Source organism: Candidatus Methylacidiphilales bacterium (assembly GCA_025056655.1).
GTDB lineage: Bacteria > Verrucomicrobiota > Verrucomicrobiia > Methylacidiphilales > JANWVL01 > JANWVL01.
In genome coordinates, this window is record JANWVL010000164.1 from 1 (window position 1) to 57671 (window position 57671).

The 57671-nt window shown below is 51.8% G+C and carries 59 protein-coding genes (1 of these 59 running past the window's edge); 33 read left to right on the forward strand and 26 right to left on the reverse strand.

The features are described from left to right. The first annotated feature begins 190 nt into the window (after positions 1–190). Positions 191–700 (forward strand): polymer-forming cytoskeletal protein, encoded by a 510-nt coding sequence (locus NZM04_10490; protein MCS7064442.1) that lies wholly within the window; start codon positions 191–193, stop codon positions 698–700. 167 nt (positions 701–867) lie between these two features. Next, positions 868–1887 carry a hypothetical protein gene (locus NZM04_10495; GenBank protein MCS7064443.1) on the forward strand — a complete coding sequence of 340 codons (1020 nt, stop codon included), beginning with the start codon at positions 868–870 and terminating at the stop codon, positions 1885–1887. A gap of 12 nt (positions 1888–1899) precedes the next feature. Here the strand turns inward: NZM04_10495 and NZM04_10500 are convergent, their stop codons facing one another. After that, a complete protein-coding gene (locus tag NZM04_10500; GenBank protein ID MCS7064444.1) occupies positions 1900–2325 on the reverse strand; it encodes a hypothetical protein in 426 nt (141 codons plus the stop codon). A gap of 34 nt (positions 2326–2359) precedes the next feature. Here NZM04_10500 and NZM04_10505 point away from each other — a divergent pair, with 34 nt between their 5' ends. From NZM04_10505 to NZM04_10520, 4 genes are all read left to right on the forward strand, one after another. Then, the gene (locus NZM04_10505) at positions 2360–4870 is read left to right on the forward strand and encodes a circularly permuted type 2 ATP-grasp protein (protein MCS7064445.1); all 2511 of its coding nucleotides are present in this window, start codon (positions 2360–2362) and stop codon (positions 4868–4870) included. A gap of 67 nt (positions 4871–4937) precedes the next feature. Next, positions 4938–6992 (forward strand): transketolase, encoded by a 2055-nt coding sequence (gene tkt, locus NZM04_10510; protein ID MCS7064446.1) that lies wholly within the window; start codon positions 4938–4940, stop codon positions 6990–6992. A 102-nt stretch (positions 6993–7094) separates the two neighbouring features. After that, positions 7095–7880 carry a pantoate--beta-alanine ligase gene (gene panC / locus NZM04_10515; GenBank protein ID MCS7064447.1) on the forward strand — a complete coding sequence of 262 codons (786 nt, stop codon included), beginning with the start codon at positions 7095–7097 and terminating at the stop codon, positions 7878–7880. Positions 7881–7883: 3 nt separating this feature from the next. Next, the gene (locus tag NZM04_10520) at positions 7884–8903 is read left to right on the forward strand and encodes an N-acetylmuramoyl-L-alanine amidase (GenBank protein ID MCS7064448.1); all 1020 of its coding nucleotides are present in this window, start codon (positions 7884–7886) and stop codon (positions 8901–8903) included. A 13-nt stretch (positions 8904–8916) separates the two neighbouring features. On the opposite strand, the gene NZM04_10525 is transcribed toward NZM04_10520, so the two are convergent. Continuing rightward, positions 8917–10029, reverse strand: a complete 1113-nt coding sequence (locus NZM04_10525) for a PfkB family carbohydrate kinase (GenBank protein MCS7064449.1) — start codon at positions 10027–10029, stop codon at positions 8917–8919. 98 nt (positions 10030–10127) lie between these two features. Continuing rightward, positions 10128–10664, reverse strand: a complete 537-nt coding sequence (locus NZM04_10530; GenBank protein ID MCS7064450.1) for a thioredoxin family protein — start codon at positions 10662–10664, stop codon at positions 10128–10130. Between the two features lie 83 nt (positions 10665–10747). On the opposite strand from NZM04_10530, the gene NZM04_10535 reads away from it, so the two are divergent. Next, entirely contained in the window at positions 10748–11131 is a 384-nt protein-coding gene (locus NZM04_10535) for a hypothetical protein (protein ID MCS7064451.1), read from the forward strand. Between the two features lie 37 nt (positions 11132–11168). Here NZM04_10535 and NZM04_10540 read toward each other — a convergent pair whose 3' ends face one another. Further along, on the reverse strand, positions 11169–11843 hold the full coding sequence (locus NZM04_10540; protein MCS7064452.1) for an ABC transporter ATP-binding protein: 675 nt from the start codon (positions 11841–11843) through the stop codon (positions 11169–11171). 15 nt (positions 11844–11858) lie between these two features. After that, positions 11859–13337, reverse strand: a complete 1479-nt coding sequence (locus tag NZM04_10545) for an ABC transporter permease (protein MCS7064453.1) — start codon at positions 13335–13337, stop codon at positions 11859–11861. Here NZM04_10545 and rplU point away from each other — a divergent pair. From rplU to NZM04_10565, 4 genes are all read left to right on the forward strand, one after another. After that, on the forward strand, positions 13331–13765 hold the full coding sequence (rplU, locus tag NZM04_10550) for a 50S ribosomal protein L21 (GenBank protein ID MCS7064454.1): 435 nt from the start codon (positions 13331–13333) through the stop codon (positions 13763–13765). The two genes, NZM04_10545 and rplU, sit on opposite strands and share 7 nt — an antisense overlap. A 42-nt stretch (positions 13766–13807) precedes the next feature. Next, positions 13808–14071, forward strand: coding sequence for a 50S ribosomal protein L27 (gene rpmA / locus NZM04_10555; GenBank protein ID MCS7064455.1), 264 nt, complete (start codon positions 13808–13810; stop codon positions 14069–14071). A 140-nt stretch (positions 14072–14211) separates the two neighbouring features. Then, the gene (obgE, locus tag NZM04_10560; protein MCS7064456.1) at positions 14212–15324 is read left to right on the forward strand and encodes a GTPase ObgE; all 1113 of its coding nucleotides are present in this window, start codon (positions 14212–14214) and stop codon (positions 15322–15324) included. A gap of 4 nt (positions 15325–15328) precedes the next feature. Then, the gene (locus NZM04_10565) at positions 15329–15655 is read left to right on the forward strand and encodes an iron-sulfur cluster assembly accessory protein (protein ID MCS7064457.1); all 327 of its coding nucleotides are present in this window, start codon (positions 15329–15331) and stop codon (positions 15653–15655) included. A gap of 7 nt (positions 15656–15662) precedes the next feature. Here NZM04_10565 and rsmA read toward each other — a convergent pair whose 3' ends face one another. Both rsmA and def read right to left on the reverse strand, forming a co-directional pair. Next, positions 15663–16460, reverse strand: coding sequence for a 16S rRNA (adenine(1518)-N(6)/adenine(1519)-N(6))-dimethyltransferase RsmA (gene rsmA, locus NZM04_10570; protein ID MCS7064458.1), 798 nt, complete (start codon positions 16458–16460; stop codon positions 15663–15665). A 61-nt stretch (positions 16461–16521) separates the two neighbouring features. Then, on the reverse strand, positions 16522–17076 hold the full coding sequence (gene def / locus NZM04_10575; GenBank protein ID MCS7064459.1) for a peptide deformylase: 555 nt from the start codon (positions 17074–17076) through the stop codon (positions 16522–16524). Between the two features lie 161 nt (positions 17077–17237). Between def and NZM04_10580 the strand changes: the two genes are divergently transcribed. The 5 genes from NZM04_10580 (at position 17238) to NZM04_10600 (ending at position 24452) form a co-directional block, all read left to right on the forward strand. After that, a complete protein-coding gene (locus NZM04_10580) occupies positions 17238–18221 on the forward strand; it encodes a PhoH family protein (protein MCS7064460.1) in 984 nt (327 codons plus the stop codon). After that, positions 18218–19807 (forward strand): HDIG domain-containing protein, encoded by a 1590-nt coding sequence (locus NZM04_10585; protein MCS7064461.1) that lies wholly within the window; start codon positions 18218–18220, stop codon positions 19805–19807. Before NZM04_10580 ends, NZM04_10585 begins: the two co-directional genes overlap by 4 nt. Then, entirely contained in the window at positions 19731–20159 is a 429-nt protein-coding gene (ybeY, locus tag NZM04_10590; GenBank protein MCS7064462.1) for an rRNA maturation RNase YbeY, read from the forward strand. The genes NZM04_10585 and ybeY overlap by 77 nt, the downstream gene beginning before the upstream one ends. A 67-nt stretch (positions 20160–20226) precedes the next feature. Beyond that, complete coding sequence (gene secA / locus NZM04_10595) at positions 20227–23205, forward strand: preprotein translocase subunit SecA (protein MCS7064463.1); 2979 nt, start codon at positions 20227–20229, stop codon at positions 23203–23205. A gap of 20 nt (positions 23206–23225) precedes the next feature. Further along, positions 23226–24452, forward strand: a complete 1227-nt coding sequence (locus NZM04_10600; GenBank protein ID MCS7064464.1) for a CinA family nicotinamide mononucleotide deamidase-related protein — start codon at positions 23226–23228, stop codon at positions 24450–24452. Positions 24453–24494: 42 nt separating this feature from the next. Here the strand turns inward: NZM04_10600 and NZM04_10605 are convergent, their stop codons facing one another. From NZM04_10605 to NZM04_10630, 6 genes are read right to left on the reverse strand one after another with little or no spacing between them, the layout of a single operon-like run. Further along, entirely contained in the window at positions 24495–25328 is an 834-nt protein-coding gene (locus tag NZM04_10605) for a metal ABC transporter permease (protein MCS7064465.1), read from the reverse strand. After that, positions 25321–26079 (reverse strand): metal ABC transporter ATP-binding protein, encoded by a 759-nt coding sequence (locus NZM04_10610; protein ID MCS7064466.1) that lies wholly within the window; start codon positions 26077–26079, stop codon positions 25321–25323. The genes NZM04_10605 and NZM04_10610 overlap by 8 nt, the downstream gene beginning before the upstream one ends. Next, positions 26070–26999 (reverse strand): zinc ABC transporter substrate-binding protein, encoded by a 930-nt coding sequence (locus NZM04_10615; GenBank protein ID MCS7064467.1) that lies wholly within the window; start codon positions 26997–26999, stop codon positions 26070–26072. The genes NZM04_10610 and NZM04_10615 overlap by 10 nt, the downstream gene beginning before the upstream one ends. Positions 27000–27050: 51 nt before the next feature. Beyond that, on the reverse strand, positions 27051–27827 hold the full coding sequence (gene lpxA / locus NZM04_10620) for an acyl-ACP--UDP-N-acetylglucosamine O-acyltransferase (GenBank protein ID MCS7064468.1): 777 nt from the start codon (positions 27825–27827) through the stop codon (positions 27051–27053). Positions 27828–27839: 12 nt separating this feature from the next. Beyond that, the gene (locus NZM04_10625; protein ID MCS7064469.1) at positions 27840–29150 is read right to left on the reverse strand and encodes a bifunctional UDP-3-O-[3-hydroxymyristoyl] N-acetylglucosamine deacetylase/3-hydroxyacyl-ACP dehydratase; all 1311 of its coding nucleotides are present in this window, start codon (positions 29148–29150) and stop codon (positions 27840–27842) included. A gap of 46 nt (positions 29151–29196) precedes the next feature. Then, positions 29197–29709, reverse strand: a complete 513-nt coding sequence (locus NZM04_10630; protein MCS7064470.1) for a metallophosphatase family protein — start codon at positions 29707–29709, stop codon at positions 29197–29199. Between the two features lie 100 nt (positions 29710–29809). Here NZM04_10630 and NZM04_10635 point away from each other — a divergent pair, with 100 nt between their 5' ends. From NZM04_10635 to NZM04_10660, 6 genes are all read left to right on the forward strand, one after another. Continuing rightward, positions 29810–30262, forward strand: a complete 453-nt coding sequence (locus NZM04_10635; protein MCS7064471.1) for an NYN domain-containing protein — start codon at positions 29810–29812, stop codon at positions 30260–30262. 133 nt (positions 30263–30395) lie between these two features. Continuing rightward, positions 30396–31145, forward strand: coding sequence for a hypothetical protein (locus NZM04_10640; protein MCS7064472.1), 750 nt, complete (start codon positions 30396–30398; stop codon positions 31143–31145). Continuing rightward, a complete protein-coding gene (locus NZM04_10645) occupies positions 31129–31323 on the forward strand; it encodes a hypothetical protein (protein ID MCS7064473.1) in 195 nt (64 codons plus the stop codon). Before NZM04_10640 ends, NZM04_10645 begins: the two co-directional genes overlap by 17 nt. 52 nt (positions 31324–31375) lie before the next feature. Then, positions 31376–32488 carry a DegT/DnrJ/EryC1/StrS family aminotransferase gene (locus NZM04_10650; GenBank protein MCS7064474.1) on the forward strand — a complete coding sequence of 371 codons (1113 nt, stop codon included), beginning with the start codon at positions 31376–31378 and terminating at the stop codon, positions 32486–32488. Between the two features lie 103 nt (positions 32489–32591). Then, positions 32592–33863 carry a DNA-processing protein DprA gene (dprA, locus tag NZM04_10655; protein ID MCS7064475.1) on the forward strand — a complete coding sequence of 424 codons (1272 nt, stop codon included), beginning with the start codon at positions 32592–32594 and terminating at the stop codon, positions 33861–33863. Positions 33864–33881: 18 nt separating this feature from the next. Continuing rightward, the gene (locus NZM04_10660) at positions 33882–36587 is read left to right on the forward strand and encodes an ATP-dependent DNA ligase (protein ID MCS7064476.1); all 2706 of its coding nucleotides are present in this window, start codon (positions 33882–33884) and stop codon (positions 36585–36587) included. Here NZM04_10660 and NZM04_10665 read toward each other — a convergent pair. The 4 genes from NZM04_10665 to NZM04_10680 all read right to left on the reverse strand — a co-directional run bounded on the left by NZM04_10665 (position 36568) and on the right by NZM04_10680 (position 39647). Next, the gene (locus NZM04_10665; protein MCS7064477.1) at positions 36568–37608 is read right to left on the reverse strand and encodes an ATG16 family protein; all 1041 of its coding nucleotides are present in this window, start codon (positions 37606–37608) and stop codon (positions 36568–36570) included. The genes NZM04_10660 and NZM04_10665 overlap by 20 nt on opposite strands. A 120-nt stretch (positions 37609–37728) precedes the next feature. Beyond that, entirely contained in the window at positions 37729–38289 is a 561-nt protein-coding gene (gene frr, locus NZM04_10670; GenBank protein MCS7064478.1) for a ribosome recycling factor, read from the reverse strand. Positions 38290–38365: 76 nt separating this feature from the next. After that, positions 38366–39094 carry a metallophosphatase family protein gene (locus NZM04_10675; GenBank protein MCS7064479.1) on the reverse strand — a complete coding sequence of 243 codons (729 nt, stop codon included), beginning with the start codon at positions 39092–39094 and terminating at the stop codon, positions 38366–38368. Positions 39095–39224: 130 nt separating this feature from the next. Then, the gene (locus NZM04_10680) at positions 39225–39647 is read right to left on the reverse strand and encodes an EamA family transporter (protein MCS7064480.1); all 423 of its coding nucleotides are present in this window, start codon (positions 39645–39647) and stop codon (positions 39225–39227) included. Positions 39648–39728: 81 nt separating this feature from the next. Between NZM04_10680 and NZM04_10685 the strand changes: the two genes are divergently transcribed. The 4 genes from NZM04_10685 to hpnH all read left to right on the forward strand — a co-directional run bounded on the left by NZM04_10685 (position 39729) and on the right by hpnH (position 43488). After that, on the forward strand, positions 39729–40730 hold the full coding sequence (locus NZM04_10685) for a magnesium transporter CorA family protein (GenBank protein ID MCS7064481.1): 1002 nt from the start codon (positions 39729–39731) through the stop codon (positions 40728–40730). 1 nt (position 40731) lies between these two features. Continuing rightward, the gene (locus NZM04_10690; GenBank protein ID MCS7064482.1) at positions 40732–41316 is read left to right on the forward strand and encodes a hypothetical protein; all 585 of its coding nucleotides are present in this window, start codon (positions 40732–40734) and stop codon (positions 41314–41316) included. Positions 41317–41337: 21 nt separating this feature from the next. After that, positions 41338–42360, forward strand: a complete 1023-nt coding sequence (tsaD, locus tag NZM04_10695; protein MCS7064483.1) for a tRNA (adenosine(37)-N6)-threonylcarbamoyltransferase complex transferase subunit TsaD — start codon at positions 41338–41340, stop codon at positions 42358–42360. 117 nt (positions 42361–42477) lie between these two features. Next, complete coding sequence (hpnH, locus tag NZM04_10700) at positions 42478–43488, forward strand: adenosyl-hopene transferase HpnH (GenBank protein ID MCS7064484.1); 1011 nt, start codon at positions 42478–42480, stop codon at positions 43486–43488. Here hpnH and lpdA read toward each other — a convergent pair. From lpdA to NZM04_10715, 3 genes are read right to left on the reverse strand one after another with little or no spacing between them, the layout of a single operon-like run. Then, entirely contained in the window at positions 43485–44891 is a 1407-nt protein-coding gene (gene lpdA, locus NZM04_10705) for a dihydrolipoyl dehydrogenase (protein MCS7064485.1), read from the reverse strand. The genes hpnH and lpdA overlap by 4 nt on opposite strands. A 24-nt stretch (positions 44892–44915) precedes the next feature. Further along, a complete protein-coding gene (locus tag NZM04_10710) occupies positions 44916–45590 on the reverse strand; it encodes an epoxyqueuosine reductase QueH (GenBank protein ID MCS7064486.1) in 675 nt (224 codons plus the stop codon). Between the two features lie 5 nt (positions 45591–45595). Further along, complete coding sequence (locus tag NZM04_10715) at positions 45596–47080, reverse strand: hypothetical protein (GenBank protein MCS7064487.1); 1485 nt, start codon at positions 47078–47080, stop codon at positions 45596–45598. A 338-nt stretch (positions 47081–47418) separates the two neighbouring features. On the opposite strand from NZM04_10715, the gene NZM04_10720 reads away from it, so the two are divergent. Then, positions 47419–48738: a hypothetical protein gene (locus tag NZM04_10720; GenBank protein ID MCS7064488.1), complete on the forward strand. Its 1320-nt coding sequence runs from the start codon at positions 47419–47421 to the stop codon at positions 48736–48738. Between the two features lie 37 nt (positions 48739–48775). On the opposite strand, the gene NZM04_10725 is transcribed toward NZM04_10720, so the two are convergent. Then, entirely contained in the window at positions 48776–49204 is a 429-nt protein-coding gene (locus NZM04_10725; protein ID MCS7064489.1) for a DUF309 domain-containing protein, read from the reverse strand. A 17-nt stretch (positions 49205–49221) separates the two neighbouring features. Next, positions 49222–49488: a glutaredoxin family protein gene (locus NZM04_10730; GenBank protein ID MCS7064490.1), complete on the reverse strand. Its 267-nt coding sequence runs from the start codon at positions 49486–49488 to the stop codon at positions 49222–49224. A 49-nt stretch (positions 49489–49537) separates the two neighbouring features. Between NZM04_10730 and NZM04_10735 the strand changes: the two genes are divergently transcribed. Then, the gene (locus tag NZM04_10735) at positions 49538–49972 is read left to right on the forward strand and encodes a hypothetical protein (protein MCS7064491.1); all 435 of its coding nucleotides are present in this window, start codon (positions 49538–49540) and stop codon (positions 49970–49972) included. Here NZM04_10735 and NZM04_10740 read toward each other — a convergent pair. Beyond that, a complete protein-coding gene (locus tag NZM04_10740; protein MCS7064492.1) occupies positions 49962–50135 on the reverse strand; it encodes a hypothetical protein in 174 nt (57 codons plus the stop codon). The two genes, NZM04_10735 and NZM04_10740, sit on opposite strands and share 11 nt — an antisense overlap. Here NZM04_10740 and NZM04_10745 point away from each other — a divergent pair. The 5 genes from NZM04_10745 to NZM04_10765 are packed head-to-tail and all read left to right on the forward strand — an operon-like array spanning position 50134 to position 55304. Then, positions 50134–51486, forward strand: a complete 1353-nt coding sequence (locus NZM04_10745) for a glutamate--tRNA ligase (protein MCS7064493.1) — start codon at positions 50134–50136, stop codon at positions 51484–51486. The two genes, NZM04_10740 and NZM04_10745, sit on opposite strands and share 2 nt — an antisense overlap. A gap of 40 nt (positions 51487–51526) precedes the next feature. Then, the gene (locus NZM04_10750; GenBank protein MCS7064494.1) at positions 51527–52528 is read left to right on the forward strand and encodes a sugar phosphate isomerase/epimerase; all 1002 of its coding nucleotides are present in this window, start codon (positions 51527–51529) and stop codon (positions 52526–52528) included. Further along, positions 52504–53511 carry a flippase-like domain-containing protein gene (locus NZM04_10755; protein MCS7064495.1) on the forward strand — a complete coding sequence of 336 codons (1008 nt, stop codon included), beginning with the start codon at positions 52504–52506 and terminating at the stop codon, positions 53509–53511. The genes NZM04_10750 and NZM04_10755 overlap by 25 nt, the downstream gene beginning before the upstream one ends. Before the next feature lie 3 nt (positions 53512–53514). Further along, positions 53515–54855 (forward strand): CCA tRNA nucleotidyltransferase, encoded by a 1341-nt coding sequence (locus NZM04_10760; GenBank protein MCS7064496.1) that lies wholly within the window; start codon positions 53515–53517, stop codon positions 54853–54855. Between the two features lie 59 nt (positions 54856–54914). After that, the gene (locus NZM04_10765; protein ID MCS7064497.1) at positions 54915–55304 is read left to right on the forward strand and encodes a hypothetical protein; all 390 of its coding nucleotides are present in this window, start codon (positions 54915–54917) and stop codon (positions 55302–55304) included. A gap of 34 nt (positions 55305–55338) precedes the next feature. Here NZM04_10765 and NZM04_10770 read toward each other — a convergent pair whose 3' ends face one another. From NZM04_10770 to NZM04_10780, 3 genes are all read right to left on the reverse strand, one after another. Then, positions 55339–55839 (reverse strand): CYTH domain-containing protein, encoded by a 501-nt coding sequence (locus NZM04_10770; protein ID MCS7064498.1) that lies wholly within the window; start codon positions 55837–55839, stop codon positions 55339–55341. Between the two features lie 9 nt (positions 55840–55848). Next, entirely contained in the window at positions 55849–57363 is a 1515-nt protein-coding gene (gene metG, locus NZM04_10775) for a methionine--tRNA ligase (protein ID MCS7064499.1), read from the reverse strand. Positions 57364–57449: 86 nt separating this feature from the next. Next, positions 57450–57671, reverse strand: partial view of an SAM-dependent methyltransferase gene (locus NZM04_10780; protein ID MCS7064500.1) — the final stretch only. It continues 936 nt past the right edge of the window; 222 of the gene's 1158 nt are visible here — the last part of the coding sequence; its start codon lies beyond the right edge, outside the window; the stop codon is at positions 57450–57452.

Genomic DNA, 57671 nt, shown 5'->3' on the forward strand with positions numbered 1-57671 from the left:
AAGATACAGGAACCAACAGCTAATCAAAGGTCGAAATAGCGGTCGTATTTTACTGCCAAGGTGCAGTTGTTTTCGACTTGCTTTTTTAAGTAACACGTGTCTATTATTTACACCATGCTTATCCGAGTTGTACGGATGAAGCATAAAAATATTAACCGCAGCCGTAAGGTTGCACAAAATAGAAAGAAATATGGCCAAGGAAGAGGATAACAAAAAAAGAACAATCATCAGTCGTGGAATAATTGTTAAAGGTGAAATAGAGGGAAATGAACCTCTTACTATTGAGGGGAAAGTAGAAGGCACGATCAGCCTACAGGAGCATATTCACGTAGCCGTAGATGGTGAAGTTAATGCACAAATTAGCACAAAGAGCATTGTCATCGCGGGTTCTGTCAGTGGTAACATCAAAGCTACGGAAAGAGTCGAGCTTCTAGCTTGCGGATCGATGATCGGTGACATACAGGCTCCGAATGTCATCCTCAGTGATGGATGTATATTCCGCGGGAAGATCGATATGGACATCGATGAAAGCAAGATTGAAGAGCGCCGCCGTTCCTCAGCAAGTAGAATGAATGCAAACACAAGTGTCAATGGAATCGGAGCTGCATTAAGTGCCGGAGGAACTGACACTGAAGGAACAGCTCGAATTCACTCTGAGGAAAAGCCAAAAGTCACAAGCACGTTTCTACGACAGATTTAATTGAGGTGCTACTTTCATCTTTAACTTTCTGCTCCGCCGATAATAAGAAAATAAGAAAACCGAATTTCGGCGGAGCAGTTTTTACCGGTTTGTTGATTTGATCGGATGCCACTAACTCTTGAGTATTTTCCAGTCGGCATATTCCTATGGCATGTTGAATTTGACACATGATATCAAAAAGAGGTTTTCACTATGCTCTTTATCTCCTGGCACAGTTGGCCCTAGTGCAGGTAGGATATTCTAGTGATAAACTAAAGGCTTTAGACACCACCCCTGCAAAGTTGCCAGACTTTACTACCTTCGAAAACCAAGCTAAAAAGGCCCTCTACGAAAATAAGATTCAAAGTAACACATTTCCGGATTACAGCAAGCTACAAAACCAACTTATTCCTTATGTCATATACAGGAATAGGAATACCGAAGGCATTCACGACCAAGACAGTGACCATCATAAAAACTGGTTGTATAAAGATCTAGAAAAACTCAAAGAGGCACGCGCTGAAAGACAGAAACTTAATTCAGAAGACAACATTCAGTCTGACACTCAAATCTACCTAACCAAAAATCCAGATGTCTTTTCCCTGGGCTTAAATTCATCTTCAGAAGGATTACGTTTCTTTGGCTTACCTCCTAGCCAAGAAGCTCATTCAAAACAAGACAATCTTAAGTTCAGTTCTTTCCCTATTGATCTACCAAATGAATTAAACCAAATCTCCAACCCCGTAACAGGGTTGTCAAAACCTCTTCAGATGGGAATTTACAATAATAACATCAAAGATGACCTAAGTCAAAATTCTAAGTCGCTTCCGCTATCCAATTCTATATCAAGGCGATCACCAGTTGATGAATTAACCAACAGTCTTATTTCTATTGGTGATATGAATGATACACTACTGACCTACAAGCCACAAATGTCTTTAACACCACAACTGCAGATCCAGAATCCCAGATTTCCTTCCCCACAACAACACCTGTCTAATCCTAATAATCTACTTATAGATAAAATCGGCACATTAGATACAAATAACCCTAATTCATCACTCTCTCGCAACTACACACCACCATCACTCAACAACGATTTCAGGCGACTACTCGATCCACCTCCCTTACGATCCCCCAGAGTCTTAGGCAACCCTAATCTTAATCCCAACAAAATCAACGACCCGCTAGAGCGCTTCTACAGATAATATTATCCCACCCTAGTAATAAGGCCAATATCGGCAATGCCAGTGCGGATGGTAAGGATAATAATCCCAGCGTCTCAGCCTTTCTTGCTTCAATTCCGCATTCAGTGCCTCCTCAGGGGTCTTTAACAGATAATTGATTATGGTATCACTCACCTTGGCCTCTCTTAGATAATCAATATCTGTCATCGTCAAGCGATAAACGCCTCCTGAATAAATCAAGTAACGAATCAATCTATCCTCAGGATACTTCCTCTGCGTCAATTCCACAATCTCAGGCAACAACAATACCTTTCCACGCCTCATTTTCTCATAAATCGCAGGACTTACCCCCACATCCCGAGCCGTTTGAACATCCTGCTGATATTCCCGATAAGTCACGCATCCACCTAGCATTGAAAAAACAAACAAAAAACAAACGCTGCGAATAATTTCTTTCACAAGTCATATTATACTCTATTTTCCCACCAAATCAATGCCCCCAACCCCACACCCTCACGCCCCATCTCCCGCTCCCCCTCCACCACGTCCATCCGACATCCTCCGACAACTCCAGCAATCCCACACCCTTACACACGACTCCCTCCAAAAAAAAATCCAACGCGAGCTCTCCTACCTCATCAACCCCTCCACCTCACCAGACTCCCGCCATCCCTCCATTTACCACTTCTCCATCCATCCCCTACCTTTCATCTTACCAGCAGAAGACTGGCGCACCCTCTCCGAAGCCTTCTCCCAGCGCCTCCGCGCTTGGAATATCGCCCTTACCGATATCTTTTCCGAACAGTCCCTCATCCGACAACGCATCCTTCCACACCGCCTCATCTACAACGACCCCTCCTACCTACGCCCAATCCTAGGAATCAAACCCATCGGCGACACCCCCATCCGCATAGCCGCCATCGATTTCGTCCATGATTCCCAAGGCCAATGGCACGTCCTCGAAGAAATCTTCTCCCAACCCTACGGTATCGGCATCGCCCTTCATCTAAGACAATCCCTCGGAGAAATCTATACCCGCGAACTCTCCTCACTCCCCATCGAGTCCCCATCCGCCGTCCCAGCACTCATCCAAGAAAACCTACAAAATTGCGGCCTCTCCTTCTCCCACCGCCCCCGACTCGCACTTCTCACCCTCGGCCCACAATCCCCCTCATACGCTGATCAAGCCATCCTCGCCCGAATGATAGGCATCCCCCTCATCCAACCCGACGAACTCCTCGTCCTTCAAGGCCAACTCTTCCTCAAAACCATAGACGGCCTCCAACCCATAGAAATCCTCCTCCGCTTCATCCCAGCCCAAAATATCGACCCCGTATCCATCCCCTCACAAACCCCACACCAAGGCATCCCCGGCATCACCTCATGCCTCCGCAAAGGCACTGTCGCCATAGCCAACGCCCCATCCGCCGACCTCCTCCAAAACCGCGCCCTCACCACCTACACCCCACACCTCATCAGACACCTCCTACACCAACACCCCATCCTCCCCGACCTCTACCGCGCCCCACTCACCGACATCGACGTCCGCGAACAACTCTTCGACGACTGGCCCTCCTACATCATCAAGCCCACCCACCCCCACCCCAACACCCCAAGCCTCAACGGCGCCCTCCTATCCCAAGACCAGCGCCGCCACTGGCAGCAAATCATAGAACAAAACCCCTCCAAATGGATCATACAAAAAAACCTCCTCCACCACAACCCCCCACACGACCCCATCATCCTCCGCCTCTTCGCCTTAGCCGATCACCACCGCATCACCCTCCTCCCCTGCGCCCTCACCCGATCCCTCCAACCCCCCCCCACAGACCACACCCACCCCTTCCCCCCCACCCCCATCCGCGACACCTGGATCCTCCAACCCACACCCCACACCCCCACACCCCCGCACCCCGCCCCCCCCACCACACACCACCGCCACCCCATCGAACTCTCCCTCCCCCCTCAAACCCACGAAATCGTCGGAGAACGCCTCCGCCTCTCCAGCCGCACCGCCGAATCCCTCCTCTGGATCAGCCGCTACCTCACCCGCGCCGCCACCACCACCCAACTCCTCCGCACCCTCCTCCAAATCAGAGCCACATCAGACCCACAAACCACCGCACCCAAAACCTGGCAACCCCTCTGGGAAACCCTAGCCGCCGCCACAGGCCACCCCACCACCTACTTCGAAAAAAACAAACTCACCCACCCCTCCCAACTCTCCCACTACATCCTCCTCTCCCAAGAAAACAACGCCTCCGCCTACCACTCCATACGCCTCGCCCACCAAAACACCCTCGCCTCACGCGAATCCATCCCCACCGAACTCTTCACCCTCATCACCGACCTCTACCACCTCCTCCACACCTACAGCACCCAACCCCCCCACTCCCTCGACCCCATCCTCAACGACCTCTCCCTCCACAACTCCCTCATCCAAACCCACGAACAAATCACCGGCGCCGCCCTCCACCACCTCCTCCGCGACGACCCATGGCACTTCTGGAACATCGGCCACCACATCGAACAAGCCATCTTCACCACCATCACCTTCCGCCAACTCATCCTACCCCTCCGCTCCCCCACACAAGACCCCTCCCTCATCCACGACACCCTAATCCGCCTCTTCGCCTGCCAATACGCACACCGCAAACACCACCCACACCGCCCCACCCTCCAATCCATAGCCTCCATCCTCCTCACACTCCCCACATTCCCACGCAGCCTCGCCTTTCACTACCACACCCTCCACCACCACCTCACCACATGCTTCCCCCTCACCACACCCACACCGACCACACCCGCCATCCACACCCTACACCACCTCACCACCCTCCACACCCTCCCCCTCCACCAAATGTGCACCCCCAAAAACTCCTCCCTCCCCATCGCAGACTGGCTCGCCGAAGAGACCCAACACCTCCACCACCTCGCCAACCTCATCACCGACCACCACATCCACCACTACCACACCCACCTCCTCTCCCACACCCCCACCTAACCCCGCGACCCACTTGATTTTTTAACAACACCCCGATAAACCCATCCAACCCACACCCCCACCACCTATGCAACACCCCACCCCCACCACAGAACCCCCCACATTCACCACCACCCCCATCGAACACCTCATCGCCAACACCATCCGCATCCTCACCATCGATGCCATCGAAAAAGCCCACTCCGGCCACCCAGGCCTCCCCATGGGATGCGCAGACTTCGCCACCATCCTCTGGACCCAATTCCTCCGCCACAACCCCGCCAACCCCCACTGGCCCAACCGCGACCGCTTCATCCTCTCCGCAGGCCACGGCTCCATGCTACTCTACTCCCTCCTCCACCTCTGCGGCTACCCCCACATCACCCTAGAACAACTCCAAAAATTCCGCCAACTCCACTCCCTCACCCCAGGCCACCCAGAAGCCCACGAAACCCCAGGCGTCGAAGTCACCACAGGCCCCCTCGGCCAAGGCACAGGCAACTCCGTCGGCCTCGCCATCGCCCAAAAACACCTCGCCGCCCTCTTCAACACCCCAGACTTCAACCTCTTCGACCACCGCATCTACACCATCGTCTCCGACGGCGACCTCCAAGAAGGCATCTCCCACGAAGCCGCCTCCCTCGCAGGCCACCTCGGCCTCGATAACCTCATCTGGTTCTACGACGACAACCGCGTCTCCATCGAAGGCTTCACCGACCTCGCCTACTCCGACGACGTCCCCACCCGCTTCCGCGCCTACAACTGGCACGTCATCACCATCGACGGCCACAACCACTCCCAAATCCACGCAGCCCTCCGCGAAGCCCTCACCATCACAGGCCGCCCCACCCTCATCATCGGCAAAACCACCATCGGCAAAGGCTCACCCAAGCTCCAAGGCCAACCCAAAGCCCACTCCGACGCCCTCGGCCCACAAGAAGTCGCCGCCACCAAACGCGCCCTCGGCTGGCCCGAAGACTCCCAATTCCTCATCCCCTCCCGCGTCACCGCCTACTTCCAAAAACTCCGCCACGAACTCGCCGCCCAAGAAACCGAATGGAACCGCACCCTACAAGCCTACACCCGCGCCTACCCCCAAAAAGCCGCACTCCTCAAAAAAATCCAAGAAAAACAAATCCCCACAAACCTCCCCGACCTCCTCCCCCAATTCCAAGCCGGCCAAAACCTCGCCACCCGCAACGCCAGCGGCCAAATCCTCACCACCCTCTTCGACCACCTCCCCCACCTCATCGGCGGATCCGCAGACCTCGCCCCCTCCACCAAAACCTGGATCAAAACACACGGCTCATTCCAAAAAAACCACTACCACGGCCGCAACCTCCACTTCGGCATCCGCGAACACACCATGGCCGCCATCCTCAACGGCATCGCCTACCACCGCTCCGGCCTCATCCCCTTCGGCGCCACCTTCTTCGCCTTCACCGACTACATGCGCCCCCCCATCCGCCTCGGAGCCCTAAGCAAACTCCACACCATCTACGTCCTCACCCACGACTCCATCTTCGTCGGAGAAGACGGCCCCACCCACCAACCCGTCGAACACCTCGCAGCCCTCCGCGCCATCCCGCGCCTCTCACTCATCCGACCCGCCGACGCCAACGAAACCGCCCAAGCCTGGCTCGTCGCCCTATCCCAACAAGACCGCCCCACCCTCCTCGTCCTCACCCGACAAGACATCCCCACCCTCGACCGCTCCAAATGCGCCCCTGCCACAGGCCTCCGCCAAGGCGCCTACATCCTCTGGGAAGCCAATCCCAACGTCCCACCCCAAATCATCCTCATCGGCACAGGCTCAGAAGTCCACCTCTGCCTACAAGCCGCCGAACACCTCGCAGCAGAAGGCTACGCCCCACGCGTCGTCTCCATGCCCTCATGGGACCTCTTCGAAGCACAACCCCAATCCTACAAAGACCACGTCCTCCCCCCATCCATCCCCGCACGCATCGCCGTCGAAGCCGGCATCCGCATGGGCTGGGAACGCTACATCGGCGAAAAAGGCCTCTTCATCGGCGTCGAACGATTCGGCGCCAGCGCCCCCCACACCCGCCTCCAAGAAGCATACGGGCTCACAGTCCCCCACATCCTCTCCAAAACCCGCGCCCTCCTACCCCCAACACCCTAAAAACACCCACACCCACCCACCCCCCCAAAACCCTCCCCCAAACCCCCATCCCACAGCCGTTTTAGAATTCACATTCCACACACCTCATCTAGATGAAAAACGATGAAGATCATCCGACACCCGCCCACCATGCAGCGCACAGCCCTGCAATGGCGCAAAGAAGGAAAACAAATCGCCCTCGTGCCCACCATGGGCGCCTTACACCCAGGCCACGAAGCACTCATCAAAAAAGCCCGTAAACAAGCCGACATCCTCATCGTCAGCATCTACGTCAATCCCACCCAATTCTCCGCAGGAGAAGACCTCCACCGCTACCCCCGCCCCTTCCGCACCGACTGCCAAAAATGCCGCCTCTGGGACGTAGACATCGTCTTCGCACCCAAAAATCTCTACGCCCCCGATCACTCCACCTGGGTAGAAGAACTCTCCCTCAGTCAAGGCCGCTGCGGCCCCTTCCGACCAGGACACTTCCGAGGCGTCACCACCGTCGTCGCCAAGCTCTTTCTAATCTGCCAACCCCACCTCGCCTTCTTCGGCCAAAAAGACGCCCAACAACTCGAAGTAATCCAAAGAATGGTGCGAGACCTCCACTTCCCCATAAAAATCATCCCAGTTGAAACCATCCGCGATACAGACGGACTCGCCTTCAGCTCCCGCAACACCTACCTAAGCCCAACAGAAAGACAAAAAGCACGACAATTTGCCGCCGCACTCCAACAAGCCATACACCATCCCAATCCCATATCCTGGTTCAAAAAAGAAATCTCACGCCTAAAAGGTGTCCGCCTAGACTACGCCGAGATCGTCAACAATCGACTATGCGCCGCAGTGCACATCGGCAAAACCCGACTCATTGACAACGTAGCAACCACACTCAAAAAAAAGTAAACCATGAGACTGAGACGAGCGCGACTTTTCTCAAGACTCCACACATCCTGCCTCGCGCTCCTCATCCTATGCCCCACAGCAACCGCCAGCATATGGCAAGTCGTCCGCGTAGGCCCACTAGAATACGTCACACTAAAATCCTTTTGCCGCTTCTACTACTTCCCCTACGGAGAAGGCCCCCTCTCAGACACCTTCACCGTCCAAAACACCAGCTTCCGCCTCGTCTTTCGCCGAGATAGCCAAATCGTCCGAATCAACGAAGTCAACTACTACCTCTCAAGCTCCATCATAGATCATCCCGCAGGATGGCTCATCCCCAAAACAGACATCACAAAACTCTTTGACCCCATCTTCCGACCTCAAGCCATCCCCATCCGCAGACCCGTGCGAGGCGTCGTAATCGATCCCGGCCACGGCGGCTCCGACCGCGGCGCCACCGGACTAAACGGAGCCTTAGAAAAACACTACACACTAGACACTTCATTACGACTCGAAAAAATCCTACGCGCCGCCGGCGTTCGCACCGTCATGACGCGCCGCAGCGATGTCTTCGTCGAATTACACGAACGAACCCGATTCGCACGCAACTTCGCAGGACACATATTCGTAAGCATCCACTACAACTACGGCTTCAACCGCCAAGCCCGCGGAGTCGAGACCTTCGCCATGGCCCCTCGCGGAGTCGCCTCCACAGCCGTAGGAGAATTCCCCTCTCGCGCCGACCACATAAAACAAATCGGAAACGAAAACGACCCCCTAAATATCCTACTAGCCCACCAAGTCCATAGACAAATCGTGCGCCTCTTCCCCGGTGACCCCGAAGCCGATCGCGGCGTCAAACGAGCGCGCTTCGTAGTCCTGCGCACAAACTACCTCCCCGCCATCCTAGTAGAAGGCGGCTTCCTCACCAACCGCATGGATCTACGCCTTGTAGATAACCCCGTCTATCGCCAGCGCCTAGCTGAGGCAATCGCCACCGGCATACTCAACTACATACGATTAAACCAGCCAACCCAACCCTAAATTAACCCCCAAGTTAAAGAGTCTGCAAAAAGCGCACAAGCTGCTCACGATTCGGACTATTAGCATGCCGAACGTAAAACCCAGACGCAGCAACCGCCAACTGCAAAGAATGCTGTAACCCCAACCCAAGCAACCGCCCAATAACAAAACCAGCGTTAAAATGATCCCCCGCACCCGTGCTAATTTTAGGTTTAGCAGTATAAGGCCCCTCAATAAAAGTTTCCCCCTGTGCATCCGCCCCAGCAGCATACTTTACAGGATGAATCACCACAGTGTGAAGATTAAGCTTCTCCCGAATAGCCGCTGCCAATGCCGCCGTGCCCTTTGGATTAGCCGGCGTCTTCTTAAGACGCAAGACTCGCGCCACATGCTGCCCCTCACTCTCGTTCAGACCAAGGATAACATCATTGCTCTCTTGAAACTCCGATATAATTTTCAGCGCCGCCAACAAATCAGCATCCAGACGCTTAGCTGGATCAGCCAAATCAAAAAACATCAGCTTCCGTGGCTCATCTTTCACGGGTGGAAATTCACTCAAAAGTTTCTTCCATATCGCCGACATATGCGGAAGCATGGTCCAGTTCACCATCCCAATGAAATGAGCTTCCTTCCACATCTTCTTAAAAGCCGCCTCACCGACTCGCTTCTTAATATTATCCCACGTGACCTCATTAACGTTGCTATGTTGACCAAACAACAATTTCCCATCGTTAAATTCAAACGCCTGAGTCAATGCAGGCTCACCAATCGGAATCACCCTTGCACGCTTGCTAAATTCATGAAAAACAGGATGCACAGTATCCTTACCCACAATCCCAATATAATTCACCGGTGCCCCAAGCGTGCTCAATGCAAACGCCATCAACGGCCCGTTCCCCCCCATGCGAACTGACTGCTGCACGAGCTCCATGTTGGCGCTCTTACCCGCTGCCGCCACTATTGCAGAACCAAACGACTTGATCGTTGCATACGGAACGTATTTTGTAGCAGACTGGCGCTGGGCCACGACCTGATAAATCTCATCAACAAAACCATCAAAACCCAACAGACATTGATATTTCAAAAGCTGCGCTCGTGAACCAATCAGACGCTCTGCCGTTTGCCGGGCGATACGAGAATCACTCATAACCTTCCCATCACTTCTAGCCTACCGCAGCTCAATTGGCAAGCACAAAAGAAGCCTTACCACAAAGCGATTAACCCGCAACGCCCACCTTTCGCCACTTAATTTCGCCACTTAATGTTGCACCCAAGACTAGGAAACTGTCGCTCAGAAACTCTCTCCCCAGAAATCAAAGCATCCAGAGCCGCTCTCAAGTCAGATCCCGTCACCGGTATGTTGTTGCCTGGACGACTCGAGTCAAATTGCCCCCGATAAACCAGCCGAGCGCTAGCATCATAAACAAAAAAATCGGGCGTGCAGGCTGCATCAAACGCCCGCGCAACCTCCTGCGTCGCATCATGCAGATACGGAAACGTCCACCCAAGACGTATAGCCTGTTCTCGCATCCGATCTGGAGCATCTTGAGGATATGTCGTTTCATCATTCGAGCAGATCGCGACAAAATCCACCGCCTTGCCAGCATAATCGCGCGCCAATTCAGAAATGCCTTTTTCGATGTGAATAACATACGGACAATGACAACAAAGGAACATCACAACCAGCGGCCGCGTCAGACTACCAGGACCATAAGCACGCCTCGTGCCTGACACAACATCCCTTAACTCAAACTGCGGCAACAACGTGCCCAACGGTGACATTTTAGATGGTGTAAGAGCCATGTAAGCTAAAATATTACGTTTTTTTCAGTGCGTAAATTTTGAATTCACCCTATCATTCAACAATGATCTCAAAAGGGTTCGTGGCGATTTCTTCCGAGCCAATTACTGACGAAATCATTCGCTGCTATATACAATCATGGCTTACGCGATTCCATCGAGTCGAGCAAGTTTCGCCCACTGACACCCATGCTAACGTAACCCTACACCTCAAATCATGCGATGAATACATCCCCCACGACCAGGTCCAGTTCCGTGTATTGCACGGAGATGATTTCGCCTGGGTTTACATCACTCGCAACCGCCGAGTAATCGAGACAACAGGACTCCCACTCGAGGAATTCTCCCTATGCCTAGAAGTCTTGCTTGAGCTCCCATCAATCCAAGAAATCATCAACGATCAAGATGACCGACGCCTAAATGAACTAGAATCGCAAGGCCTCTTGTAAAAAGCTGAGCCCTTTGAGAATACCAGCTCCTTTACCATTACTCCAACCGCATCAAACGCCCAGCTTCAAGATGATAACGCACTTTTCCACGCTGCGCGATATTATGATTGTGCGTCACCACGATCAACGTCTTCCCAGCGCGCTCGTGTAGCGCTTCAAGCAAATCGATCACCTCTTGCGCAGACTGGCTATCGAGATTGCCAGTCGGTTCATCCGCAACGATGATCGGTGCATCATTCCTAAACGCTCGAGCAATCGCAACACGTTGCTGTTCGCCCCCTGAAAGCTGCGCCGGATAATGTGTGGCACGCTCGCTCAGACCGACAAGGCGAAGCAGAGACTCAGCCTCATCGCGTTCGCTCTTTCCAGCAATCATCGCAGGTAGCATCACGTTTTCCCAAGCCGTCAGCTCAGGCAAGAGATGGTAAGATTGAAAAACGTAACCAATCATGTGATTACGCCAAGCTGCTAGCTTCTTTGCTCCCATTTTATAAATCGATCGGTCTTCCCACATCACCTGCCCTTCATCTGGAGGCTCCAGCCCAGACAACACATTGAGTAACGTCGTCTTACCCGACCCCGAAACGCCCTGAATGGTGATGAATTGGCCAAATCGCAAATCCATATTCACACGATCCAGCACACGAAGAACTTTACCGCCCGTGCGATAAGTTTTGGTCACATTTTTAAGTTGAATAATTTCCTCGCTCATAGTTGTGACTCTCTATTATTCATACCGCAACGCTTGCGCAGGCATAAGTCGCGCCGCACTGCGAGCTGGTATATATGCAGCTAAAATACATATAGCCACGGCAATGCCAGCTATGCTGCCTACCAAAGGCAGACTTTCACCCAAAGGCACTGCAGGTATCTGTGCAATGTTGTAGATCTCTGGCGCAAAGACATCCACGCCCATCAATCGAGCAAGACCCTCACGCAATTCATTTCGAAACGACAACGCTACCCATGCCAATCCCACTCCAAGCACGGACCCCACCGTCCCGACAATTCCTCCATACCACAGAAAAATAGCCATTATCTGACCCTCACGCGCTCCAAGGGCCTTCAAAATGCCGATTTCTTTACTCTTCTGCACCGTGATCGTGATCAAAGTGCTACACAATCCAAACCCCGCCACCAGAATGATAAACAAAAGCACAAATGTCATCGTCACTCGCTCCGTAGCCACCGCTGTAAAAAGCGTGCGGTTTTGATCCATCCACGTCCGCACCATATACCGACCATCGGTTTCCTTGATAAGACGATGCTTGAATGCCTCAGCCACCTCAGGCGCATCTTCATTCAACCGCACATGCACCCCATGCACAGCCGTCTCAAGCGCATAGAGATATTGAGCGTTGGATAATGAAGTCACCATCACATTCAAGTCATAATCATACATCCCAGTTCGAAATATCCCCGTTATTACCAGCTCCGTCGGCAAAACCAAATGCTGCTCTGTAGCGGTAGCCATCTCCACCGGCACCACCTGCGGCGCCGATGTCCCCTCGACAGGGGCTTTATCTTTGCTTTCCTTGTCAGCCTGTTCCTTGTTAGCCACCTTATTACTCGCGCCGTTTTTTTCGGTCTTGCTTTCGTCCCTCCTGGACGTCTCCAATGCGGCCGAATTCTCAGCGTCAGAGGAGACAGCCCTAGCCTTCTGTGAGTGTAGGACTGGCAAATTCCTAGGAGCATAGACCAATATCTTGTCGCCAACCGTTGCCCCCTGCTGTAGCGCCCATTCCTCGCCCACAATCACCGCATTACCTTGAAGCAAAGCTTCACCCTTCACCAACCACTTCGATTCATCCATCGGCAACATGCCGCTTAACTCCTCCACCTCCACCCCCCGCAAAACAGGCGAACTCAACGCCTGTTGAAACTCCACCAGCACAGGCCCCTGCACAAAACCACTCGCCGACACTACCTCCTCCTTCACCCGCAGTTGCTGTGCCAACCCCCGCCAATCCTCCAACACCCCACCCATCCCCGACACAGTCACATGAGCGTTGAACCCGACAATCTTACTCCTAATCTCTCGCTCAAATCCCTCCATCACCGAAAGCACCACAAGCAAAACCATCACCCCAAGCGTCACTCCCAACACAGATAACATCGTAATCACCGACACAAACGTCCGCTGCGGTCTAATGTAACGCCGCGCCAGAAAAAACGAAAAATTCCTGCGCACTGCTTTCTTTGCCATCGCGCCAAATTGCCAAGTTTCCACTGAACCTCAACAAAGAAATTCCAGCTTGCATCCGAAGGCCACTTGCTGCAACTTACACTCCCTCTAAAAAATCCATCTACCAAAATATGTTCGCAATACTACAAACCGGCGGAAAACAATACAAAGTCTCCGAAGGCGACATCCTCGATGTCGAGCTCCTCGGCTTAAACACCGGAGACAAAACCACCCTCAACGAAGTCCTACTCATCGCCGAAGGCGAAAACATCCAAGTCGGACGCCCCTTTCTCCCCAACGCAAAAGTCGAATGCGAAGTGCTCGAAGGCGAGGTCAAAGCCCCTAAGGTTATCGCCTACAAATTCAAGCGCCGCAAAGGCTATCACCGCACCGTCGGCCACCGCCAAAGATACACGCGGCTTAAAGTCACAAAAATCATTTCCCAATAGCTCCTCACAAAATCACATAACCCTCAACACGGAGGACACACCATGGCACACAAAAAAGGTCAAGGAAGCACCAAAAACGGCAGAGACAGCGCAAGCAAACGTCTCGGCGTCAAAATCTATGGCGGCCAAATGGCCACCGCTGGAAACATTATCTACCGCCAGCGCGGCACCGTCTATCATCCAGGCAAAAACGTAGGCATGGGACGCGACTTCACCCTCTTCGCACTCATCGACGGAATTGTCCAATACGACAAAAACAACCGTCGCATCCACGTCCTCCCCCCTACCCCCACCACCGCAAACTAACCCCCACACCGCCTGCCTCCCCAATCGGTAACACCCCCCGTTGCCGAATAACACACCACCCACACACCCCTTGATGCCAGCTAGCAGCTTGCATTAAGGCCCCACTTCCATACCCTTCAATCTCATAACCCCCACATACCATGCCCCCTTTTGTCGACCGCGTCCGCATCCTAGCCAAAGCAGGAGACGGAGGTCGTGGATGCGTCAGCTTCCGAAGAGAACCCCACATCCCCTACGGCGGACCAGACGGCGGCAAAGGCGGACGAGGCGGCCACGTAATCCTTAAAGTCAATCCACACCTCAACAACCTCTACCACCTCAAGCTCACTCCACACCACAGAGCCCAAAACGGCCAAGCCGGTGGAAGCGGCAACTGCACAGGTCGAAACGGCGCCGACACCATCATCGAAGTCCCCCCTGGCACAGTCGTCAGCCTCCTCGGTCCTCCTCCACGACACGCCCCCGCATCAGAAGAACGCCTCGCGCCTCTCCCCCCGCCTCGTGCAAAGCTCACAGTCATCGCCGACCTCACTCAGCCCTACGAAGAATTCATCCTCTGCCACGGAGGACGCGGAGGCAGAGGAAACGCCAGCTACAAAACTCCCACACACCAAGCTCCACGAGAATACGAAGAAGGCCAGCCAGGCGAAGTCGGCCAATTCGTCCTCGAGCTCAAATCCATCGCAGACGTAGGCCTAGTCGGTTACCCCAACGCCGGTAAATCCTCCCTCCTCGCTGCCCTCTCACGCGCCCATCCCAAGATTGCCCCCTACCCCTTCAGCACCCTCACCCCACAAATCGGCGTCCTGGAAACCCCGGGCACTTCACATCCCATCGTCATTGCAGACATCCCCGGTCTCATCGAAGGAGCCCATCAGGGTGTGGGACTCGGACACGAATTCCTAAGACACATCGAGCGCTGCCGTATGCTGATTATCCTCATCGATATCGCCGCTACGGAGGGACGCGACCCCGCCCAAGATTATGCCACCCTTCGCAAAGAACTAAAACTCTACTCGCCCTCTTTAGCTGAGAAGCCCTTCCTCATAGTTGCTAATAAAATAGACCTTCCAGAAGCTGCCCACAATCTAACCCTCTTTCGAAAAAAAATTCGTCGTCGCGTCTTCCCCCTCTCCACTCTCACTCGCGAAGGAATTCCCAAGCTCATCGAAGCAATCGTTCAACAACTCCGCCAAATCGACCAAGCCCCACCTGCCGCTCCCTTGCCCAACCCCACAACTCCCGTAAAATAGAACTATGGAAACTCTTCTACACATCACCCCTCAAGCCGCTCAACAAATTCTCAAACTTACCGAATCCAAACCTAAACTAGGCCTCCGCCTGCACATCGCAAAAGGAGGCTGCTCAGGCCTAGAATACCACATGAATCTCACCGAGCCCGCCACCAATGACTACATCATTGAGTCCCACGGCGCTCGAGTCTATCTTGATCCTCAAGCCAAACCCTACCTCCAAGGCGCTACCCTCCACTACGAAGATGCCCTTACAGGCGCCGGATTTCGTATCCGCAATCCCAATGCCACCCAGACCTGCGGGTGCGGCGCGTCCTTCACCACCCAATAAACAACCCCTACCCCATGTCCCCTCCCCGTGGCAAACTCTGTGCAAACTCCCACCACTCGTCAGGAGCCAGCTCCTCAGCACGACAATCAAGATCGCATGCGAAAATCGTCCGCAACTGTTTCCTTCGATACTGAAAAGCCCGCCGCACAACGGCCTGAAACCACTCAAACTCTGGATCCCGCGCCTGTTCCCGTATCCTTTCAAAACGCAACACAGCAGAATGAACCTTAGGCCTCGGATAAAAAAGCTGGCATGGCACTCGCCGCACAAATTCAATCCTATAAGCCCTCTGCAAAATCACCGATGGAGCCCCATAATTCGGCGTTCCAGGACGTGCTCGGATTCGGTCCGCCAGCTCTTCCTGCACCATAAACACCAAAGTCCGCGGAAGCTCTGCCGCTCTGAGAACAGAAAAGAGAATCGGCGTTGAAATATTATAAGGCAAGTTTCCGACTATCGCAGCCCAAGACTGCTCCATAGCCCGCGGCAAGTATTCCAAAATATCGGCCTGAACGAGATGAAAATTCCTGCACTCAACAAACCGGTCCTGCAGATATCGACTCAACCCAAGATCAATCTCCACCGCATGGACTTCCACCCCCCTACTCAACAAATGCTCCGTAAGCGCCCCAAGCCCTGGCCCGACCTCTAAAACTCGGCCAAATGGCTGCTTCTGCAAACTCTCAATAATCACATCAGCAATCAACCGGCAGACGTTCTCATCATGCAAAAAATTCTGACCAAATCGCTCCAGAGGCCTTAACCCCCGACTCAGGAGTGCCTGCCTGATCTCCCTCAAGTTCATTTACCAACCCTTGAAGTTATCTATTTTCTCTCCGCCCAAATCAACCAATAAATGCGAGACCCTAGTCTTCCCCATTTTTAATTGCATCCAGTCTATCCTTAATCTCCGATCGCTCCGAGGCACTCAGATAGTCAATAAAAAGACGCCCCTGTAAATGATCAAACTCATGTTGCACAGCACGGGCTAACAAACCCGTAGCCTCATAATTCACCACCCTACCCTCAAAATCATATGTTTTAAAACGCACTCGCTTCGACCGGCTTATCATAAGCGAAAGATTAGGAAAACTCAAACACCCTTCACTCTCTCTAAGCTTAGACTTCGTCAACTCAACCTCTGGATTGATCAAATAAAGCGGCATCTCCCGCTCAATCTCCACCTCTTTCCCCTCTCGCCACAAACGACTAGGCCGATCCTCTACACCGCGAACGTCAATAACTGCAAGTTGCAAAGCGTAGCCGACTTGTTGAGCAGCAAGCCCCACCCCATTCACACCCCTCATCGTCAACAACATCTCCTGCAACAATCTCCGCCACCCCTCGCTCAAAGGAAACGTCACCGGTTTCCCCACCTCACGCAACACCGGATTCCCATACCTGACAATCTTCAGTGCCATATATCATCACTAGCTTTCATCCCCCTTTTCATCCAGCCACAAAATCATTTCCCACAACGTCAACCCCCCCCCATCGCCCAGCCAAGAGCATATTTGACCTATTCTCGCTTCAAGATTAGTCTATACTAAAAACATGGCCTAAACTTTCCTCTACCCTCATCATGGAGACTACTGAGACGATTAACTTCGAAAATGGTCACGCCCTTCACGAGCTCCTCACAGCCGACCCGCAACACCTAGAAATCTTACAAAAAACTTTCGCCGTCAAAATCATCACACGCGACGGTTGGCTCAAAATCCAAGGCACACCGCAAAACACTGCACTCGTCCGCCAAGTCATCCAAGAACTCCAAACGGCAAAAAATCTCGGCATGACCATCCGCCGCCACGAATTCATTCATGCTATCGAAAATACACGGCAAGCCCTAAACATTCCCCTAGCCTCGCTCCAAGAAAACAAAATTCACACCTCAGCCAAACGCCCACCAGTTGTCGCAAAAACACTCAACCAAAAACTCTACCTCGACGCCATCTCTCGTCATGATCTCGTCTTTGGCCTAGGACCCGCCGGCACAGGCAAAACCTTCCTCGCAGTCGCCTGCGCACTCACTGCCCTAAAAAGCGAATCCGTCAAACGGATCATCCTCACCCGCCCCGCAGTCGAGGCCGGTGAAGCCCTCGGCTTCTTGCCCGGTGATCTACGTGAAAAAATACTACCGTATCTTCGCCCCTTATATGACGCCATAAACATCCTCCTTGATCCCGAAGAAATCGCCAAAGCCAATGAACGCCAAACTATCGAAATCGCTCCCCTAGCTTACATGCGCGGGCGGACCCTCTCCCACGCCTTCGTAATACTCGACGAAGCCCAAAACACCACACCCGAACAAATGTTCATGCTTCTCACCCGCCTTGGCCCCGGCTCAAAATGTGTCGTAACGGGAGACCCCTCACAATGCGACTTACCCCGATCTCGGCCATCCGGCCTACAAGAAGCCATCTTAGCCTTAAAAGGCATCCCCGAAATCCCTTTCATCTACTTCCAAGAAACAGACGTCATCCGCCACGAGCTTGTGCAAAAAATTATCGTCGCCTACCGTAACCATCGGCAACGGAATGATTCCGCCCAGACAACCCCCTCATGATTCACTGGTTTCAACGCCGCCTGCTCATTCAAAAAGGCCTTGCAACTGAGAAGCAGCGCCGCTCCCAAATCCCACGCGTCCTCTTTGAGCGCCTCGATAACTCCCAAAACCTACGCCTACTGATTTGTGCCCTCTTCACCCTCTTCATCCTCTATTTTAGTTGGAACGCCACACCCGCACCCCTCCTAACTCTCAGCGAGACCCGCATCCTCACACTACTAGCATTACCGCTCACCTACTTACTTTTTCGCATCTTGCTTCCCCCTGTTCATGCTACAAACTCACGGCTCTTTCTCCACCTTAGCGCAATAGCCCTAAATATCTTGGCTCACCAAGCCACTCATTACTGGTTCCGCGCCGAGACACAAGACACCCTTCTCTCCGCAGTCTACTACACCACCATCCCCTTTGCTCCCCTTCTCCTCACAGTTCTTTTAGGGCAACCCGCTGGCATTTTTGCAACCCTCACTACAAGTTATTTCTCCACCCTCCTGATTGAGCCTACACTGAGCTTTCTCGTCCTCAACCTCATCTCTGGACTCCTCGTCACGACATTCAGCCACAATATCCGCAAACGCAGCGACATCGTTCGTGCCGGCGCCATCGCAGGAGCCACGACATCAGCCATAGCTTTCATCCTCGCATTCATGCAGCCCTACAATTCCATCCTTCTCTTCGGACAACCCATCGCCTGTTTCGTCATCGGCATCTTCACCGCGATGGTCGTCAACAGCCTCCTCCCTCTTATCGAATCCCTCTTCAGAATATCCACCAACATCTCATGGATCGAGCTATGCGACCTCAATCACCCCCTTCTTCGAGAACTTTCCATCCGCGCACCCGGCACCTACCAACATTCCCAAATGGTCGCCAACCTCGCTGAATCCGCCGCCCACGCCATCGGAGCAAACGGCACCCTCTGCCGCGTAATGGCCTACTTTCACGACATCGGAAAAATGACCAAACCCGAATACTTCACCGAAAACGCAGGCTCCGACAATCCGCACAAAGAACTCACACCGACCATGTCCGCACTCATCATCATCTCCCACGTAAAAGAAGGCCTAGACCTCGCCATCAAACACAAACTCCAACCAGAAATCCTCGACGCCATCCAACAACACCACGGCGACTCCATCGTCTATTACTTCTATCGCCGCGCCCTACAACAAGCCGAAGACGCACGCCTTGGCTCGCTAATCATGGACATGCCAGATGAACCCACCGACGAGATCTCACAAGAACCTTTCCGATACCCAGGTCCACGCCCACAAACCAAAGAAATCGCCATCGTCTCGCTGGCTGACGCCATCGAGGGAGCTTCCCGATCCCTACAAAAACCCACTCCTCAACGGATCGAAGACCTCGTCCAAGATATCATTCGCCAAAAAATCAACCAACAACAACTCACAGACTGCCACCTCACCTTCAACGAACTAGAAATCATCAAGGACTCCTTCACCACCACCCTAAAATCCATCCTCCACTCCCGCATCGCATACCCAAAGCATGAAAAAAACAATCCCTCACCTCCACATCCACCGTCATCCCCAAAGTCCACGACTCCCGCTTCGACCTCTTCGTAATTACTGGCTACGCTCTCTCACCCTCCTTCCTCACACCCGCACAGCCCTCCCCCCCACTGTCTCCATCCACCTCGTCTCTCTGCAGACAATAACCGCCCTTCACAAACGCTTCCTAAACGACCCCACCCCCACCGACGTCATCACCTTCCACCACGGCGAAATCTTCATCTGTCCTGCTGTCGCCATAGAAAATGCTCCACACTACAACACCTCTCCCATCGAAGAGATCGCATTATACGGCCTTCACGGCCTTCTACACCTATGCGGCTTCACCGATACCACCCCCAGCAAACGCCGCATCATGCACCGCATCCAAAATTCCATCCACAACCAAATCCGTGAGCTCCTATAAAAATGCCTGCCTTTTTCCTACGCAAAAAACGAATTCATGATAACCTATCCGACAATCTCCCCAAATTATGATCTCGTGGATCCTCAAGAAAATTTTCGGAACCAAAAACGAACGCGAAATAAAACGCCTATGGCCCATAGTCCACAAAATCAACGAAATCGAAGCCTCCTACCAACAGCTCCCAGAAGCTGAATTCCTAAAAAACACCGCACGCTTCAAAGACCGCCTAGCACAAGGAGAAACACTCGACGACCTACTACCAGAAGCTTTTGCAACCGTCAAAAACGCCTGTCGCCGCTTCACACAAGCCCGCCGTGTCATCAACGTGCGCGGCCACCCCATCGTCTGGGAAATGATCCCCTACGATGTCCAACTCATCGGAGGTATCGTCCTCCATCAAGGAAAAATAGCAGAAATGGCCACAGGTGAAGGAAAAACCCTCGTCGCCACTTTACCCGTCTATCTCAACGCTCTCACAGGCAAAGGCGTCCATGTCGTCACAGTCAACGATTACCTCGCCGCTCGCGATAGCGAGTGGATGGGCGAGCTCTATCGCTACCTCGGGCTCACCGTAGGCTGCATCCAGCACGATCAACCGCCACACGTCCGCAGGCAACAATACGCCTGCGACATCACTTACGGCACAAACAGCGAGTTCGGCTTCGACTACTTAAGAGACAACGGAATGGCACTCCGCAAAGAAGACAAAGTCCAACGCGGACACATCTATGCCATCATAGATGAAGTCGATAGCATTTTAATCGACGAAGCACGCACCCCTCTCATCATCTCAGGCCCAGTCACAGTCTCTACCCACCAATACGAAAAATATAAACCCGCTGTAGCTGCACTCGTGCGAGAGCAAGCCAAAGAAGTGGCCGCCCTCAATGAAAAAATCAAAAATATGATCGAAGCCGGCGCACCCCCCCTCGAATATGGCCGCTTAATGTTTAAGGTAAAACTCGCCATGCCGCGATCCAAACCCTTGCTGAAGCTCCTCGAAGATCCCGTCCACCGCCGCGCCATGGACGATGCCGAATTATCATTCTACCAAGACACACGCCGCGTCGAGCTTTTTAAGCTCAAAGACGAATTGCTCTTCTCCATCGATGAGCGCAACAACGAAGTCGACCTCTCAGAACGCGGCCGTCAATTTCTCAGCCCCAACAACCCCGAAGCCTTTACATTACCCGATTTATTGACCCGTTTCCATGAAATCGATCAGTCCCCCCTCTCTCAACATGAGAAAGACCAAGAAAAACAAAAACTCCAACGACTCTACGACGAGACCAATGAGCGCATCCATCACATCTCTCAACTCCTCCGCGCCTACTGCCTCTTCGAAAAAGACGTCCACTACGTCGTCCAAGATAACAAAGTCATTATCGTCGATGAATTCACTGGCCGCCTCATGCCAGGCCGCCGGTGGAGCGATGGCTTACATCAAGCCGTAGAAGCCAAAGAAGGCGTTGAGATCGATCGCGAGACGCAGACCTTAGCCACGATCACCATTCAAAATTATTTCCGCCTATACGAAAAACTTGCAGGCATGACCGGCACAGCGGAAACCGAAGCCAACGAATTCCACGACATCTACAAACTCGATGTCGTCGTCATTCCCACTCACAAACCCTGCATCCGCATCGATAAAAATGATGCCATCTTCAAAACTCGCCGCGCCAAATACAACGCCACCATTGAAGAAATTAAAAAAGCCCACCAAAAAGGCCAACCTGTGCTGGTCGGAACAGTCTCCGTCGAAGCTTCCGAAATCATCTCAAGAATGCTGAAACGCGAAGGAATCCCCCACGCAGTCCTCAACGCCAAATATCACCAACAAGAAGCCGAAATCATCGCTCGTGCAGGCCAAAAAGGCGCTGTCACAATCGCAACCAACATGGCGGGCCGTGGCACAGATATCAAACTCGGCCCAGGTGTCGCCGAGCTAGGCGGCCTTTACGTCATCGGCACCGAGCGCCATGAAGCACGCCGCATCGATCGCCAACTCCGTGGCCGCTGCGCTCGTCAAGGCGATCCCGGAATGTCGCGCTTCTACATTTCATTCGAAGATGACTTAATGCGAAACTTCGGCGACTCACGCCGCATCAGCAACCTCATGACTCGTCTCGGAATGAAAGACGATGAGGAACTCGAGCACCCTTGGCTGAACCGAGCCGTAGAGACAGCGCAAAAACGCGTTGAGCAGCGCAACTACATGATCCGAAAACACACATTGCAATATGACGACGTGATGAATATGCAACGCACCGTCGTCTATGGATACCGAGATGAAGTCCTCGAGACCGAAAACCCCCGCGAGCTTGTGTTTGAAGTCATCCAAGAAGTCATCCAGTCCCAAGTGCAATCGCGGCTTACGGCGACCCATCACGACATCGAAGGCCTGATTCATTGGGCAAACAATACGTTTCCCCTTGGCCTTTCCCTTAAGGATATAGACGCCAACGCCTCCCCCGAGAAAATCGCGCAGTTCCTCCTCGAAAAAGTCAAAGCTGCTTATGAACTCAAAGTCAAATTTGAACAACCTGAGGCGATCACTTCACTTGAGCGAATGATGATTCTTTCGGCAATTGATCGGCTATGGCAGGAACACCTCTACGCCATGGACGGCCTTCGCCAATCCATCAACTTGCGCGCCTACGGTCAAAAAGATCCCCTGATCGAATACAAAAATGAAGCCTACTCGATGTTTGAAGACCTCATGATGCGGATCAAAAATGAAATCGTTCACAACGTCTTTCGATCCGCAACAAGCCTAGAAGCCTTTGAGCGCTTCTTCACCGCGCTCCCCCAGCGCCTTATCCACGAATCAGCACCATCAGCAACCAACCCAACCGAAAGCCATAGTGTGACGGAGACAAAAGGTGAATCCTCCTCCACCACTGATAAACAGCCTCACAAGCCCATCATCCCCATCCGACGCATGGGGCCAAAATTGGGACGAAACGACCCTTGCCCACTCGATCCCAGCAAAAAATTCAAAAACTGCTGTGGGGCCTTAGGTGAAAAGACCTGTATCAAAGTCTGAACTAGACCCTGTTGCTGCTGATGAAGGTTGAAGTCATCAATACAGGCAGTGAACTGCTTTTAGGCCACACAATTAATACGCATCTAGCTACTCTTGCAGAAGCTCTTTTTCCGCTAGGGCTCAGGATCCAGAGGCAAACCACAGTCCCAGACGGCAATGCAATTCGTGATGCGGTCGCTCAATCGCTAGAGCGTTCTTCCTACATCATTATCACAGGCGGATTAGGCCCAACCTCAGACGACCTCACGCGCGAAATCGTCGCAGACTTACTCGCAGCTCCTTTGGAATTTTCCGATGCCGTCTGGAGGCAGATAGAGGCTTTCTTTAGTCGCCGTAATCGCCAGCCTACGGAAAATAACCGCCGTCAAGCATACGTTCCCCAAGGCGCTGAGCCGCTTCCAAACCCACACGGAACTGCTCCAGGCCTTTGGTTCGATACAAAATGGAAAGGTGAAGAGAGAACGTTGATTTTGTTACCGGGCCCACCGCGTGAGCTCAACCCCATGCTCTACGACCATGTGATTCCAAGGCTAAGAAGCCGCCTACAACTTCCGCAGCCGATTCAAGCAATTTGGAGCCTCGTCGGCCTTGGCGAGTCCGTCGTAGCAGAGGCTGTAGAAGATTTTCTCAAAAATCTCTCAGGTGTGGAGTATGGTTATTGTGCACGGAATGGCCAAGTGGACATTCGTCTTGTCGCCAAAGAAAATAAGCCGATTGAAAAGGCAGCAGCATTTTTTAGTGAAAAATTCGGAGAACGCGTTTTCCGAAGCGACGGAAAACCTTTAGAGTTTTGGATTGTTCAGATGGCAAGAGAGCGCGGCTTGACGTTGGCACTAGCTGAATCTTGCACGGGCGGCTTGATTGCTCATCGGTTGACGAATGTCCCCGGTGCCTCAGAAATTTTACGGGGCGGATGGGTCGCTTACACAGTCGAGATGAAATTGGAGATGTTGAAGGTGCCAGCTCGATACATCGAGACATACGGTGTCGTATCGTCAGAGGTCGCGAGCTCAATGGCCTCTAAAGCCCGAGAAATAGCCGATACAGACTGGGCTGTGGCGACCACGGGTTACGCTGGTCCTTCGGGAGGAACGGATCGTGATCCTGTGGGAACTTGCTACGTCGCTTGGTCCAACAGGAGAGGCACAACTGAAGTGGAACGTCTCTTTTTTCCAATGGATCGTGAAAGTTTCAAATTGAGAGTTGCGCAGTGTGCTCTGGATGGGCTTAGGATGAGGATAGGATGAGCTTCTTAATCAAGGTCTCAGAAGGCTGGCCTTACACCACAATCATGATTTAGAAGCAGCCTTGAGGCATATCTGGGGCGCAAGGAGCGCAAATAAGATAGCGATATGGGTAAGGACAATCGTCGCTCCTGTGGAAGTATCGAGGGCTGCAGAGAGCACGACCCCGGCGGCGCCTCCAATAAGGCCAATCAGAGCAGCCATGAGAAGCATGTGACGGAAGCTCCGCGCGATGAATCGTGCAGAGGTTGCCGGTATGACGATGATCGCAGTGAGAAGAAGTGCCCCGAGCATTTTGAGGCACACCGTGATCATCGCTGCAATCATTACGGCAAAGAGAAAATTTAACCGTGTGACGTTCAACTGGCGCGCTCGGGCCATGTCAGGTTGCACAATGAGCATGAGAAATCGTTCGCTGTAGTAAGCAACAAAAATAAGGATCGCAATCAGTAAGCCCGCTTGGATGAGGAGATCGGCCGGTGTGTTGGCATAGATGTCGCCGAAGAGCATGCCTTCGAGAAGGCGCGCTTTGCCTTGGTATTGAATCAGAATGATGCCTAGCGCGACGCTTCCTGTGAGGGAGAAGGCGATGATGGTGTCGGGACGAAGTTGCGTGTGAGTGAAAAGATATGCCATGCAGATAGCCATCAATAGGCTATAGAAGAGCACTACTAGAAGCGTCGGGAAAGTTGTGGAGAGGGCGTCTTGTATTAAAAGGCCTAGAGCTAGGCCCGTTATTGTGGAATGCGCGATGGCATCGCTGAAAAATGACATGCCGCGCAGAGTGATAAAAACTCCCATGAGTGCGCATGCGGGGCCGAGAATTACCATGGATAGAAGCGCAAGCCGCATGAAATCGTGTTCAAAAATCTCAAGCATGGCAACAAGGGTGAGTAGAAGGAGGCGGCGCGCTCCAGCCGTAAAGGGAGGAGAGAATGTGTTCTCTCAACATTTCCGATGCGTCACCTAAGGCAAAGTGAGAACGATTTAGGCAGAGGATTTTTTTGGCAATTCGGCTGATCCAGTGAAGGTCGTGGCTTACGACGATGAGACTGAGCCCGCTATCGAGAATTTCACGTTTGAGGATATCTTCGAGTGCCGTTTCTTTTGCGGGGTCAACTCCGGTGGTAGGTTCATCTAAAATGAGCAGATCTGGATTTTGAATGAAGCTTGCTGCGAGCATCACGCGTTGAAGTTCACCCCCTGAGAGCCGATCGAGGCGCTTGTGAGCGATCGGGTGGAGGAGAAAACGTCGGAGGATATCTTCGATGTGTGAAGAGGTAGTAGAGCAGTGGAAGGGGCTGAACGTCCCGCTGCAGACTTGAAGCCATTCAAAGACTGTGACAGGGATGTGTCGGTCATCGAGAAGACGTTGAGGAAGATAACCGAGGCGCGGCGAACCTTGGATTTCGACATGGCCACTCGTGGGTTTAATAAGACCAAGAATGACATGCAGGAGGGTTGTTTTCCCTCCGCCGTTTGGGCCGATAATTGCTAGGATGTCGCCTTGTTGGATGGTGAGGTTGATCTTTTGGAGGACTGTCTCTTGAGCCCAACCAGCAGTGACGTCGGTGAGTCGAATCTGCCAAGGAGTAGGTGTAATTTTTGTCGAAGAGAGCTCTACTGCCATGCTTTTTTGAGAACTCGAAGGTTGTTTTCCATTGCATCGATGTATGCGTCGGGATGAGGTTTACCCGTTTCAATGGTGTCGAGAGAGGCTATCCGTGTGCGTGTTTCTCTTGAGAGAGTTTCTAAGAGCTTCGGGGGATAACCTACTTCAGTAAAGATGACCTGAACTTGATTTTGACGAATGATTTCAATCAGTCTTGCTACACGCTTCGGCGATGGGGACTGATGCGGGAGCTGCTCTACAAATCCAAGATAACGGATGTGATAGCGCTTGGCGAAGTAAAGAAATGAATTGTGAAAAGTGAGCAGGGTCTTTTTTTTGAGGGGCGCAAGTGCATTTTGGAAATCCTTATGTAATTTTTCTAATTGTGCAAAGTAAGTAGCAGCGCGTGTTTGATAGTAAGATTTGTTGTCAGGATCTTTTTCGATGAGCGCTTTGAGGATGTTTTCAGCTTGTTGTTTCGCAAGCAGTGGATCTAGCCAGACATGTGGATTGGGGCCGTGATGGTGGTGATGACGTGCAGCTCCGCCGTCATCTGCATGAGAATGCGTGCACCCTTCTAGGGCAAGATCATGATCGTCGAGTGTCTGAATGCCACGGCTGGTGTCTATGATGGAGATCGTTTTTTTTGCTGAGCGTGTGTAGTCTTCGATCCAGGGTTCTAGCTGTATGCCGTTGATGAAAATCAGATCAGCGTTGTGAAGCTTTCGTAGGTCGCTGGGTTTTGGATGATAATCGTGCAGACCCACATTGGGAGGAACGAGTTGATGAACAGTTGCTCGGTCGCCGCAAATACTGAGTGTGTGAGCGGTGAGAGGCAGGATAGTGGTGATGATTTGTAGACGCGCTGTGGCATAAGATTGTGACGACAACAGGAGAATTCCTATAAGACTAGGCCAAATCGCTAGCTCTGGTTTCATGAGGGACGAGAATATGTGATGGCTGAAATAAATGCAAATGATTTGCATTTATCATCGGATGATGCCGCGTCGCGAGTTTCGAACGAAGTTAACAAGATGCTGAATTTCCTTTGTGGAAGGCAATGTGGCAGAAATTTTTTCGAGGGCTTGGGTTGTATTCAGAGTGCGGTCGTATAAGATTTTATAGGCGTCCCGAATGACTCTAATGGTCTCATCAGCAAATCCACGACGCTGCAGTCCAACTGTATTCACGGCACGAACATCAGCGGGGTTACCGTCGGCAATGAAATAGGGGGGCACATCCTGGACGATCTTTGTGCAACCTCCAATCATGCTATGCGAGCCGATACGACAGAATTGGTGAACTGCAGAAAGTCCACCTATAACGACGTAATCTTCAACGATGACGTGTCCGGCTAAGGTGCCGTTATTGGACATGATGATGTGATCACCGAGTTGGCAATCGTGGGCGATGTGAACGTAGGCTAAAAAGAGGTTGTGATTTCCAATGAGCGTGCGGGCATGTGGAGCGGTGCCGCGGTTGACTGTGCAGAATTCACGAAATGTGTTGTAGTCGCCGATCTCAAGAAAGGTGGGCTCTTCTTGGTATTTGAGGTCTTGAGTTACTTGTCCTATCGAAACGAAGGGAAAGAAGTGATTATGTTTGCCGATTTTGGTTTTGCCGACGATCGAGGCATGGTGATCGATTCGCGTGCCGGATGCGATCTGGACTTCTTTTCCAATGTAAGCGTAAGCCCCTACCGTGACGTTCTCGTCTAAGTATGCTCCAGGTTCTACAATAGCTGTGGGATGAATAATGGTCGGCATGTAAAATTAAAACTACACCAGGGCAAACATTAGCTCAGCCTCGGAGACAATTTCGCCGTTAACTGTGCATACGGCTTTAGCTTTTGCAATTTTCCCGCGTGCCTTGAGCAGCTCAACATCGATGAGCAAGGTATCGCCTGGCATCACAGGCTTTCGGAATTTGACAGCATCAGCGCTCATAAAGTAGCCCAAACGCCCGGCATTGCCCGTCTGGCGAAGCATGAGGATGCTTGCGACTTGTGCCATCGCTTCGAGTTGGAGGACACCTGGCATGATCGGATGCCCTGGAAAATGGCCTTGGAAAAAAGGCTCGTTAATTGTTACGGACTTTTGGCCCGTAGCCTTGTTAGGGCCTTCGAATTTTAAAATACGATCCACCAGCAGGAAGGGATAACGATGAGGCAAAATCTTCATGACTTCGTTGACGTCAAGCGCGCCCTCGCCCGTGGGGATATTTTCAACTGGCATCAGTTGCGCGAGATAATTTTTGTAATGCTTGTAGATGGCTTTCGTCAGCTCGACATTCAGCGCATGGCTTGGTTTTGCCGTGTGAATATGGGCTTTGATGCGTAACGGAAAAAGCGCTAGATCTCCGATCACATCAAAAATTTTATGCCGAACAAATTCGTCTTCATAACGCAGAGGCTCGCTGGAAAGGATGGTTTCATCTTTGATCACTACGGCGTTTTCTAAGCTGCCGCCTTTGATTAGTCCTTTTTCGAGAAGAGGCTGGACTTCTTCATAGAAAACAAAGGTGCGAGCTCGTGCAATCTCTTGTGGGAACTTTGTTTCATCCTCTTTCCAGTGTAGAAACTGTGTGAATCGACCAGTGTGATTGGCGTTGGTGCACGATATTTGGAAGTGATCCGATGGCCAAGCGATTGAGTAAGCGCCGTTTTTGCCCCACACAGCGATCGGCTCTCGTAGCTCGAAATAGACACGTGGCGCTTCCTGTTGTTGCAGACCAATTTTGTGGATCAACTCAACAAACTCACGCCCGCTGCCGTCTAGGATCGGCGCTTCGTTGGCGTTCAATTCAATAATCGCATTATCCACACCGCATCCGCGCAGCGAAGCTAGGACGTGTTCAACTGTGTGAATTTTAACGTTGCCCTCACCCAGCGTAGTAGCGCGCTCCATTTGCTTCACATTATCAATGTGAGCATGAACCGTCGGCTCATCGGGTAAATCTTTTCGTTGAAATACATAGCCCGTATGCGGAGCGGCCGGCTTTAAGGTCAATGTAACCTTGTTCCCTGTGTGGAGTGATATTCCAGATATCGAGCCAGAGCCAGCCAAGGTGTGCTGAAATTGAGGTGACATATCGCAAGTGTTAGCTTACGCGCCTATTTTATGGCAAGACGACGATTTACAGCGGAACAATTTCTGCGCGATACCTGCCGCCCTCCATCAAATGCAGAAGCGCGACTGAAGGAGGAGCACCTCGGTTACAGCGTCCCACTGCTCCCGGGTTTAGGTATTTCGGACGTCCTGTCTCTTCGAGATGCGGGACATGGGTGTGTCCATACAATACCCAGTCGTAGGCCACTAGTGGACGATCAGGTATAATGTGTGCCAGAAAAAATGTCTCTCTGCCTCGCCTCAACTCGCAGTTCTGCGGCAATGATAAATCCCAGTCATTATTTCCCCTCACAGCCAACACTCGATCACATATCCCTCGCAAAGCATCCAAAATCCAAGATTCACACACATCCCCGAGGTGCCAGATTTCTTCGACGTTTGTAAAAATCTCCTCAACTTTTGGCGGTAAAATGTTGTGCGTATCGGCCATCACGCCGATCCGCTCAGGCGTATTTGTTTGGCCGATCTCGTGGGCTTCGGCTTGACGAACTCCGCTCGCATCATGCATAAAGTTTTTCATGGGAAAGCAACATAACGTTATTATCAAACGCAAACGCAGGAAAAACTATATCAAACGCAAACGCGAGCAGTTCAAGCTCCGCTTCCAAAAAAACTAACTCATGCCATGGCTATTGATTGACGGGCATAATGTTATTTTTCATCACCCTACTCTTACACAGGACTATAAACGCCGGCCAACCACTGCAATTGATTATTTGATTTCTCAAGCTCAACATATCAGCGATACTCGAGATTGGAGGACCGTCCTTTTCTTTGACGGCAACTTCAAAAGCCGAGGTATTAGCTGCTCCAGAAGCTGCAAATTGGAAATTATATTCGCAGACTCTTACCTGACCGCCGATGCCCTCATCGAAAAGCTCTGTCAAAAAATACCTCCATCGCAAGATATCTTTGTCGTCACAGCAGACGTTGCCCTAACCCAGAGTATCGCCTCCTCTCGTGTCCACGTTTTCACGCCCGATTGGTTTTTTCAAGAATGTAAAGCTGCGCGAGAAACCCTCCAGGACTCCCTTCGCCGCATCAATCGAAAAGCACGTTGGGAAAGGCATTAACTCTACTGCTTTTGCAAAATGCTTCTACTGAAAGAACCCGATATCACTTAATCCAAAAAAATTAGAAAAAAGTTTGCCATTTAATCCCTCATCCCTAAATCTATGCTTACTCTACGAACTGCCCCCAGACCCTATGGAATCTATAGCTAAAATTGGCATCATATTAGCGTTAATCGGTGGTATCTTCTCTGGCATCTTCGCATTCCTCTTCAAAACCGGTCGCTACGATACCACTAAGGCCGACCTAAGCGTCACTAAAACTAATCTCGAACAAACCACAAACAAACTTAACCAAACCGAATCCGAACTTTCGGCAACGAAACAAAATCTCGAAGCTACCACAACACAACTTTCCGAGGCGAGAAGTAAAGCTGAAAGTCTAACTCAGTCTCTCAATGAAGCCACAGAAAAACTCAGCAGCCTCGAGAAAGAGCTCGTCCAAACCAAAGAAAAAATGGCCCTAGCAGAGGCTAAGCTTGCCGAAGTAAATCGAACCTTAGGTGAAAAATCAGAAGAAGCCCGCGCCGCAACTGAAAAACTTGAAGCCCTACAAGCAGAACGCAAAATCATCGATGAACAACTGGCTGCTGCACAAAAAGAAATCAACCGCTTGAACGACCTCATTCGTCGCAAGCCAGACAAAAAGCTGCCCCCAGGCATATCCGGTCGTATCGTCAATGTAAATAAAAATTGGGGCTTTGTCGTGCTCAACATCGGCGACAAAGACGGTCTCATCCCTGGAGGGGAATTGATCGTATACCGTGGAAAAGAGTATATTGGTAAACTACGCGTCACCTCCACAGAAGCCAAAACAGCCGTCGCTGACATAATCCCAGACGCGACCAGAGGAGAAATCCAAATCGGCGATGAAGTCTTTAATTAAGTCCATCATCCTCATCCCCATCATTTCCAGCTTCATCGGCTGCGCCACGACAGAAAAAAACACTGAAAACAAACGTGTATCCACCGTCCCATGGAATAAACCCCAACGTTGGGAAGGCTATGGTCAAATGGGAGCTGTAGCCGATGCCATGGGAGCAGGACGTCCGGGTGGCTACTGACTAATCTGCTTCTACCATCTGCACTCTTTTTTGATCTAAGCTTCTCACAGACATGGTCGTTCCCTTTTTCGACCTCAAAGCGCAATACGCAGCGCTTGAGAAAGAAATCCTTTCTGCCATCGCAGATTTTCTCCCTAAACAACAGCTCATCTTAGGAGAGACCGTAGAAAACTTTGAAAGACACCTTTCTCGATATTGCCATACACCTCATGCAATCGGTGTATCATCAGGCACAGATGCTCTCGCGCTCGCCCTTGAATCCTTAGAAATTCAAGCAGGCGATGAAGTGATCGTGCCCGCGTTTACTTACTTCGCTACTGCTAGCGTTGTCGTGCGACGTGGAGCAAAACCCGTTTTCTGCGACATCGATCCCCTCACCTACAATCTCAATCCACATCTGCTAGAAAGCCTCTTGACCTCTCGCACCAAGGCTATCATCCCAGTGCATCTTTTTGGCCATGCCGCTCCGATGCCAGAAATCTTGGCTTGGGCGATGCGTCACAACGTCGAAGTCATCGAGGATGCTGCTCAAGCAATCGGGGCTGAGATTCATGGAGCCCGAGTAGGAAGTTTCGGTCGCATGGCGGCCTTTAGTTTTTATCCGACTAAAAATTTGGGCGCCTTTGGCGACGCCGGCGCACTTACTGCACATCGCGATGAAGACGCGATACGCCTGCGAATGCTTCGCGCGCAAGGCTCAAAAGAACGTTACGTCCACGAAGGCATCGGTGGCGCATTCCGACTCGATGCCCTACAAGCTCTAATTCTCAGCATCAAACTACCTCATCTCGAAAGCTGGCACGAAGCCCGCCAACAACACGCCCGCTACTACCTCCATCACTTATCGGATATCGAAGGCTTATCGCTTCCAGTCACGCTTGACGGTTACCGCCACACCTATAACCAATTCGTGATCCGCACTAAGCAACGAGACGCCCTACGCGCTCATCTGCAAAACATGGGAATTTACACTGAGATCTACTACCCACGCGCTCTGCCAGATCAGCCAATTTTCGTTCAACTCGGTTATCACAAATGCTCCTGCCCTGAAGCTCGCGCCGCCGCACGCGAAGTCTTGGCCCTTCCAATCTATCCCGAGCTAACCGAAGAAGCCTTGCAAAAGGTCGTTCATGCTATCCGACTATTTTTCAACAAAAACGGATAGCCCGATTCCAGAGCCACCAACTCCATATCCTTGCCTTCACAAGGCCCCTTTGTCGCCTTTTTTGCGTAAAAAGATACTGTTTGCACGAATTAGTAAATAGTTCTTGCTTTTTTTAAATTTTTTAATACAAAAACGTATAAGCGGACGCTCGCGTTCCTTTACTGGAACCATCCTCCTCCTCCTTGGCGGGCGTCCGCCCTTACTTTTTCGAGTCCTCTCACAGCCTTTTCACCAAGCCCCTCTTGCACCCCTCAGGAAAAGCAAGAATAATACCCCAATGACCGATCTGGAAGCCTACGTCGCACTCAATCAAGTGCCTCGGCTCGGCCCCATCACTGCCCGTCGCTTAATTGAAACACTGGGCTCACCGGCAGCAATATTCCAAGCCTCGACGAATGAATTGACCGCAGTCCGCGGCATTGGTCACGAAATTGCTCAAGCGATCAAAAACTCAAATCCCATCGAATTGGCCGAAAAGGAGCTCTCACGAGCCAACCAGCGACAAATCCAAATCCTAGTCCCATCCGATGCCGCCTATCCAGAGGCTTTGCGCGAGCTCGAGGATGCACCACTCGTTCTCTACATCCGCGGCACAGTCCCCCAAAAATGGCCGCGTAGCCTAGCCATTGTCGGTTCGCGTTCGATTTCACATTACGGTGAACAAACAGCAAAAAAGCTCGCCTACCAACTCGCCTACGCCGGCGTGCCGATTGTCTCTGGCCTAGCGCGCGGAATCGACTCCTACGCCCATCAAGGCGCGCTGGCTGCTCAGGGGACGACATGGGCAGTCCTAGGATGCGGCCTTTCTCATATTTACCCGCCAGAAAATACTCCATTAGCGGATAAAATCATCGAAAGCGGTGGATGTTTGATCAGTGAGTTTCCTCTGGATACCCAGCCCGACCGTCAGACCTTTCCCATGCGCAACCGCATCATCAGCGGCCTGAGCTTTGGCGTCCTAGTAATCGAGGCCGGCAAAGACAGCGGCGCCTTGATCACCACACGTTTTGCACTCGAGCAAGGCCGCCAAGTCTTTGCAGTCCCCGGGCGGATTGATTCTCCCCACTCCAAAGGCTGCCACCAGCTTATCAAAGAAGGCGCCAAGCTCGTCGAGGATGCACAAGATATATTACAAGAGCTCCAATACCTCTTCCCACCCATTCCTGAGCCGCAAAGCAGTCGCCCCATTCCTGCCTCACTGTCGGAAACTGAACGTCTAATTTTCGACGCGATCGGCACAGAAGAAATCCCCATAGACCATCTTATCGCCACCACAGGTCTGCCCGCTCAACAAGTCTCCTCCACGCTGCTCCGACTCGAAATGAAGAAACTTATCCGTCAACTTCCAGGCAAATTTTTTGTTCGGACGGCATGATTTCCAAGAAAGTCTGCGATGTCCTTTCAAGTCACCTACTCCGGCTCAATTCATCTCCCCGATCACCAATACTGGCTCGATCCGCGCCACCCGGTGCCGTTAGCTTTTATTTCTCATGCTCATTTTGACCATTTCTCAGCGCATCAACATGCCCACGCCTCTCAACCCACTGCTCATCTTATCAGTTGTCGCACCGATTTATCGACGACGATCGATGCCTGGCCTTGGGCTACACCGCAAACCATCAACACCGGCTTGCAAGCCACTCTATACCCGGCAGGTCACGTCTTAGGCTCAGCAATGATTGAGCTAAACGACGGCCATCAATCCCTTCTCTATACCGGAGATTTCAAGCTGCGCGACTCACTCACAGCAGAAAAAGCGGCTCCCCCTCGAGCTGATATTTTGATCATGGAGACGACCTATGGACTGCCGCACTACGTCATGCCTCCTACAGAAAAGACAGTCCGACAGATCCTAGATTTTTGTCGTGCTACTTTGGAGGATGATGAAACGCCTGTTCTTCTCGCCTATTCACTTGGAAAAACCCAGGAACTACTAGCCCGTCTTACGCCTCATCTCGATGTCCCTTTTTACTTACATCCGCAAGCATACAAAATCGCTCAAGCCTATGAACAGCTCGGCTATGCACTTGGATCCTATGCCGAGATTCCACACAGCTACAAAAAACGCGGCGAAGCGGTGATCCTCGCTCCACCGCAGATGAATGGGACCGCATGGATGAAGAACATCCCCGCGCGGCGCGTCGCCTTAATTAGCGGCTGGGCACTCGATCCCGGCGCAATCTACCGCTACCGCTGCGACGCGGCTTTTCCGTTGTCCGACCATGCAGACTACAACGAGCTTCTCGAATTAGTCCGCATGGTGAAACCGCGCCGCGTTTACACCGTGCATGGCTTTGCAGTCGAATTTGCAGAGACCCTACGTCAACTCGGCATCGAAGCATGGGCGCTCGGTCAGGAAAACCAGCTCGATTTCTTTGAACAATACCAGTCCAAGCGGCGTCCCAACTTCAAATCATTATCCCTCCCTTCACGAAAAAAAATAATCGCACGGGAGCCAGATCCCGAGACGTTTTTGGCCTTTGCTCAAGCCGCAGAAGAGATCGCTGAGCTATCCAGCAAAAAATCTAAGGTGCGAGTCTTAGCTCAATATTTAGCCAAATTATCTTCCACAACTCTGCCTCTGGCAGCTCTGTATTTCTCGGGCCGCGTCTATCCCACGGCATCTTCGCGCACGTTGAACTTTTCTTGGTCGCTAATGAAGCGTGCTGTGCTTGAAGTCGCCGAATGCACAGAGAGCGATTTCAAAGAGATCTACCGCAGCGCTGGAGATAGCGCTACGACGACTGAATGTCTGCTTGAAGGCAAAACGAAATCTGAGCCTTGGCCGCTTACACAAGTCGCCCAGTGGTTTGAGCTGATCAGCAACACATCTGGTTCCCTACAGAAAGTCCATATCGCGGCCAACACCCTTCGCTGTATCACCCCGCTTGAGGCTAAATACCTCTCCAAGCTCGTCACTGGAGATTTGCGCCTTGGCTTAAAGGAGGGACTTGTCGAGGAAGGCATAGCTGCGGCTTTTTCTCAACCGCTACGCTTGGTGCGGGAGGCGCTGCTTCTATGCGGCGACATCGGCCGTGTGGCGTTGGCTGCCCAAAACAATTCTTTGCCGGAAGTCACTTTGCAAGTTTTCAATCCGATCCCATTTATGCTTGCGACGCCTCTTCCGACAGCAGCATCGATCATCCAGCATATGGGGCAGGAATTGTGGGCTGAATACAAATATGACGGCATTCGTTGCCAAATCCACAAGCAAGGCGCTCGTGTCGAGCTCTATTCGCGCGAGCTTCGCTGCATCACAGACACCTTCCCAGAGATAGCCATTGATGCGGCTTCTCTGCCATTTGATTTCATCGCTGATGGCGAAGTTTTGGGGTGGCAACAGGGTCGTCCGCTTCCGTTTACTCAGCTTCAACGGCGACTGGGGCGACAGGAGCACGACTTATTTCTCGGCAGCGAAATTCCTGTAGCCTTGATCCTTTACGACTGTCTCTACTGGGAGGGTGAGTCTCTCCTTCATCGAGAGTTGAGAGAACGCAAAGCTTTCTTATCTCGGCTTGCTGAAAATCCGCGTCCCACCATTCTTGTCGCTCAAGAGAAGATCCTCCGTGGCGAGGCCGCACTAGAAGCCTTCTTTCAACAAGCGCGTCTGGAGGGACACGAAGGCTTGATGATTAAAAATCCTCGCAGCCTATACACGATAGGGCAACGCGGTCAGTTTTGGATCAAATACAAGCAACCGTTTAATACTCTCGACGTTGTCGTGGTGGCCGTGCAATACGGTCACGGGAAACGCCGGGGCATGCTTTCGGATTATACGTTTGCGGTGCGCGATGACGACGGGCAGTTGCACGTCATCGGCAAGGCCTATTCAGGCCTGACCAACCGTGAAATCGAGGCGTTAACTCAGCACTTTCTCGCGACGACGATTCGGGAAGAGGAGGGGCGGTTGATTGTGAAGCCGACGGTGGTCCTGGAAGTTGCTTTTAACGCCATCACACCGAGTTCACGTTATCCTTGTGGCCTGGCCTTGCGTTTTCCGCGTATCGTGACGATTCGACACGACAAGACGCCGGAGGAAATTGATACGCTTAGTTTTTGTCGCAGCCTTGCCTATAAGGCTAGCGGATCGGAATCGTGACCCCTATAGAAATTCCGCCGCGCACTCGCCGGTGGGGGTAAGAGAATGGGCAAGTGTAATGGGGGGAAAGAGGGTAAGGATACGCGTAGATCGTTTTGCAGGTTGGCCAGTGGTAGATCGGCTCAAAGCAAAATAAGGGCGGTGGAGCAATGACTCGATCTACGATTATCGTTGTCGAATGACTGGGCGTTGTCGAGTGACTTAGGCGTGATAGTCGGGATGCAAAGGTGGCCGGTGGTGCAGGGCGCCAAGGGGCTTCCGAGAGTTGCGATTTTTTCTCAACTGCAGGGACGGCTGCAGGTTCTTCGGTTGGAGCAGGAGTGGCTTTGGGGAGGGCTTGTGCTTGGGCGGCTGCTAGTTGGGCTTCTGTTTCGCGGAGCTTTTTCTCGAGAGCGAGTTGCTCGGCGCGGGCTTTTTCTTCGGCGAGGCGTTGGGCTTCGGTTTCTTTTTCTTGAAGTGATGCATGGTGGCGTTGGGCTTCGGCGAGGAGGGTATCTAGGCGTTTGAGTTCTGCTCGTTGTTGGGAGATTTCTTCTTGGAGAGATGTATAGCTGTCAGGGTAGGGCTGAGGGGTTTTCTTTTGTGAACTTTGTGTGGGGGCGTAGAGAGTGTCAACTTTTGATATGAGTTTCTCAGCTTCTTGGAGTGCGGTTTCGGTGCGGTTGTAGAGTTGCTGGAGGAAGGCTAGGTCTATGGATCGGCTTTGTGTGGCGGCGAGGTAGGTGGCATGGCGAGTGATGAGCTCGTCGGAGAAGGCGCGGGCGCGATCGGTGTGGCTGCGGGCTTGGGCCAGAAGGGTTTCTGTCTCGATGCGGCGTTGGGCTTCTTCCCAGATTCGTTGTCGTTCTTGGCGTTCGTGGTGGGTGTAGAGGCCGAGGCCAAGTATTGCTGTTGTGATGAGGGTGAGGAGGGTATAGAAGAGGGGTCGATTGAGCGCGAGGTGGATGGTGGTGTGGGTGGCTGGGTGATTGGTTGAGTGATTGGAGGGAGGGGGCTCGGAGTTAGAAGGCTGGCTGTTCACGAATTAAAAATGTCGCATACAAACATTGTTTGTCAAGCAATTGGATTTTGTAAATCGTTGATAAAAAGAAGGAAAAGGGAGGAAAGAAGAGGGGAAGGAAAGAGAAAGAAGGGGGTGGGATCAAACTTTCATCAGCTCTGTTTCTTTGGATGCGACCATTTGATCGATTTTTTCGATGTAGGTGTCGGTGAGTTTTTGGATTTCTTTTTCGGCGAGTTTGACGTCGTCTTGGGTGAGGGTGCCGGCTTTTTGTGCGGCTTTGACTTGTTCGAGGGCGTGGCGGCGGGTGTTGCGGATGGCGACGCGGCCGTCTTCGGCGATGCGTTTGATGGTTTTGACTAATTCTTGGCGGCGCTCTTGTGAGAGGGGCGGGATGGGGAGGCGGATGAGTTTTCCGTCGATTACGGGTGTGATGCCGATTTTGGATTCTTCGATGGCTTTGCGGATGGGGTCGACGTTGCTGGCGTCCCAGGGTTGGATGAGGATGAGGCGTGGATCGGGGGTGGTGATGGCGGCTAGCTCTTTGAGCTTCATGTGGGTGCCGTAGGCGTCGACGGGGATGTTGTTGACGAGGTCGGCGGAGGCTTTTCCGCTGCGGACTGAGGCGAATTCGTCGTGGGTGACGGCGACTGTTTTTTCCATGTGCTCTTCGGCGTGGAGGAGGATTTCGTCGAGGGACATAGGCGGGCAAGATTTTTACAGCCCGTTTCCTAGCGGCGCGGGGACGTAGCGACAAGGCAAAAGCGCGGGGTGGGGACTAGCGGCCTTGCTCGAGGCGTGTGGCGAGAAATTCGGGGAGTCCGGCTTTGCGGATTTTGCGTTGTGCGAGGGCGATGTCGTAGGGGACGCGGCGGAATTCGACGGTGTTTTGCTCGGGGCGGTAGATGACGTAGCAGGCGCGTGGGTCTTTATCGCGAGGTTGGCCGACGGAGCCTACGTTGACGAGCCATTGGCCTGAGGAGGTGAGGACGTGCTTGGGGTCGCGGTAGATGGTGAGATGGGAGGTGCGCAGTTCGCAGACCATTGGGATGTGGGTGTGGCCGTGGAAGCAGCCGACGAGTTTTTGTTCTTTGAAATGTGCCATGGTTTCGGCCATGGTGTCGACGTAGTTCCATTTTTCTGGCTCGTGGAGGGAGGCATGGACGAGGATGAAGTCGTTCATTTGTCCGACGAGGGGGAGCTTGGCGAGGAATTGACGTTGTTCGCGGGAGAGTTGGCCGCGGGAGTATTCGAGGGCGAGGCGGACGGTTTCGCGGTGGTTGTCGAGGCGGTGATCGCCGGCGACTTCGGCGTCGTGATTGCCGAGGATCATGGGGCATTCGAGGTTGCCGATGAGATCGAGGCATTCGACGGGATTGGCGCCGTAGCCGACGACATCTCCGAGGAAGAGGTGCATATCGACCCCTTGTGATTCCATGTCCTTGAGGACAGCTTGGAGCGCCTCTAAATTGGCATGGACGTCGCTGAAGATGGCTATTTTATTCATAGAGACTATGGGGTCGATATTGTAGGCGGGAAAGGATAGATAAGAATTTGCTGCATGAATAGTAAATAAACGGGGGTGGGCCTTGCTGCGCGCGAGGCAGCTCGAGGGATGAAAGTAGGAGAGATAGGCGTCACTTGTGGATGATGGTGATCAGGCCGGCAATCATTAAGAAAGCGCCGAGGAGGGTTCTGAGAGTAATCGGTTCTTTCAAAATCAGAAAAGCCATGAGAATGGCGACGACCATGCTGCCTTTGTCGATGAGGGCGATGATCGAGACTTCGCCGTCTTTGAGCGCTTTGTAGTAAAAAATCCAAGAGAGAGAGGTGGTGAGCCCTGAGAGACCGAGCCAGAGGAAATGGTGGGCGGTGAGGGCAGCGAGTTGGCTTGCGGGCACGGAGAACGCTGTAAAGCCCATGATGAGGAGAAAGACAAAACTTGTGCGCACGGCGAGGCCGAGCTCGCCGGAGATGTCTTTTAGGCCGATTTTGGCGATCACAGAGGTGAAGCCTGCGAAGGTCATTGAGATTAAGGCGTAGAGTATCCATGTTTTCATAGCGAAAAAGCAGATTGAGTGTAGCTGTAGGGAGAGGGGAGCGGAAGGGATTTGGGAGATTTGTTTCCTTGATAAGCTGGCGTGTGTGCGGTATGGGAAGAGCGGATGATACGGTCGTTTGTGATGAGCGAGGGGAAGGTGGTGGGGCAAGATTTGGATGTGGATGCGTTGCGAATTGTGAGGGCTGATAAGGGTTTGCACATCTGGGTGGATTTGTTTCAGCCCTCAGAGAGCGAGGTGCGTGAGATTTTGGAGTTGCTTTTTGGGTTTCACCCGCTGGCGATAGAGGATTGTGTGGCGCCCAATCATTTGCCTAAGGTAGAGGACTACGAGGATTACTTGTTTTTGGTGATTCACGCGGTGGATTTTTCGAGGAAAGATAAGTTTACGACGACTGAACTTGATTTGTTTTTAGGCAAGGAATTTTTAGTGACGCACCATACTGCGCCGATGCGCTCGATCGCTTCTGCGATGGAAAGGCTACAGAAAAATGCAGGTCAAGCCGCGCGAGGTGTGGATCGGTTGATGCATTCGATATTGGATAGCGTTGTGGAACACTACAATCCAGTATTGGCCGAGATCACGGCAGAGATTAACGAGCTAGAGGAACAAATTTTTAGTGAGTCCAAAAAACCTGATGTGCGTCTTCTCCAAGAATTTCGAAAAGTCAAAGCGGAGACTAACGAGCTACGTCAGATTCTGCGTCCTCAGCAAGAGGTCATTGCGAGGCTGGCAGCAGGGGAGTTTAAGCTGATTCGGCCAGTTGTTTTGCCGTATTTTCGAGATATTCGGGATATGTTAGCCCGAATCGATATGGTGGCAGGGAATTTGCAAGATCAACTTTATTTGGCGATGGATGTTTATTTGAATCGCGTGCAGGCTCACACAAATGAGATCATCAAAGTCTTGGCCGTGTTGACGGCTGTGACGACGCCCGTGATGGTGATTGGCACGTGGTATGGGATGAATTTCGAGGGGATGCTGGAGCTTAAGCCAGCGATTAGTTACTGGATTATAATTGCCTTGACGATAATTTCGACGGTGGTGTTAATGTGGTGGATGAAGAAAAAGGATTACATTTAGTATGGGTTGGGCAAATAAGATTTATTACCTTGCCGTCATTATAGTCTGGGTGGCTGTAAATTTAAGCTGGGCAGAGCAACTCAACCTCGACGTCGAGGTGGAACGCAAACGCAAATCCGATCAAGATCAGTCTGACACTGCAGATTTTGACGACCGCCAGCAGTATATCCGTCTAGGTTTCAAGATAAAAAACAATGAGTTCGATGACCATAAAGGCATCAAAGCAAAAGTCTGGATCATTGGCGAAGCCTACGACAGTAATATTGTGGAGGAGAAAAACACTTTTGTCGTCCTTTCTAAGCATGAGTTTGACCTCGATCTGAAGGGCGGCGAGGAGACAGCTTTTGCTACAGACGGATACACCGTAAAATACGACTCTACACTAAGCGCACGCTACGGCGCGACGTATTATTGTTATGCACTTGAGCTTGTTAACGCCCAAAACCAGGTTGTCTTCCGTAAGACGGATAAGCCGAGTTTTATACAAGAGGAGGATTTCGAAAAACTTGACTCGCTGGGGATTCGTAAGGCTTTTGATAAAAAGTTGCGCCCACTGAAGGGCGTTAAGATTCTTTTTCCTGAGTAATGCTCGGCAGGCTCTCCTGCTATGCTCGTCCTTGGAGTTGAGACATCGTGTGATGAGACAGGGCTAGCTCTTGTAGAGGGGAACGAGGGGGAGATTAAAGTCATCGGATCGATTCTCAGCTCTCAGGTAGCGAAGCACCGCGCTTATGGAGGGGTCGTGCCAGAGCTGGCGGTGCGTGCTCATCTTGATGTCTTGCCTTCGATGACAGCACAGTTCATGGTGGAGAATCATGTATCTTGGGATGATCTCGATGCTGTTGCGGTTACGCGCGGTCCTGGACTGGTTGCCTCTTTACTTGTAGGATTGAATTTCGCACGAGGGCTTGCTCTTGCTACAGGTCTTCCTCTTTTCGGGATCAACCACCTTGAAGGGCATCTCTACTCGGCTTTTCTGGCAGAGGGGCAGTGGCCTGTATTTCCGTTCATCGGACTGATCGTGAGTGGGGGGCATACTCTCATCGTTTTAGCGGAAAAAGAAGACAGGCTTGTTCGACTTGGCGGGACACTGGATGATGCAGCTGGGGAGTGCCTCGACAAAATCGCGCGTTTACTTGGCCTGCCCTACCCTGGTGGGCCGGAGATTGAGCGCCGTGCCGTTGGGGGGGATGCTTTTCGTTTTTATTTTCCTCGTAGTTTTGAAAAGGCTGATACGTTTGATTTTAGTTTTAGCGGATTGAAGACGGCCGTGCGTTACTTCTTGGAAAAACAAAATCCCGATATCTTGCGCGATGCTCAATTTATTGCGGATGTTTGCGCTTCTGTGCAGGAGGCTGTGATGGAGATCTTGGCTAAAAAAGCTGTCCTGGCTGCACAACGTCATGACGTTCGACGGATTGCTGTGGGGGGTGGCGTAGCCTGCAATGGCCGATTGCAAGCTCTCCTCAGCCAGCTTTGTCAAGAGGAAGGAATAGTCTTGCATGTTACTCCCCCGGCGTTGTGCACGGATAATGCGATCATGATAGCTGGCGTTGGGTTGATGAAAATTCGCTATCAGGTTGCGCCGGATTTGTTTTGTGAAGCCGAGCCTGGGTGGAGCTTGCAGTGATTTATCAGAGTTGATTAGGGAATGGGAATTTGTTTAGGGTGTTGCATGTAGTTTTTGACAAACCCAGGTGACTCCCTAAGGTAGCGGAAGCATAATCCTACATCGCACTTTTATTTTATGGTTCCTTTATCTCAAGCTTGGACGGTAGCAACATACGTTATTAAGCAGAAACTTCGTGGGAATAGGTATTATCCGCTGGTTTTGATGCTGGAGCCACTTTTTCGATGCAATCTAGCATGTGCGGGGTGCGGCAAAATCCAATATCCTGAGCATATTTTGAATAGACGCCTTACTCCTGAGCAGTGTTGGGCTGCGGCGGAGGAATGTGGGGCTCCAATGGTCTCGATTCCAGGGGGTGAGCCTCTGATCCATCCTGAGATTGATCAGATTGTTAAGGGATTGGTTGAGCGCAAAAAATACGTTTATCTTTGCACTAATGCGCTTCTGCTTAAACGCAAACTGGATCTTTTCACACCGAGCCCTTATCTCACCTTTTCTGTGCACATGGATGGCCTGAAGGAGGAACATGACGAGGCCGTGTGCCGCGACGGCGTTTATGAAACGGCTGTGGAGGCCATTAAGGAGGCGGTGAAGCGTGGGTTTCGTGTGACGACAAACACGACGCTTTTTGAGGGAGCAAAGCCTGAGCGCGTTCGCGCTTTCTTTGATGAAATGATGCGGCTTGGGGTGGAGGGGATGATGCTTTCGCCCGGTTATTCCTATGAGAAGGCACCGGATCAAGAGCATTTCTTACCTCGAGAGAAGACAAAGAAGCTTTTTGCCGATATTTTGCGCAATAGGAAAAAGACGTGGCGCTATAATCTTTCGCCTCTGTTTCTTGAATTCTTACAAGGGAAACTCGATTTTGACTGCACGCCGTGGGGTTCGCCTTGTTACAATATATTTGGCTGGCAACGGCCGTGTTATCTTCTTCAGGACGGTTACTGTAAAACTTTCAAAGAATTGATCGAGACTACTGATTGGTCGCAATACGGCCACAAAAGCAAGAATCCTAAATGCTCCAACTGCATGGTGCATTGTGGTTTTGAACCTTCAGCCGTAGATTACACGTTTAGCTCGCTTAAGGGGTTTGTGCGGACGGTGAAGGCGACGCTCGCTCACAATTAAATGTGGATAGCCGCGCCTTTGGCTGCTAGTGCGGCTTCGGCGACCATTTCGCTGAGTGTGGGATGGGGGTGGATGGTGGTGTGGATTTCATCGAGTGTGGCTTCGAGCTGTATGGCGAGGGAAAGCTCAGCGATTAATTCGGTCGCTTCTGCACCGATAATGTGGGCGCCGAGGATTTCTCCGTGGGGCTCGCCGGCAATGAGTTTCACGAAGCCTTCGGGTTCACCGGAGGCGACGGCACGGCCTGAGGCGCGGTAGGGGAACTTTGCTACTTTGAATCGCAGGCCTTTTTCTTTGGCTTGTTTTTCGGTGAGGCCGATGGAAGCGATTTGCGGTTGACAGTAGGTGCAGGCGGGGGTGGTGGTGATTTTGTGCGGTTTTTTGCCTGGGATGAAGAGGCCTTCGACGGCTTCGATGGCTTCATGGGAGGCGACGTGAGCGAGCCAAGGTGGGCCGATGATGTCGCCTGCGGCATAAATAGTGGGGATAGAGGTCTGATAGCGGTCGTTGGTTTTGATGTAGCCTTTGGCGTCGAGTTCGATGCGGACAGAGGGAGCGAGGAGGCCGTCGAGATTGGGGATCACACCGATTGCAAGGAGCAGTTTTTCGGCGGAGAGGTTTTGAGGAGTGGGGGCGGAGAGTGTGACATTGACTCCTTGATCAGTGGGCTGGATGTTTTCTGTTTTGGCTTGGGTGATGACAGTGATGCCTTGCTTGGTGAATTCTTTTTCGAGGAGTGCGGCGACTTCGTGGTCTTCTTGTGGGACGAGTTGTGGCATTGCCTCGATGAGGGTGACTTTTGTGCCGAGGGCATTGTAGAAGTAGGCAAACTCGACACCGATGGCTCCTGCGCCAATGATGATGAGGGATCGAGGGAGGGCGGAGGGCAGCATGGCTTCTTTGCTGGTCCAGACGTTTGGGGCGTCTGCTGGGAGGCCAGGGAAGGGTCGCGGTTTGCAACCTGTGGCGATCAAGATGTAGCGGGTCTGGAGAATCGTCGGCGCTCCGCCTTGCTGGGGGGTGATGGTGACTTGTGTGGGGCTGGTGATTTGGGCGTGGCCGGCGATGTGGTGGACTTTTTTGGATTGGAAGAGGTATTCGATGCCTTTGGCCATGGTGTCGGCGACGGAGCGGCTGCGCTGGATGATGGATGGAAGGTCGATTTGTACGGTGCCGTTGATTTTGATGCCGAAGTCTTCGGCGTGGCGGATGTGGTCGAGGAGGTCGGCTGTTTTGAGAAGGGCTTTGGTGGGGATACAGCCCCAGTTGAGGCAAGTGCCGCCGGGTCGTTCTTTTTCGATGCAGGCGACGGTTTTGCCGAGTTGGGCAGCGCGGATGGCAGCGACGTAGCCGGCGGGGCCGCCGCCGATGACGACGAGATCGAAGGTGGATGGTTGGCTCATGGGGGGGTGCTTTGAGTGGAGAGGTTAGGAAGTTTGTGGGTCGTGGGAATAATATTTTTTTCCGATTTCGATGCGGGGTCGGCCGTTGGCGAGTCGCCAGCGGTTGGTGTCGCGGAGGGAGTAGATGCAGCCGCAGTATTCTTGTTGGTAGAAGCGCTCGGTTTTGGCGAGCTCGATCATGCGTTGGGAGCCGCCTTGTTTGCGCCAGTTGTAGGTCCAGTAGGTGATACCGGGGTAACGGGCAGCCGCACGGAGGCCGGATTGGTTAATCTGATCGATGTCTTTCCAGCGTGAGATGCCGAGGCAGGAGGTGATGATGGGGAAACCGTTTTCGTAGGCATAGAGGGCGGTGCGCTCGAAGCGCATGTCGAAGCAGACGGTGCAGCGGGCGCCGCGCTCGGGTTCCCATTCGAGGCCGCGGGTGCGGGCGAACCAGTTGTCGGTGTCGTAGTCGGCATCGACGAAGGGGATGTTGTGTTTTTGGGCGAAGCGGATGTTTTCTTGTTTTCGGATTTCGTATTCTTGGCGTGGGTGGATGTTGGGGTTGTAGAAGAAAATGGTGAAGGGGATGTGTGAGAGGCGGAGGGTTTCTATGACGTCGCCTGAGCAGGGGGCGCAGCAGGAGTGGAGTAGGAGTGGGCCTTGGGAGCCGTTTGGAAGGGTGAGGGTGGGACGGGGTGGGAGTGGTGGGGTGGGCATGGGGTTTAGTGTCGAGAGCTTCGTGTGAATTCGGGATAGGGGTCTTCGCCTAGGTCGGCCTGGTCGAGTCCTTGGTGCTCGGATTCGACTGGGACGCGTAGGGTGAGTGTGGATTTTAGGATGAGCCAGAGGATGGTGGCGGCCGTAAGACCGAAGATGAGGATGAGGAGGAGGCCTTTGAATTGTTGGAGGAGTTGGAGGGATGGGGGTAGGCCTGTGTCGGCGGCGATTGTTTTTCGGGCGATGTCGGATTGGAAGAAGAGGCCGGTGAGGAGGAGGCTGAGGAGGGAGTTGGAGCCGTGTGTGGAGAGGGTGTAGGTGGGGTCGTCTATTTTGAGGCGTTGCCAAAACCAGATGCTGAGAATGGTGATGAGGCCGGAGATGAGACCGACGAAGAAGGCGGCATGAGGGGCGACGTAGGTGAGGGGGGCACTGATGGTGATAGCTCCGCCGAGGGCGCCGAGGAGGGTGTAGCGGAGACTGGGTTTTCCAATCCAGAAGGAGCTGAGGAGGGAGGCGGATAAGGTGGCTGCGCTGATGCTGAGGGCGGAGTTGAGTCCAGCTAGGGCGATGATTTCTGGGGCTAGGATGTGGGTGGCTTTGCCGAGCCCGATCGCGGTGAGGCCGATGATGGTGAGGGCAATGCCGAGGGAGAAAAGGGGGAGGTTGTGTTGAGGGATGAGATATGGGCTCCGATCAGTGTAGTGACCGATGCGGGCGCCAACTATGATGAGGGCTGGTAGCGCGCAGACTGTGGGAAGTAGGTGGAGTAGGGAGGCTCCTGCGGCGTCGCGGAAGTTGCCCCAAAAGCTGGTGAATCCAGCTTCGGGGGGGTCGAGCATGAGGAGTCCTCCTCCCCAGACCCAGTGTCCTACGGTGGGGTAGATCAGGGTTGCGTAGAGGAAGGCGAAGAGGCCTGCTGCGGGGTAGCGGAGGCGTTCTGAGAGGGGCGCAAAGATGATTTGTGCTGAGAATGCTGCTAGGAGGGCGTGGAAGAGGAATTTGAGGAAAAGTGGAGCGGGGATGGTGGCTGCGGCATCGTAGACGCCGTCGTAGGGTGTGGGGTTGTGGGGATTGGCGGGGGCGTAGTTGGCGTTGCCGCCTCGCTCGATGAGGAGGGCGGGGGAGTTGTCTGTGCCGAGGAGAAACCAGAGGCCGCTTGTGCCAGTCCATGGTGTGCCATCGCTGAACATGACTCCCCAGCCGAGGGTCCAATAGCCGAGGATGGCGGCGGCGATGACGATGGATTGTTCGAAGAAGGGGTGGATGGCGTTTTTGAGTCGCATGAGGCCGCTGCGGATGAGGATGAGGCCGAGGGAGGCAAGGGCGACACCGAGTGAGGAGAGGATGAGCCATGAGGTGTTGGCACTGACGATGAGGGTGGAGAGGGTGGTGTCTGGGGCTGAGGTTTCGGCAGCATTTAGTGGGGTGATGGGGAGTGTAAATGTGAGGCTGAGGTATAGGAGCGAGGTTATGCTGCGGTGAGACATGGGGGATAGAATGGGTGGAGGAGTGGCTTTTTGCAACGATTTTTCGGGTGGGGGAAGGATGGTGGGAGGGTGGTGGGGATGATGATGGAGGTGGGGGAATTACAATGTCAATACGGGATATGGGATGTGGGTTTGTGGGGAGGTTTTTTTATTTTGAGTTGAGTGGTTTGGTGAAAAGTGAATTTTTGGTAGTAAAAATTGTGAATTTTGGGTTTTGGGGATTGAGTTTTGTGGCTTTTAGGTGGCTTTAGGGGGGATGTTTTGGAAAAATCTTGTGTGGTTTGGTGGTGTCTAAAATAAAAGGTTGAATTTTTTTCTGGATGTGTTATTACTGGAGTATGAATTGGGTCTTGGTCCAGCCTTTTCTTTTGGGATTGGTTGGGGTGGGATTGTTTTTAGGGGTGGAGTTGCGAGGAGAGGAGGATCTTGATCCGCTGGCTGTGCCAAGGGGTGGGGTGGTGATTGGCGGGGAGGCGGAGTTAAAGACTTTTGAAGGTCGGCATTTGATTCGAGCTGGGACGGAGCGTGTGGCTATTCGTTATGATGGGGGGTTTAATATTGGTGTGAAGGGGACTGTGGATGTGGAAGGCTTGCCTGGTGGCGCGGCGTTGATTCAGGATGCGAACGATAGGATGGAGGTGTCGCGGTTGTATGGTCAGCTTAATGCGAATGTGGATGTGATGGTGTTGAATCCGAATGGGGTTGTGATTGGGAGGGATTTTAAGGCTGATACACGGAGTTTGATGGTAGGGGCGTTGCAGGGAGTGGCTGATGAATTCATGAAACAGGATCGTATTGTGTTGAGTGGGGTGAGTGATGGGGCTAAGGTGGTAAATCATGGGGCGGTGTTGGGGAAGGATGTTGTCCTGCTGGCTCCACGGGTGGAGGATGTTGTTTCGGAGGCTGTGCGAGCGGAAGGGGAGCGGTTTGTGGTTCAGTTGAATCCTGAAAATGGTGGAGGTGCGGCTATTCGGATACGGTTACCGGATTCGTCGGGTGGGGTGTTGAAGACGAATCCTGATCAGATTTATGCGCGGGCTATGAATACGGAGAGTCTGGGTGAGGAGCGGGTGCGGGTTCTTCGTAATGGACAAGTTGTGGTGCGGAATGTGCCTGGTGGGAGAGCTTCTTCATCACGGGGGTCGAACCCGCCTTTGATAACGGTAAATCAAGTTTCACAGGTGCCCAGGGGCCTTGTGGATATAGGGGGAGAAAAGCTGCCTGCTTTGGATGTGACGGACATTCGCAGGGCTGAGCCAGTCGTGGTGGGGGGGGCTGTTGTTTCGAACCCGAGGCCAGCCGTGATGGGGAGAACTTTACCAGGACGGGTGGAGGAGATAGTGCTTGAAGCAAGTAGGGTGCTACCTCAGGAGGTAACTTTTAAGGAATTTCCAAGGCTTGATCGGCAGCAGGAGGGTAGGCGGTTTGAGAGACGCAGGGCTAAGATTAGGATAAAGGACAGCGAGATGGATTCGAATGATGATCGTGGCTATGTGAATGTAGTTCCGCTGCCTCCGAGTGTCGTCTTGGTGGAGTCTGTGAGGGAGCCGAATGCTCCTAAGATTCAGATTACTAATACGGAGATTGCTTTGGATAGGGAAGCGGAAGATACGGGGGAAGTCGTGGTGTTGCCGAGTGTGAGAGGGGCTGGGCGTTAGGCTTTGGGCTGGCCTGGGGTGGGGGCGCGTGGTTTTGTCAACTGGGGATCTCGAGCTTAGGAGCAAAATGGGGATTGCATGGGGATAGGGATTGGGGTGCGTGGTGGATCTTGTTTAGGTAATTCTCGATGTGATTGAGGAGTTGGGCTGTGGAACAACCTAGGTAGGGGTCAGGGTATGGGGATATGTTTTTTTTGGACAGGGTGAGGAGGTTGGCCGCAGGTATGAGGCGATTTTTTGAGAGATGGACAAAGGCGCCGGCAAATTGGATTAGGCCTTGGTAAAATTTGGCTTGGGGGGTGGCACGAGATTGTAGCCAGAGTTCTTCTAGAACATCGTGTGCTTCGTAGAAGAGGCTTTGGTTGAAACAGGCGAAGTAACCGAGGTAGTGCGGAGGCCATACAGGATGGTGGGAGTAGGGGGCGATTAGTTGGGCAATGCGGGAAGATTTATGTGTGAGAGCCATGGGCATAGGACGGGTGGTTAGTGAGAAGGGATTTTGATGCCTTTTTTCTCGAGGAAGGGGATGAGTTGTTGGATGTCGAAATCAGCCAGGACAGTGTCATCAATCCATAGGAGTGTAGGGGCTTTCGTTTGGCCTGAAATGTCGATCATGCGCTGGAAAGCGATCGGATCGTGACGAACCTCTATGCGGCGGTAAGGAATTTTGTGATGGCGAAGAAATCCTTCTGCCTGTATGCACCATGGACAGCCCTCTTTGACGAAGAGAATTGGAAGTGAGTCGGACATAAATTTTGGGTTGCTATTAGGTAGACAAGGCTGTATTAGAATCAGCGTTATGAAAAACAAACTCAAACTTTTTGTCATCGGATGCTTCACTCTCTTTGTAATGGGCGGAATTTCCCCAATTGAGGCAGCAGAAAAAAAGGAAGAAAAAGCTAAAAAGTCTCAAGAAGTATGTCCAGTGAGCGACTGCAAAAACAAGACAGACTGCAAAGATAAAAAACACAAAAGAGAAGCAAGAAGAAAAGCGGACTTAGAGAAATACGACGTAAACAAGGATGGTAAATTGGACAAAGCCGAGAGAGAGGCACGCAAGGCTGATAGAAAAGCTGCAGCAGAAAAACGAAAGGCTGAAAGAGAAGCACGCAAGGCCGAAAGAAAAGCTGAAGCAGAAAAGCGAAAGGCTGAGAGAGAGGCCAAGAAGGAAGCTGAGAAGGCAGAAAAACTGTCTAAAAAGGCAGAAAAGAAGGCCGATGGAACTAAGAATTAATGCGAAAAGCAGATAAGTTATAGATTTTAAGAGAAAAAGCCCTTGGTTGAGCCCAGGGGCTTTTTGTTTTCACGCTATCAATATTTTTGCCTGAATTTTTCGGTGAGGAGGAGGTGATTTTATCATTTGAAATAGGAATATTTTCGCTAAAGGGAGCGCCCATGACCACACGCGTTCGTTTTGCTCCATCACCAACTGGGTATCTGCATATCGGAGGCGCACGCACTGCTTTGTTTAATTGGCTCTATGCTAAACACACCGGTGGAAAGTTTATTTTGAGAATTGAAGACACGGACGTCGCTCGCAACACTCCTGAGGCATTACAGGCCATATTTGGAGGATTAAAATGGCTCGGTCTGGATTGGGATGAAGGTCCGATGCCAGATGGCAGCACGCGCGGAAACTACGGTCCTTATTTCCAAAGTCAACGCATACACATCTACCGGTCTTATGTTGAAAGGCTTCTTTCTATCGGCAAAGCTTACACCACGACAGGTGGAGCAATTAAGTTTAGAATGAAGCGTGAACCTATAGTCATTCGTGACTTAGTCGTCGGCAATGTAACGCGCGCTTTGACGGATCGTGAGCAACTCGACCCGGACTTTGTGATTGTGCGGTCGGATGGGCAGCCAGTTTTTCATCTGGTGAATGTCGTGGATGATCTTGAAATGAAGATCACACACGTCATTCGGGGTGAAGATCATTTAACTAACACTGCTAAGCATATTGCCTTATTTGAGGCGCTCAATGCTGAGCCGCCGGCATACGCCCACATTCCACTGATTCTGAATGCAAACGGTTCCAAAATGAGCAAGCGAGACGAAGGCGCATCTCTCGATGAGTATATCGAGGAAGGCTATCTTCCACAGGCTATGCGAAATTTCTTATGCCTCTTGGGATGGTCATCCAAAGACAATCGTGAGATTTTATCTCTTGAAGAAATCATATCGAAATTTGATCTCCCTCAGATCCATCGCCACAACTCGCGGTTCGATCGAGAAAAATGCTTTTGGTTAAATGGTGAATACATGCGTCTTCTGCCGATTGATGAGCTTTCTCAGTGGGCTAAACCTATCCTCGATCGCGCACATATTCCTTATCAAGCGTATCCTGAGACATATTTCCAAAAGGCTTTAGCCACTGTGCGTGAAAAAATAAAGATCGGCAAGGAATTGCCCCAATGGATGGCTTTTTATTTTACCGACGAATTTCCTTGGGATGAAGGAGCAAAAGAGATTCTCGCCAGCAATGAATCCCAGGAGGCACTACGCCTGCTCTACGAGACTTTAACCGCTGCATCTAAATGGAGCCACGATCACTTACAGAATGAGATCAGAAATTTAACCAATAGCTCACAGAAAAAAATTGCGTTCTTCGTTCACCCGCTTCGAGTGTGTCTCACAGGCCGACGCGTCGGCCCTAGCCTATACGCTCTAATGGAAGTCCTCGGAAAAGAACAAACGCTAAAGCGCATTAAAAAGGCTCTCTGTAATCCCTCCTTTGAGCAACCATAAAAAACTTTAACTTCCCACGCCTTGGTCTATTGTATAGGATATGATAGTTGTCGAGGAGGAACCAGCCATTAGAGAGCATAGCCCCAGTGCCCCAGGCATTATCCCTAATGCCAAGCCAACTTCAAAACACACATTAGCGCTATCTACCAACTGGAGTGCTGCACGTCACTTCGATGGCGAAGCTATGTTGCTTGAAATTCGCGATTTAGGGTTTGAGTATGTCGAGCTAGGGCACACAATCCGTTATAGCTTATGGCCCGGAATTAAGAAAGCGATCGAAAATGGGGTCGTAAAGGTCACATCCCTTCACAACTTTTGTCCCTTACCAATAAGCGATGTGCCCGTTTCCTGTAACACTTTCGAATATACCCATCCCCGTCGTGTAGTTCGTGAAGCTGCCGTTTTTTACACCAAGAAGACTATTGAAGCAGCGGCTGAGGTCGGAGCTCGCGCTGTAGTTCTCCATGCAGGCTCAAGTTCACTCCGTGGATTTACCAGAAAACTCGAAAAACTCTTTCTTAATGGTAAGCTTTACTCCTCAGAATATTGTCGCATCAAATTGAATGCGGTGATCCAACGCCGCCGCGAATCACCCCAGCTTTGGGCGCGCGTGAAAGAATGCCTACTCACTTGTCTAGAACATGCAGAAAAATACAACATTCTTCTCGGAATTGAGACGCGCTCTCACTTTGAAGAGTTCCCTACCGAAGAGGAATTTACCATGATCTTTGAAGAAATCGATTCTCCCTACTTAGGCTACTGGCACGATTTCGGACATCTTGCCGGCAAGGAACACCTTGGTTTCGTCGATCAAAAACAGTTTCTCCGAAAGCATGCACACCGCCTTATTGGTGCCCACTTTCAAGATTGTCGCCCTCCCGGCATCGATCATTTACCCCTTGGAAAAGGCACAAACAACTTTCAAGAAATTCTCTCTTTCTTTCCTAAAGACTATATTTCCGTCTTAGAATTGACATCGCGCTCCACAGCGGATGATATTGTAGCCAGCCGCCGTCTATGGGCTACATTCGCAAACACCTGAGCTTTTTTCTCCGCGCTCTCATTTCTCTCACGATCCTCATAGTTATCGGCCTCCGAGTCAACTGGCCTGAACTCGGGCGAACATTTCAGACGATGGATTGGACATGGGTCGGCGCTGCTTTTCTTACCTTTGGAGTTGTCATCCTCTTTGCCGTTCTTCGTTGGGACGTCCTCTTACGCGTTCATGGAATCCACTTACCTTGGAGAAAAACAGCAGAAATCTGGATGATCGGCCACTTCTTTAATGCCTTTTTACTTGGGACCACGGGAGGCGACGTTGCTAAGATCTACTACTGTGCCCAGGCTTTGCCTGAACATCGTTCTGCTGCCGCACTTTCTATCATTTTCGACCGGCTCTTAGGTCTCTTTGTGTTACTCAGCATCGCTGTTGTGCTTGGCTTGTGGCACTACCCAATCTTGGATGGGGACCCTGTCACCCACAAGGCTCTACTAGCTATCTTTTTGAGCTTCATAGCAATGCTCTGTGGTTTAGCTGTTTTTTTAATTCCTCCGGCTTGGAGCTTTTTTTTTCAAATAGTGAATCGATTTGCTCCTAATCACCTACAAAAAACAGTAAACAACATCCATGAAGCTTTCATCCGCTACACCCAGTCCTGGGGCGCAAACTTTATGGCAATCATTATTTCAATTATCCTCCATCTCCTTACATTCATTATGAGCTTTTTTCTTCTTCGTGCTCTCCATCTGCACGATGTTCCATTTTGGCCTTTTGTCTCTTGTTTACCGATTATAGGCTTTCTCGTAGCAATACCCGTCAGTATTTCCGGCCTAGGCATGCGTGAAGGGCTTTTCGTCTCATTTTTGGGATTGCTTTCGATTGATAAAGAAATCGCTTTAGCCTTCTCTCTTGCAGGATTTGGAGTCACTTTACTTTGGAGTTTGATCGGTGGACTCATCTACCTCCAATACAAAAAACCCGAAGACTCCTTCTCAAAAATCGAGCACGCCACCGATACAGTCTAGAACATGGATTCCGCTCATTACGCGACGGCTAAAGATATCGTCGCCAAACTTACCCAGGCCGGATTCGTTGCCTACTTTGCAGGCGGCTGGGTCCGTGATTACCTGAGAGGGTCTCCACATGATGACATCGACATCGCCACATCTGCTACTCCCGAGGAAATCATCCAACTTTTTCCTAAAACAACAGGCCTTGAAGGCAAATGTTTCGGTGTTGTCCGCGTTTTACAAAATCACCACGCATATGAAGTTGCCACCTTTCGATCCGATGGCGACTACCACGATGGACGACATCCCAGCTCGGTTCGTTTTGCCTCACCTCAAGAAGATGCCCAGCGACGTGATTTCACAATAAACGGTCTCTTTTTTGACCCCGAAAAAAATCAAGTCATCGATTTCGTTAACGGAACGGCTGATCTCAAAAACAAACTCATTCGAGCCATCGGAGACCCCCTTGCCCGTTTCAGAGAAGACAAGCTTCGACTGCTACGCGCTGTTCGCTTTGCCACCACACTAGGTTTCCAAATTGAACCCTCCACCTGGCAAGCCATATGCCACCTAGCCCCAGAAATCACCAGAATCAGCCCCGAACGCATTCGTGACGAACTCAACAAAATCCTCACCTCGGAGTCTCCAGTTCGCGGCCTTGACCTACTAGACTCAAGCGGCCTCCTCAAAGCCATATTACCAGAAATAGAGGCTCTGAAGGGTGTTCAACAACCGCCTCAATTCCATCCCGAAGGTGATGTCTACGTTCACACTCGGTTAATGCTATCCCATCTCTCTCGCCCATCCCTCACCCTCGCCCTGAGCACCTTATTCCACGATGTCGGAAAAAAAGCAACATACAGTCTCGACCCCGTCGGCCGCATCCGCTTCAGCGGTCACGAACACGTCGGAGCGCGCATCACTGAGCGCGTCCTGAGACGCCTACGCTACAGCAACGAAATCATCGAGACCGTCACCGCCTGCGTCCAAAATCACATGACCTTCAAAGACGCTCCACAGATGCGTTTGAGTAAACTAAAACGCCTCCTGGCTCGCCCAACCTTTGATGAGGAGCTCGATCTGCATCGCATAGACTGCCTCTCTAGTCACGGCGACCTATCCATCTATGAATTTCTAGTTCAACGCCGCCAAGCTCTCTCACAAGAAGAAATCAGCCCCCCGCGACTTATTACCGGCCACGATTTGATTCGTCTCGGCCTCTCTCCCGGCCCTCAAATAGGTCGCCTCCTCGAAGAAATCCGAGAAGCTCAACTCGAAGGTCAGCTCTCAACCCCAGAGCAAGCCCTCGATTATGCTCGCAATCGCCTCCGTTCACTTTCAAACCCTACTTCACCGTAAACCCGAGCCGTTTGATTTTGACAACCTTTTCTTTCTAAGAGATATTAGCCCTAAAGGAGATGCAGACGCCCTTACCCCCACGTGTTCAGGTCTCTCTCGCCCCTTGGGTTAAGATGGCCATAGCGATCTTATTAATCTTAATTGGCGTCGCTTTTACCTCCACCCTCACAACAATACAAAGCCTACAAAACGAAGTAGCTATCCTCCAAAAACACCGCGATAGCCTCACCCGCCGCAACCAATTTCTCGAAGACTCCATCAACACTATCTCCGCTGACCATCGTGACTTATTAGAAAAGATAAAAAAACTCCAAGCCCAGGCCGATCTTGCTACTCAACTCCAAAACCAAATCCGCGACCTCGAAGCACAGCTCCAAGCTTACCGCTCTTCACCCCCACAGACCGCCCTACTCTCCCCTACCGATGAGCTTCTCCAACAAAACAAATAACTTCAACCACAATCACAAGCCTTCGCCCCACGCATCAACCCACTCTCTCCCATCTTGTAAACGGATAACGTGCAAGATAACTATTCGCATACCTCCTATCTCGCGTCACCTCTTGCCCTACCCAATCTGGAAGCACAATTCTCTCCCCCTCCTCTCTTAATTCTACCTCTGCCAATACCAATCCTCGATTTTCCCCTTCGAATTCATCTACTTCCCATATACGCACTTGGCCTACCTCCTCTTGCACTGGCACCGTGTAACGCCGTTTCTCAATCCTTCCATGACGTGCCAGTCGCTCAAGCAGCTCCTGCGCCTCATCTAGAGGCACCTCGTATTCATACTCAGGTCGAGACAACTTGCCCTCTAAAGGTCGGCCTTTTATAGTAATCCAGCCTCGTCTAGCCATTACCCGCACCCGCACCGTTAAATGCTCCTCTAGACATAAATAGCCTTGCGCCACCCACTGCACGCTGGTCGCCTCCTCACGCCACCTTTCGTTTACAACTAAAAACTTTCGCTCTATCTCTACCCCCATAATTCCTGTCTACTTCTCCATTCTCACACCGTCCTCCTTCCTCGGAAACAAAGGCTCGGCGGGAGATATTACACGACCTTTCAGAACCTCTGTTTGGCGGATCCGACCAAAAGAAAAATCCTCAGGCTCACCCAAGAACCCCATCACTTTTCGCGACGTTGTCGGCATCACAGGCTCTAAAAGCAAACCAATTCTTCTGATCGCTTCGCACAGCGTCACCAACACCCGATCGAGCTCCTCCAAGCGCTGCTCTTTTGCCAGACGCCAAGGTGCTCGCTCCTCGACATAACGATTAGCCCTTTGTATCCTGCTCCACACTGCCTCAAGAGCTGCATGAACTTGACCGTTTTCCATGCAGCGAAGGTAGATTTCACAACATTCATCATCTACCAACTCCATTTCTTCTGCCGACTGCGGCACGCAACCCCCTCGATATCGATGCACCATCGAAAGCGTCCGCTGCACCAGATTACCCCAATCGTTGGCCAAATCAAAACTATATCGGTCGGCAAAACGTTCATCGCTAAAATCTGCGTCCTGCCCTGTAACCATCTCGCGCATCACAAAATATCGAAAAGCATCCGCTCCCCAATGCTCAATATAAGGCACCGGGTCAACGACATTCCCAATAGACTTGCTCATCTTCGCTCCTCGGTTCATCCACCAACCATGCACCAACAACCGCCGAGGCCACTCCAAACCAAGCGCTATCAACATAGCCGGCCAATAAATCCCATGCGCCGGAATTAAAATGTCTTTCCCTATAAGCTGAATGTCAGCAGGCCAGCGGCTCGTGCCATCAGCATTAAAAGCAAACGAAATGTAATTTAACAACGCATCAAACCAGACATAAGTGACGTATTGCTCATCGAAAGGCAACGGAATCCCCCATTCAACACGACTCTTGGGACGCGAGATACAAAGTGGCTCAAGCGGCTCTTCAAGCAACGTCAACAATTCTTTTCGGCGAAACGTCGGCTCAATCCAGTTTTCCTCTCTTACAATACGCTCTCGGATCCGCTCTCGATACGGCTCCATTACAAAAAAATAGTTGGGCTCACGCATCTCCACGACTTCCCCGTAGATCTCAGGCCAGCTCCCATCCGCATTTCGGTCTTTTTCTGTAACAAACTGCTCCTGCCGCACACTGTAAAAGCCTACATGGTCTTTGAAGACGATTTTTCCTTCGTCATAGAGTCGCTGGAGACATCCTCGGACGTAGGATTGATGAGCCTCTAGAGTTGTGCGAGCAAACCGATCATATCGAATGTCCAGCCGCTTCCACAGGGCAATAAAATGTGCAGTCATTTCATCACAGAAAGCCTGGGGCGCCTTATTCGCAGCACGCGCTGACTGTTGGACTTTTTGTCCGTGCTCATCCACACCGGTCAGGAAAAGAACGTCTCGTCCCTGGTTGCGCTGGAAACGGGCAAGGACGTCAGCAAGAATTTTTTCGTAGGCATGCCCGAGATGAGGTTTTCCATTCACGTAGTCAATCGCCGTAGTGATGAAAAACCGCTTCATAGATGCGATAAACAGTTTTCCCCTTAGCCCTATACTCAACCAGATACAAGCCTCAATCGCTTATCGCGAGGTCAGAAAGTCAACGATTAGCCTTTGTGAGCAGTGAGACCTTTCATAACATAACCTGCAGGCCATTCACGCCCGTAGATCAAGAATTTGAAAGCGCGCCCGAGGTGTTCCGGATGGATTAAGGCCTGAAAGCCACGGAGTATTTTAGGCTCAATGGGATTTGTATGGGTAAACGAGCTAAAAAAGTCTGGCCAGAGACCTACAAGGAAATGGCGTTGATCACAGAAACCAATCTCTTG

Coding starts and splice junctions, on each gene's coding strand:
- NZM04_10660 (MCS7064476.1), top strand. CDS start 33,882: ATGTCCTTTCAAGTCACCTACTCCGGCTCAATTCATCTCCCCGATCAC.
- NZM04_10755 (MCS7064495.1), top strand. CDS start 52,504: ATGGGCTACATTCGCAAACACCTGAGCTTTTTTCTCCGCGCTCTCATT.
- NZM04_10580 (MCS7064460.1), top strand. CDS start 17,238: ATGGAGACTACTGAGACGATTAACTTCGAAAATGGTCACGCCCTTCAC.
- ybeY (MCS7064462.1), top strand. CDS start 19,731: ATGAAAAAAACAATCCCTCACCTCCACATCCACCGTCATCCCCAAAGT.
- NZM04_10535 (MCS7064451.1), top strand. CDS start 10,748: ATGATCTCAAAAGGGTTCGTGGCGATTTCTTCCGAGCCAATTACTGAC.
- NZM04_10680 (MCS7064480.1), bottom strand. CDS start 39,647: ATGAAAACATGGATACTCTACGCCTTAATCTCAATGACCTTCGCAGGC.
- NZM04_10565 (MCS7064457.1), top strand. CDS start 15,329: ATGGAAACTCTTCTACACATCACCCCTCAAGCCGCTCAACAAATTCTC.
- NZM04_10495 (MCS7064443.1), top strand. CDS start 868: ATGATATCAAAAAGAGGTTTTCACTATGCTCTTTATCTCCTGGCACAG.
- NZM04_10770 (MCS7064498.1), bottom strand. CDS start 55,839: ATGGGGGTAGAGATAGAGCGAAAGTTTTTAGTTGTAAACGAAAGGTGG.
- NZM04_10520 (MCS7064448.1), top strand. CDS start 7,884: ATGAGACTGAGACGAGCGCGACTTTTCTCAAGACTCCACACATCCTGC.
- tkt (MCS7064446.1), top strand. CDS start 4,938: ATGCAACACCCCACCCCCACCACAGAACCCCCCACATTCACCACCACC.
- NZM04_10745 (MCS7064493.1), top strand. CDS start 50,134: ATGACCACACGCGTTCGTTTTGCTCCATCACCAACTGGGTATCTGCAT.
- NZM04_10505 (MCS7064445.1), top strand. CDS start 2,360: ATGCCCCCAACCCCACACCCTCACGCCCCATCTCCCGCTCCCCCTCCA.
- NZM04_10545 (MCS7064453.1), bottom strand. CDS start 13,337: ATGGCAAAGAAAGCAGTGCGCAGGAATTTTTCGTTTTTTCTGGCGCGG.
- NZM04_10605 (MCS7064465.1), bottom strand. CDS start 25,328: ATGCTTGAGATTTTTGAACACGATTTCATGCGGCTTGCGCTTCTATCC.
- obgE (MCS7064456.1), top strand. CDS start 14,212: ATGCCCCCTTTTGTCGACCGCGTCCGCATCCTAGCCAAAGCAGGAGAC.
- NZM04_10720 (MCS7064488.1), top strand. CDS start 47,419: ATGAATTGGGTCTTGGTCCAGCCTTTTCTTTTGGGATTGGTTGGGGTG.
- NZM04_10600 (MCS7064464.1), top strand. CDS start 23,226: ATGAAGGTTGAAGTCATCAATACAGGCAGTGAACTGCTTTTAGGCCAC.
- rpmA (MCS7064455.1), top strand. CDS start 13,808: ATGGCACACAAAAAAGGTCAAGGAAGCACCAAAAACGGCAGAGACAGC.
- NZM04_10735 (MCS7064491.1), top strand. CDS start 49,538: ATGAAAAACAAACTCAAACTTTTTGTCATCGGATGCTTCACTCTCTTT.
- NZM04_10750 (MCS7064494.1), top strand. CDS start 51,527: ATGATAGTTGTCGAGGAGGAACCAGCCATTAGAGAGCATAGCCCCAGT.
- NZM04_10740 (MCS7064492.1), bottom strand. CDS start 50,135: ATGGGCGCTCCCTTTAGCGAAAATATTCCTATTTCAAATGATAAAATC.
- NZM04_10640 (MCS7064472.1), top strand. CDS start 30,396: ATGGAATCTATAGCTAAAATTGGCATCATATTAGCGTTAATCGGTGGT.
- NZM04_10530 (MCS7064450.1), bottom strand. CDS start 10,664: ATGTCACCGTTGGGCACGTTGTTGCCGCAGTTTGAGTTAAGGGATGTT.
- NZM04_10710 (MCS7064486.1), bottom strand. CDS start 45,590: ATGCCCACCCCACCACTCCCACCCCGTCCCACCCTCACCCTTCCAAAC.
- NZM04_10725 (MCS7064489.1), bottom strand. CDS start 49,204: ATGGCTCTCACACATAAATCTTCCCGCATTGCCCAACTAATCGCCCCC.
- NZM04_10610 (MCS7064466.1), bottom strand. CDS start 26,079: ATGGCAGTAGAGCTCTCTTCGACAAAAATTACACCTACTCCTTGGCAG.
- NZM04_10675 (MCS7064479.1), bottom strand. CDS start 39,094: ATGAATAAAATAGCCATCTTCAGCGACGTCCATGCCAATTTAGAGGCG.
- panC (MCS7064447.1), top strand. CDS start 7,095: ATGAAGATCATCCGACACCCGCCCACCATGCAGCGCACAGCCCTGCAA.
- NZM04_10765 (MCS7064497.1), top strand. CDS start 54,915: ATGCAGACGCCCTTACCCCCACGTGTTCAGGTCTCTCTCGCCCCTTGG.
- NZM04_10540 (MCS7064452.1), bottom strand. CDS start 11,843: ATGAGCGAGGAAATTATTCAACTTAAAAATGTGACCAAAACTTATCGC.
- lpxA (MCS7064468.1), bottom strand. CDS start 27,827: ATGCCGACCATTATTCATCCCACAGCTATTGTAGAACCTGGAGCATAC.
- NZM04_10630 (MCS7064470.1), bottom strand. CDS start 29,709: ATGAAAAACTTTATGCATGATGCGAGCGGAGTTCGTCAAGCCGAAGCC.
- rsmA (MCS7064458.1), bottom strand. CDS start 16,460: ATGAACTTGAGGGAGATCAGGCAGGCACTCCTGAGTCGGGGGTTAAGG.
- NZM04_10690 (MCS7064482.1), top strand. CDS start 40,732: ATGGGTTGGGCAAATAAGATTTATTACCTTGCCGTCATTATAGTCTGG.
- NZM04_10585 (MCS7064461.1), top strand. CDS start 18,218: ATGATTCACTGGTTTCAACGCCGCCTGCTCATTCAAAAAGGCCTTGCA.
- NZM04_10490 (MCS7064442.1), top strand. CDS start 191: ATGGCCAAGGAAGAGGATAACAAAAAAAGAACAATCATCAGTCGTGGA.
- metG (MCS7064499.1), bottom strand. CDS start 57,363: ATGAAGCGGTTTTTCATCACTACGGCGATTGACTACGTGAATGGAAAA.
- tsaD (MCS7064483.1), top strand. CDS start 41,338: ATGCTCGTCCTTGGAGTTGAGACATCGTGTGATGAGACAGGGCTAGCT.
- hpnH (MCS7064484.1), top strand. CDS start 42,478: ATGGTTCCTTTATCTCAAGCTTGGACGGTAGCAACATACGTTATTAAG.
- NZM04_10760 (MCS7064496.1), top strand. CDS start 53,515: ATGGATTCCGCTCATTACGCGACGGCTAAAGATATCGTCGCCAAACTT.
- NZM04_10625 (MCS7064469.1), bottom strand. CDS start 29,150: ATGTCACCTCAATTTCAGCACACCTTGGCTGGCTCTGGCTCGATATCT.
- lpdA (MCS7064485.1), bottom strand. CDS start 44,891: ATGAGCCAACCATCCACCTTCGATCTCGTCGTCATCGGCGGCGGCCCC.
- frr (MCS7064478.1), bottom strand. CDS start 38,289: ATGTCCCTCGACGAAATCCTCCTCCACGCCGAAGAGCACATGGAAAAA.
- NZM04_10730 (MCS7064490.1), bottom strand. CDS start 49,488: ATGTCCGACTCACTTCCAATTCTCTTCGTCAAAGAGGGCTGTCCATGG.
- NZM04_10615 (MCS7064467.1), bottom strand. CDS start 26,999: ATGAAACCAGAGCTAGCGATTTGGCCTAGTCTTATAGGAATTCTCCTG.
- secA (MCS7064463.1), top strand. CDS start 20,227: ATGATCTCGTGGATCCTCAAGAAAATTTTCGGAACCAAAAACGAACGC.
- NZM04_10635 (MCS7064471.1), top strand. CDS start 29,810: ATGCCATGGCTATTGATTGACGGGCATAATGTTATTTTTCATCACCCT.
- NZM04_10645 (MCS7064473.1), top strand. CDS start 31,129: ATGAAGTCTTTAATTAAGTCCATCATCCTCATCCCCATCATTTCCAGC.
- NZM04_10715 (MCS7064487.1), bottom strand. CDS start 47,080: ATGTCTCACCGCAGCATAACCTCGCTCCTATACCTCAGCCTCACATTT.
- def (MCS7064459.1), bottom strand. CDS start 17,076: ATGGCACTGAAGATTGTCAGGTATGGGAATCCGGTGTTGCGTGAGGTG.
- NZM04_10650 (MCS7064474.1), top strand. CDS start 31,376: ATGGTCGTTCCCTTTTTCGACCTCAAAGCGCAATACGCAGCGCTTGAG.
- NZM04_10525 (MCS7064449.1), bottom strand. CDS start 10,029: ATGAGTGATTCTCGTATCGCCCGGCAAACGGCAGAGCGTCTGATTGGT.